This window comes from Thalassospira sp. ABD4_177 (assembly GCF_056160125.1).
The window spans coordinates 457,852-515,522 of the sequence record NZ_JBSWWO010000002.1; the positions used below are offsets into that span (position 1 = coordinate 457,852).

General features: G+C 56.0%; 47 protein-coding genes (2 of these 47 only partly in view). 19 read left to right on the plus strand and 28 right to left on the minus strand.

Annotation, left to right across the window (positions count from 1 at the left end; all coding sequences use genetic code 11):
- A protein-coding gene (locus ACXAF0_RS14950) for a FadR/GntR family transcriptional regulator (RefSeq protein ID WP_475346650.1) crosses the window boundary here: on the plus strand, positions 1-551 show its 3' portion. Its footprint begins 127 nt before the window's first position; only the last 551 of its 678 coding nucleotides appear in the window; its start codon lies off the left edge, out of view; it ends in the stop codon at positions 549-551.
- 92 nt (positions 552-643) lie between these two features.
- On the opposite strand, the gene ACXAF0_RS14955 is transcribed toward ACXAF0_RS14950, so the two are convergent.
- The 5 genes from ACXAF0_RS14955 to ACXAF0_RS14975 all read right to left on the minus strand — a co-directional run bounded on the left by ACXAF0_RS14955 (position 644) and on the right by ACXAF0_RS14975 (position 6,751).
- Positions 644-853, minus strand: a complete 210-nt coding sequence (locus ACXAF0_RS14955; RefSeq protein ID WP_044828301.1) for a cold-shock protein — start codon at positions 851-853, stop codon at positions 644-646.
- An 80-nt stretch (positions 854-933) separates the two neighbouring features.
- Positions 934-2,733 carry a DEAD/DEAH box helicase gene (locus tag ACXAF0_RS14960; protein ID WP_475346651.1) on the minus strand — a complete coding sequence of 600 codons (1,800 nt, stop codon included), beginning with the start codon at positions 2,731-2,733 and terminating at the stop codon, positions 934-936.
- Between the two features lie 875 nt (positions 2,734-3,608).
- Positions 3,609-4,820 (minus strand): YeeE/YedE family protein, encoded by a 1,212-nt coding sequence (locus ACXAF0_RS14965; protein ID WP_475346652.1) that lies wholly within the window; start codon positions 4,818-4,820, stop codon positions 3,609-3,611.
- A gap of 93 nt (positions 4,821-4,913) precedes the next feature.
- Complete coding sequence (locus ACXAF0_RS14970) at positions 4,914-5,849, minus strand: sulfurtransferase (RefSeq protein WP_475346653.1); 936 nt, start codon at positions 5,847-5,849, stop codon at positions 4,914-4,916.
- Positions 5,850-6,004: 155 nt separating this feature from the next.
- A complete protein-coding gene (locus ACXAF0_RS14975; RefSeq protein WP_475346654.1) occupies positions 6,005-6,751 on the minus strand; it encodes a TetR/AcrR family transcriptional regulator in 747 nt (248 codons plus the stop codon).
- 213 nt (positions 6,752-6,964) lie between these two features.
- On the opposite strand from ACXAF0_RS14975, the gene ACXAF0_RS14980 reads away from it, so the two are divergent.
- Together ACXAF0_RS14980 and argE are read left to right on the plus strand one after the other, a co-directional pair.
- Positions 6,965-7,732 (plus strand): NAD kinase, encoded by a 768-nt coding sequence (locus ACXAF0_RS14980; protein WP_475346655.1) that lies wholly within the window; start codon positions 6,965-6,967, stop codon positions 7,730-7,732.
- Positions 7,729-8,907 (plus strand): acetylornithine deacetylase, encoded by a 1,179-nt coding sequence (gene argE / locus ACXAF0_RS14985; protein ID WP_475346656.1) that lies wholly within the window; start codon positions 7,729-7,731, stop codon positions 8,905-8,907. The genes ACXAF0_RS14980 and argE overlap by 4 nt, the downstream gene beginning before the upstream one ends.
- 17 nt (positions 8,908-8,924) lie before the next feature.
- Here the strand turns inward: argE and ACXAF0_RS14990 are convergent, their stop codons facing one another.
- The 4 genes from ACXAF0_RS14990 to ACXAF0_RS15005 are packed head-to-tail and all read right to left on the minus strand — an operon-like array spanning position 8,925 to position 13,973.
- Positions 8,925-9,467 carry a sarcosine oxidase subunit gamma gene (locus ACXAF0_RS14990; RefSeq protein ID WP_475346657.1) on the minus strand — a complete coding sequence of 181 codons (543 nt, stop codon included), beginning with the start codon at positions 9,465-9,467 and terminating at the stop codon, positions 8,925-8,927.
- Entirely contained in the window at positions 9,460-12,432 is a 2,973-nt protein-coding gene (locus ACXAF0_RS14995) for a sarcosine oxidase subunit alpha family protein (protein WP_475346658.1), read from the minus strand. The genes ACXAF0_RS14990 and ACXAF0_RS14995 overlap by 8 nt, the downstream gene beginning before the upstream one ends.
- Positions 12,429-12,707 (minus strand): sarcosine oxidase subunit delta, encoded by a 279-nt coding sequence (locus ACXAF0_RS15000; protein ID WP_475346659.1) that lies wholly within the window; start codon positions 12,705-12,707, stop codon positions 12,429-12,431. Before ACXAF0_RS15000 ends, ACXAF0_RS14995 begins: the two co-directional genes overlap by 4 nt.
- A 12-nt stretch (positions 12,708-12,719) precedes the next feature.
- Entirely contained in the window at positions 12,720-13,973 is a 1,254-nt protein-coding gene (locus tag ACXAF0_RS15005; protein ID WP_475346660.1) for a sarcosine oxidase subunit beta family protein, read from the minus strand.
- A gap of 91 nt (positions 13,974-14,064) precedes the next feature.
- On the opposite strand from ACXAF0_RS15005, the gene ACXAF0_RS15010 reads away from it, so the two are divergent.
- The 4 genes from ACXAF0_RS15010 (at position 14,065) to ACXAF0_RS15025 (ending at position 19,601) form a co-directional block, all read left to right on the plus strand.
- Positions 14,065-15,123: a GlxA family transcriptional regulator gene (locus ACXAF0_RS15010; protein WP_475346661.1), complete on the plus strand. Its 1,059-nt coding sequence runs from the start codon at positions 14,065-14,067 to the stop codon at positions 15,121-15,123.
- A gap of 292 nt (positions 15,124-15,415) precedes the next feature.
- Complete coding sequence (locus ACXAF0_RS15015) at positions 15,416-16,762, plus strand: ammonium transporter (RefSeq protein WP_475346662.1); 1,347 nt, start codon at positions 15,416-15,418, stop codon at positions 16,760-16,762.
- Between the two features lie 37 nt (positions 16,763-16,799).
- Positions 16,800-16,964: a hypothetical protein gene (locus tag ACXAF0_RS15020; protein ID WP_475346663.1), complete on the plus strand. Its 165-nt coding sequence runs from the start codon at positions 16,800-16,802 to the stop codon at positions 16,962-16,964.
- Positions 16,965-17,216: 252 nt separating this feature from the next.
- Positions 17,217-19,601, plus strand: a complete 2,385-nt coding sequence (locus tag ACXAF0_RS15025; protein ID WP_475346664.1) for a DUF1989 domain-containing protein — start codon at positions 17,217-17,219, stop codon at positions 19,599-19,601.
- Positions 19,602-19,727: 126 nt separating this feature from the next.
- Here the strand turns inward: ACXAF0_RS15025 and ACXAF0_RS15030 are convergent, their stop codons facing one another.
- The 5 genes from ACXAF0_RS15030 to ACXAF0_RS15050 form a co-directional block, all read right to left on the minus strand.
- Positions 19,728-21,089, minus strand: coding sequence for an NAD(P)-binding domain-containing protein (locus ACXAF0_RS15030; RefSeq protein ID WP_475346665.1), 1,362 nt, complete (start codon positions 21,087-21,089; stop codon positions 19,728-19,730).
- Positions 21,090-21,156: 67 nt separating this feature from the next.
- Entirely contained in the window at positions 21,157-22,197 is a 1,041-nt protein-coding gene (locus ACXAF0_RS15035) for a heme-dependent oxidative N-demethylase family protein (protein WP_475346666.1), read from the minus strand.
- 14 nt (positions 22,198-22,211) lie between these two features.
- Positions 22,212-23,177, minus strand: coding sequence for a PDR/VanB family oxidoreductase (locus ACXAF0_RS15040; protein ID WP_475346667.1), 966 nt, complete (start codon positions 23,175-23,177; stop codon positions 22,212-22,214).
- Positions 23,174-23,785, minus strand: a complete 612-nt coding sequence (locus tag ACXAF0_RS15045; RefSeq protein WP_475346668.1) for a dimethylamine monooxygenase subunit DmmA family protein — start codon at positions 23,783-23,785, stop codon at positions 23,174-23,176. Before ACXAF0_RS15045 ends, ACXAF0_RS15040 begins: the two co-directional genes overlap by 4 nt.
- Positions 23,786-23,870: 85 nt before the next feature.
- A complete protein-coding gene (locus ACXAF0_RS15050) occupies positions 23,871-25,004 on the minus strand; it encodes an aminomethyl transferase family protein (RefSeq protein ID WP_475346669.1) in 1,134 nt (377 codons plus the stop codon).
- Positions 25,005-25,401: 397 nt separating this feature from the next.
- Between ACXAF0_RS15050 and ACXAF0_RS15055 the strand changes: the two genes are divergently transcribed.
- The 7 genes from ACXAF0_RS15055 to ACXAF0_RS15085 all read left to right on the plus strand — a co-directional run bounded on the left by ACXAF0_RS15055 (position 25,402) and on the right by ACXAF0_RS15085 (position 32,996).
- Positions 25,402-26,106 carry a helix-turn-helix domain-containing protein gene (locus ACXAF0_RS15055; RefSeq protein ID WP_475346670.1) on the plus strand — a complete coding sequence of 235 codons (705 nt, stop codon included), beginning with the start codon at positions 25,402-25,404 and terminating at the stop codon, positions 26,104-26,106.
- 118 nt (positions 26,107-26,224) lie between these two features.
- Positions 26,225-27,121 (plus strand): class II glutamine amidotransferase, encoded by an 897-nt coding sequence (locus ACXAF0_RS15060; RefSeq protein ID WP_475346671.1) that lies wholly within the window; start codon positions 26,225-26,227, stop codon positions 27,119-27,121.
- 82 nt (positions 27,122-27,203) lie between these two features.
- Entirely contained in the window at positions 27,204-27,890 is a 687-nt protein-coding gene (locus tag ACXAF0_RS15065) for a GltB/FmdC/FwdC-like GXGXG domain-containing protein (protein WP_475346672.1), read from the plus strand.
- A gap of 67 nt (positions 27,891-27,957) precedes the next feature.
- Positions 27,958-29,286: an FMN-binding glutamate synthase family protein gene (locus ACXAF0_RS15070; RefSeq protein ID WP_475346673.1), complete on the plus strand. Its 1,329-nt coding sequence runs from the start codon at positions 27,958-27,960 to the stop codon at positions 29,284-29,286.
- Between the two features lie 84 nt (positions 29,287-29,370).
- The gene (gene glnT, locus ACXAF0_RS15075; RefSeq protein WP_475346674.1) at positions 29,371-30,675 is read left to right on the plus strand and encodes a type III glutamate--ammonia ligase; all 1,305 of its coding nucleotides are present in this window, start codon (positions 29,371-29,373) and stop codon (positions 30,673-30,675) included.
- Between the two features lie 82 nt (positions 30,676-30,757).
- Positions 30,758-31,642, plus strand: a complete 885-nt coding sequence (gene purU, locus ACXAF0_RS15080; protein ID WP_475346675.1) for a formyltetrahydrofolate deformylase — start codon at positions 30,758-30,760, stop codon at positions 31,640-31,642.
- Between the two features lie 172 nt (positions 31,643-31,814).
- Complete coding sequence (locus ACXAF0_RS15085) at positions 31,815-32,996, plus strand: fumarylacetoacetate hydrolase family protein (protein ID WP_475346676.1); 1,182 nt, start codon at positions 31,815-31,817, stop codon at positions 32,994-32,996.
- Between the two features lie 56 nt (positions 32,997-33,052).
- Here ACXAF0_RS15085 and ACXAF0_RS15090 read toward each other — a convergent pair whose 3' ends face one another.
- From ACXAF0_RS15090 to araD, 3 genes are all read right to left on the minus strand, one after another.
- Complete coding sequence (locus ACXAF0_RS15090) at positions 33,053-34,567, minus strand: aldehyde dehydrogenase (NADP(+)) (RefSeq protein ID WP_475346677.1); 1,515 nt, start codon at positions 34,565-34,567, stop codon at positions 33,053-33,055.
- 77 nt (positions 34,568-34,644) lie between these two features.
- A complete protein-coding gene (locus tag ACXAF0_RS15095; RefSeq protein ID WP_475346678.1) occupies positions 34,645-35,364 on the minus strand; it encodes a ribonuclease activity regulator RraA in 720 nt (239 codons plus the stop codon).
- A gap of 10 nt (positions 35,365-35,374) precedes the next feature.
- Positions 35,375-37,108, minus strand: coding sequence for an L-arabinonate dehydratase (gene araD / locus ACXAF0_RS15100; RefSeq protein ID WP_475346679.1), 1,734 nt, complete (start codon positions 37,106-37,108; stop codon positions 35,375-35,377).
- Between the two features lie 227 nt (positions 37,109-37,335).
- On the opposite strand from araD, the gene ACXAF0_RS15105 reads away from it, so the two are divergent.
- The gene (locus tag ACXAF0_RS15105) at positions 37,336-38,046 is read left to right on the plus strand and encodes a GntR family transcriptional regulator (protein ID WP_475346680.1); all 711 of its coding nucleotides are present in this window, start codon (positions 37,336-37,338) and stop codon (positions 38,044-38,046) included.
- Positions 38,047-38,073: 27 nt separating this feature from the next.
- On the opposite strand, the gene ACXAF0_RS15110 is transcribed toward ACXAF0_RS15105, so the two are convergent.
- The gene (locus ACXAF0_RS15110; RefSeq protein ID WP_475346681.1) at positions 38,074-38,985 is read right to left on the minus strand and encodes a dihydrodipicolinate synthase family protein; all 912 of its coding nucleotides are present in this window, start codon (positions 38,983-38,985) and stop codon (positions 38,074-38,076) included.
- A gap of 571 nt (positions 38,986-39,556) precedes the next feature.
- Here ACXAF0_RS15110 and ACXAF0_RS15115 point away from each other — a divergent pair.
- The 4 genes from ACXAF0_RS15115 to ACXAF0_RS15130 all read left to right on the plus strand — a co-directional run bounded on the left by ACXAF0_RS15115 (position 39,557) and on the right by ACXAF0_RS15130 (position 43,986).
- Entirely contained in the window at positions 39,557-40,603 is a 1,047-nt protein-coding gene (locus ACXAF0_RS15115) for a hypothetical protein (protein WP_475346682.1), read from the plus strand.
- Positions 40,604-40,766: 163 nt separating this feature from the next.
- Complete coding sequence (locus tag ACXAF0_RS15120) at positions 40,767-41,192, plus strand: tripartite tricarboxylate transporter TctB family protein (protein ID WP_475346683.1); 426 nt, start codon at positions 40,767-40,769, stop codon at positions 41,190-41,192.
- Positions 41,193-41,239: 47 nt separating this feature from the next.
- Positions 41,240-42,730: a tripartite tricarboxylate transporter permease gene (locus tag ACXAF0_RS15125; protein ID WP_475346684.1), complete on the plus strand. Its 1,491-nt coding sequence runs from the start codon at positions 41,240-41,242 to the stop codon at positions 42,728-42,730.
- 281 nt (positions 42,731-43,011) lie between these two features.
- Positions 43,012-43,986, plus strand: a complete 975-nt coding sequence (locus ACXAF0_RS15130) for a LacI family DNA-binding transcriptional regulator (protein WP_475346837.1) — start codon at positions 43,012-43,014, stop codon at positions 43,984-43,986.
- Positions 43,987-44,024: 38 nt separating this feature from the next.
- Here the strand turns inward: ACXAF0_RS15130 and fdhD are convergent, their stop codons facing one another.
- The 10 genes from fdhD to ACXAF0_RS15180 all read right to left on the minus strand — a co-directional run.
- Positions 44,025-44,834, minus strand: a complete 810-nt coding sequence (gene fdhD, locus ACXAF0_RS15135; RefSeq protein ID WP_475346685.1) for a formate dehydrogenase accessory sulfurtransferase FdhD — start codon at positions 44,832-44,834, stop codon at positions 44,025-44,027.
- Positions 44,831-45,055: a formate dehydrogenase subunit delta gene (locus ACXAF0_RS15140; RefSeq protein ID WP_475346686.1), complete on the minus strand. Its 225-nt coding sequence runs from the start codon at positions 45,053-45,055 to the stop codon at positions 44,831-44,833. Before ACXAF0_RS15140 ends, fdhD begins: the two co-directional genes overlap by 4 nt.
- Positions 45,056-45,148: 93 nt before the next feature.
- Positions 45,149-48,028, minus strand: a complete 2,880-nt coding sequence (fdhF, locus tag ACXAF0_RS15145) for a formate dehydrogenase subunit alpha (protein ID WP_475346687.1) — start codon at positions 48,026-48,028, stop codon at positions 45,149-45,151.
- Positions 48,029-48,032: 4 nt separating this feature from the next.
- Complete coding sequence (locus ACXAF0_RS15150) at positions 48,033-49,589, minus strand: formate dehydrogenase beta subunit (protein WP_475346688.1); 1,557 nt, start codon at positions 49,587-49,589, stop codon at positions 48,033-48,035.
- A complete protein-coding gene (locus ACXAF0_RS15155; protein WP_475346689.1) occupies positions 49,586-50,050 on the minus strand; it encodes a formate dehydrogenase subunit gamma in 465 nt (154 codons plus the stop codon). Before ACXAF0_RS15155 ends, ACXAF0_RS15150 begins: the two co-directional genes overlap by 4 nt.
- Before the next feature lie 111 nt (positions 50,051-50,161).
- A complete protein-coding gene (locus ACXAF0_RS15160; RefSeq protein ID WP_475346690.1) occupies positions 50,162-51,055 on the minus strand; it encodes a LysR family transcriptional regulator in 894 nt (297 codons plus the stop codon).
- Between the two features lie 281 nt (positions 51,056-51,336).
- Positions 51,337-53,061: an OFA family MFS transporter gene (locus ACXAF0_RS15165; protein WP_475346691.1), complete on the minus strand. Its 1,725-nt coding sequence runs from the start codon at positions 53,059-53,061 to the stop codon at positions 51,337-51,339.
- Between the two features lie 297 nt (positions 53,062-53,358).
- Positions 53,359-55,380, minus strand: coding sequence for a sensor histidine kinase (locus ACXAF0_RS15170; RefSeq protein ID WP_475346692.1), 2,022 nt, complete (start codon positions 55,378-55,380; stop codon positions 53,359-53,361).
- Positions 55,377-56,810, minus strand: a complete 1,434-nt coding sequence (locus tag ACXAF0_RS15175; RefSeq protein ID WP_475346693.1) for a sigma-54-dependent transcriptional regulator — start codon at positions 56,808-56,810, stop codon at positions 55,377-55,379. The genes ACXAF0_RS15170 and ACXAF0_RS15175 overlap by 4 nt, the downstream gene beginning before the upstream one ends.
- Before the next feature lie 139 nt (positions 56,811-56,949).
- A protein-coding gene (locus ACXAF0_RS15180) for an SDR family oxidoreductase (RefSeq protein ID WP_475346694.1) crosses the window boundary here: on the minus strand, positions 56,950-57,671 show its 3' portion. The gene runs 37 nt beyond the window's last position; only the last 722 of its 759 coding nucleotides appear in the window; the start codon falls outside the window, past its right edge; its stop codon occupies positions 56,950-56,952.

A 57,671-nucleotide genomic window follows, 5' to 3' on the forward strand; every position in this document is an offset into this window, starting at 1 on the left:
GCCGCACCAGCTTGCGTGAAGCATTGGCAACGCTTGAAGCGCTCGGGATCGTTCATGTGCAGGCGGGGAAAGGTGTATACATTGCGGACCGCAAGACCCATACACCGCTGGATCAGGACCGCAACCGACAGGCAGCACAAGTCTATCAGTTCAGATTGGCGATTGAACCTTATGTCGCAGGGCTTGCCGCGCATATGCGCACCCGCGATCATTTGATCGCCCTTCAAAGCAGTATTGATGATATGCGCGTAGCGCTTGAGGTGGATGACCTGATTGCTGCCGCCAGTGCCGATACCGATTTTCATGAGATTTTGCTCGATGCATCAGGCAACCCGATGTTTGCCACCGCCATGCATCCTGCAGCACAAACCATCCATGAAAACCAAATGCTGCCCTTTGCCAATGCCAAGGCTATCGCAGCCCCCTTGGCCGAACATGAGCTCGTTCTACGCCACATCAACGATCGCAATCCGTCGGGCGCACGGGATGCCATGCATCTGCATGTGCTCAGTGCCGCGACCAGAGCAAAGATTTCCTTCTTGCGCCCATAGCGCCACTGACAAGACAAAACAAAACCCCCACCCGGTTTCCCGGATGGGGGCTTCGTTAATGCGGCGCCCTTCACAAGGAAGGACAAGCCGAATTAGCCTGCCGACAGATCGTCAGCCGAAACGCGACCCGAACGGGAGTCGGTGCGCAGTTCGTAGTTGATTTTGTCGCCTTCCTGCGGGTGGCCCATGCCAGCGCGCTCAACAGCGCTGATGTGCAGGAATACGTCATTTCCGCCTTCGTCCGGCTGAATGAAACCAAAACCTTTAGTTGCGTTGAACCATTTAACGGTACCTGATGCCATCTTAAAATCTCCTATCGAGTATTGATTGGCGTTGTGACACACCCCGCGTGGGTGCGCCTATCTGTGTCCGGTCAATCAAATCAGGCGCGATCGCGTCTTTTCTGATTGCCCGGGGAAGTCTTGTGGCCTCCGCCGCCCGGCTGCCCGCCAGACTGGGATCCACGGTGATTGCGGTTACGGTTTGCACCGCCGCTTTTACCTTGCGGTCTGGCATTCCGGGCGCCCTTGCCCCCGTTGCCATTCGCGCGGCGTTCTTCGGTGCTGCCCATAAAGGACAAACCGGAAGAAATTGAATTGTCGCCCTTGGCCCGATCACGACGTTGGCCATCGGATGAAACCCGTTTTGCCGGGCGCTTGCGTCCGTCATTCGAACGCGCGCCACCATCGGCGCCGTTACCATTGGCGGATTTGGTTTTCATCCCGCCCTTGTAACGGCTTTTGGATTTCTCAAGTGCCGGATTGCTTGCGGCCTGCTCGCCCGAAGCACCTTCGCCATTACGGCCACCCTCGCCCTCGCGGCGCGGATTGGGTTTGTTGCCATCAGTGCGATCACGAAGCGACGCGTTGCCACGTGCGTTCTGGCGCTGGCCATCACCTTGGCGCGAACCGCGACCATTTCCACGATTACCGCCTGCGCCACCGGCATTGCCACGGCCACCGTTACCACGCCCCTGACCACCGGCATTGTTGCGACGGCCCTTGTTGGCTTCGCGTGCGGCTTCGGACTGCGCTTCCTTTTCGGCAGCAGCTTTCGCATCGCGACGGTCAATTACCGGGATCGACTGACGGGTGGTTTTTTCAATATCGCGCAGAAGGGCGCGTTCTTCGTCATCACAGAATGCGATGGCGGTTCCGCTGGCACCGCCACGGGCGGTACGGCCAATACGGTGCACATAGCTTTCCGGAACGTTCGGCAGTTCAAAGTTCACAACGTGGGTCACGCCATCAACGTCAATGCCGCGCGCGGCAATATCGGTGGCAACAAGCACACCAATCTGACCATCCTTGAAGGCATTCAGGGCGCGTTCACGCTGGTTCTGGCTTTTATTGCCATGAATGGCAGCTGCACTGATCTTGTTTGCTTCCAGATGGCGCGCCACACGATCCGCCCCGCGTTTGGTACGGGTGAAAACGAGCGTACGTTTGAAAGCCGGATTATCAAGAAGCTCTGCCAACAACTGACGTTTACGCATGCGTTCAATCATATAGACCGACTGATCGACCCGTTCCTGGGTGGTGGCAACCGGGGTCACCGAAACCTTCACAGGATCAGAAAGCATATCACCGGCCAACTGACCGATCTGCCCCGGCATGGTGGCCGAGAAGAACAGGTTCTGACGTTCGCGCGGCAGCATCTTGATGATGCGCTTGATCGGCGGCAGGAAGCCGAGGTCCAGCATATGATCGGCTTCATCAAGCACGACGACTTCAACATGTTTGAGCGACAGCTTGCCGCTATCCACATGATCAAGCAGACGACCGGGCGTTGCGACAAGCACTTCGACACCGGGCGTAATCGCCTTGATCTGCGGGCCATGGGCAACACCGCCCACCACAACAGCGGTGCGGACATTCAAAAACCGGCCATAGGCACGGAAACTGTCACCGATCTGGGCGGCGAGTTCGCGCGTCGGCGCAAGAACAAGCACCCGGCAAGCGCCCTTGGGCGTGCGGGCATCGGATTTGGAAAGACGATCAAGGATCGGCAACGCAAAGGCCGCCGTTTTGCCGGTGCCGGTCTGTGCGATACCAAGCAGGTCCTTGCCTTCAAGCAGCGAAGGAATGGACTGTGCCTGGATCGGGGTCGGCGCGTCATAGCCTTCTTGTGAAAGCGCGCGCAAGACCGGCTCGGCCAAGCCAAGTTCTGAAAACTGGGTCAAATAAGGATAACTCGTGGATTAGAGGCTGCAGACAGCTGGGACATCGCCCGGGAAAATAAAGTAATCAGGTCTGCGCCTTGCAGTTCTGGAAGCACCCGCGTAGCTGGACACTTCAATGCGTTCTTAGGTCAATCACTCGACAGTAGGGACTTTTAATTCCCTCTACGCTTCTGGAGCGATCAAATATCGAAGCCACCATGCGCAGAGTTTTATCCCCTTGTCAAACGGGATATTTGTTACAGCCCCGCGTTTTACGCACAACGGCACGGCAGAATTGCGCTGCCGTGCCGTTGCCATTTCGAAACCATCAAGCTGTTTAAAGGCTCAATACGCACCGCACGGGTTGCCGGTCCCACACGGATTATAGGCCGCACAAGGGTTACTCGCAGCACCCGGATTTGCCGCTGCGCAAGGATTGCTTGGTGCAGGCGCGCAAGGATTGTACCCGGCACACGGGTTTGCAGCACAAGGGGCCGCGGCACACGGATTGGCCGAACGGACACCGGTCGTGCTGAATGCGCCACATGGACTTGTGGCAGGTTCAACCCCGCATGGATTAAATGCGGCGCAAGGATTGGCAGAACACGGGTTTGCAGCGCAGGGATTGTAGCCCGCCCCGCATGGGTTCGCGGCATATGGATTCGCCGCACAGGGGTTGTACCCGGCACCACACGGGTTCGCGCCACAGGGATTAGCGGCACATGGGTTCGCAGCACACGGATTTGCGCCGCACGGGTTGCTGCCCGCACCGGGGAGTTTTGCCGGGGCCGGATTGGCAACGGCCGGGATATTTGCGGTGTGGGTGTAATGGTCAAGCGCAACGGCACCGGTTGCGGCGAGGAAGACCGCACCAAACAGAAGTGTGTTTTTCTCGCTCATTTCCGGAAACCATCCATTCCAAAGATCGGACGCAGCGCAATGCCAACCCAACTGCCAGCAAAGGCCAGCGCAAACCACAACCAGCCATGCACACTGCCCGATGCGATCCCGCTAAAGAACGCGCCGATATTGCATCCAAAGGCCAAGCGCGCGCCATAGCCCATCAAAAGCCCGCCAATCGCCGCCGCCAGAAGGGATGCGACCGGAACGGAAACCTTTGGCGCAAATTTGCCAGCAAGGGCGGCAGCAAAGGCAGCGCCGATCACGATACCGAAATTCATCACCGAGGTGTTGTCTTGCAGAACGGAATTGCCAAGTGCGCGCGCCGGCCCACCCCAGTTCCAGAATTCCCAGGTTTCGACCGGAATACCAATCACCTGCGCGATTTTTGCGCCCCAAAGGCCAAAGCCAAAGGTGATCGACCACGGGTGGCCGGCAATCAAAAGCGTCGCGACATTCAACCCGGCCAGAAGCAACCCGGTCCAGATCAGCGGCCACGGCCCATGGAAGAAGCGCGCAAGACCTTCACGCGGCGCACTTGAAACCACTTCAAGCCCGCCATGGGCCCGTTTTTCAACAAACACGGTTAGAAGCGCCACCAGTGCCAAACCACCAAAGGTCACGGCAAGGCCACCGCCCATTCCAAATTCGCGGCCGAGGCTCATCGGCGGCAAGGATGGCAGTTCCAGCCACATCGGCAGATGGGCCGTACCGATTACTGCACCAATAATAAAGAAGACAAGTGTGAGCAGCATGCGCGCGCTGCCACCACCAACGGTGAACAAGGTACCAGAACCACACCCGCCGCCAAGCTGCATGCCAAGACCAAACAGAAACGCCCCGATCAGAACCGACATGCCAACTGGTGCCACCGCCCCGACAACAGATCCGCCCAGTGGACTGCCAAGCGAGAGCATCGGGATGAAGGCCGCCGCAGCAACACCAATCATCAAAAGCTGCGCGCGCAAGGCACGGCCACGTTTCTCGACGGAAAACCGGCGCCAGCCGCCCGTAAAACCAAAGGAGGCATGATAAAGCGCAATGCCAAGCATCCCGCCAAGGCCATACAGAACAGCCTGCTTAAGATCGACCGCCTGTGAAATGGCGATGCCGACAATGACAAACAGGACGGCGGTGACGACGGCCGGTCCCTTGTCAAAGGTGAAACCCGGTGTGCCCGGATTTGCTTTTAGGGTCGTGTCAGACATGGTGAGGCTCAATAACCTGAAATCAGATACTTAAATGAAAACGGAACCGGGTCACCGGTTCCGTCCAAAATGTTCGAAGCTGTCAGGAGCCGATCAGGAACCCGGGGTTTCCGGGATCACCATTTCACGGTTCGGGTCAGCCGCCCATTCGGTCAGGGAACCATCATACATGGCCGTGTTCTTGTTGCCCATCACTTCGGAAAGACCGAACCATGCAACCGATGCCCAGTGACCGGTATTGCAATAGGTGATTTCCTTGGCATCCGTTGCGACACCGGCATCCGTAACAAGGTTTTCAATCACGTCCGCCGCAACAAATGCGCCGTCCTGATCACTATAGAACTGCGACTGCGGGATGTTTTTTGCACCCGGAACGGCGCCAGGGCGTGCGACCACGCCGCTTTTCGCCTTGCCGGTAAACTGTGATACCGGGCGGGCATCAACAAGCTCAATGCCTTCGGCCCGCGCCTTGGCAACGTCATCGGCGGTTGCCAGAAGTTCCGGACGGAAATCGGCGTTAAACGCGACTGCAGTCGGTGCGACCGGATCGTTTGAAACGGCTTTGCCCGCTGCCAGCCAAGCGCGCTGACCACCATCAAGAATGGTGACCGCATCATGACCCAGAACCTTGAAGGTCCAATATACACGAGTGGCAGAACCGAAGTCCGAGCTGTTCTGACCGGCCGGAACAACAACAACCTGTTTGTCATTGTCGATGCCAAGGGCACCGATGCGTTTGGAAATCACATCAACCGGCGGCAGCATGCCAACCACATTGTCGACCTTGGCGCGCCAGCCAAACTTGCCATACGGCGCGTAAACCGCACCCGGAATGTGGCCGGCTTCATACGGGCTGCCATTCTTGGTCAGCGAACGGATATCAACGACAACCAGCGACGGGTTATCAAGATTTTCCGCGACCCAGTTGGCATCAACCAGCGGCTTTTCGGTAAGACGTTCGGCCTGCGCAGCACTTCCGGCAAAGGCAAAAGCGACCGCAGCAACGGCAGAAAGGATAAGGGAACGCATGGGGCTGTCTCCAATGATAATTTCATTCTGATTTTGTGCAACGTACCTAATCCATCATAAATAAATGTCAATAGATTATATAATACTGTTATTTTTTGTATTTATGAATCAAACGTTATGTTCACCCGCGAAAGTCGGGCTACTGATTTGGCGCCCTAAGGCCGAAGATTGTTCAGATAGCGCGCAAACTCGCGGGCAAAGGAATCCTGGGTTTCGAGATTGCGCAAGGCCGGTGGCCGCGTCAGGAAGCCGTGAAGGGTTGCAATGATGAATTCTGCCACCGCAGATGGTTCAACATCCGTGCGCACCATCTTGTTGAACTGGGCCTTGCCAAGATGCGAGGCCAGCCCGCGCCGCCAATAGCGATACACACCATCAATACGCTTGCGCAGGTTTTCATCAAGCTCCCCCGCCCCCGATGCCAGACGGGCAAGCGGGCAACCGCCCGCCAACATGTCCGGGGCATTTTCACCACCCAGTCGATCAACCTGCCCCATTATCACGGGCAGAATGTCATCGGCGCCTTCAAGGTCATCAAGCCAGACATCATCAACATAGCCCGGCAGGCATTCCTCGATCACGGCATTGACCAGCTTGGCCTTGCCCGAAAAGTGATGATAAAGCGCGCCCTTGGTGCAACCGCTTTGTTCCAGGATATTGCTGATGGATGCGCCTCCAAAACCGGCGCGACGGATTTCACCGAATGCCGCATCAAGAAGCTTCTGTCGGGTAGCGTCCGGATTGCGGACCCGTTTGGGCACGAGTGCCGTTTCAGCTGAACCGTCAATCGAACCATCCAGTTCCATGCTTTCACCGACTTCCAGAACATCATCGTCAAGATTTTCATCAGGACGCGAAATGCGGGAAAGTGCGGCAGAAAAGTTGAAAGGTTGTTTTGACATCGAGCCGTTCTTTATTCTTGATTGAACCAGGAGTTGGAACCCGTAAACATCAGGTTCTACTGTTTTTTTCGCGACGTCAATAATACTGCAGTCCAGTCGAAACCTCTGTATAGGGGCGATTATCACGCAGCCCCTTGCAATTCAGATCAAAGCGTACTCTATTGTTCGCCCATGCCCTTTCGGGCCGAGCCCAAAACATCCGTTGGATCGCAGATGCAGCTTGATTCCATCGCCTTCGTTGCGGCCGAAACCAAAATCGCACAGGATGCGATGTATCGGCTGAAACACCGATACGGCCACATCGCGCCCGACAAGGCCGAGGTGATTGTAGCCCTTGGTGGTGACGGGTTCATGCTTGAAACCCTGCACCGATATATGGGCCGCAAGGTGCCGATTTACGGCATGAACCGGGGCACGGTCGGCTTCCTGATGAACGAATTCCGGGAAATGGATCTGACCGACCGCATTGCCGAGGCCCAGACCGTTGAACTCCATCCGCTTCAGATGGAAGCCCATACCGTTTCGGGCGAAAGCCTGTGTGCGCTGGCGATCAACGAAGTGTCGCTTCTGCGTGAAACCCGACAGGCAGCCAAACTTCGCATCAAGGTTGATGGCGTTGAACGTCTGGCAGAGTTGGTTTGTGATGGCGCACTTGTTTGCACGCCTGCGGGCAGCACGGCCTATAACCTGTCGGCACATGGTCCGATCCTGCCGATGGGAAGTGGGTTGTTAGCGCTAACACCGATCAGCCCGTTTCGCCCGCGTCGCTGGCGCGGCGCGCTTTTGCCGCACGGTGCCGAAGTCGTCTTTCAGATCGAGAACCCCGAAAAGCGCCCGGTTTCGGCCGTTGCCGACTATACCGAGGTGCGCGATGTCGCCAGTGTCAAAATCCGTGAAGATCGCAGCATGAAAATCAAACTGCTGTTTGATCCGGAACACAATCTTGAAGAACGTATCCTCAAGGAACAATTCGTCGAATGACCACCACTGCCCTTGCCCCGTCCAAAGATACCGTTGAATGGTGCCGCAAACTCATCCGTCACCAATCTGTCAGCATGACGCCAAATCTGGCGCTGATTGACGAGGTGAAGGCATTCCTTGACGCGCTCGGCTATGACACGCTGGTGGTCCACGACCCGTCCGAGACCAAGGCCAACCTCTATGCCACCATCGGTCCGAAGGTGGATGGCGGCGTGATCCTGTCCGGCCATAGCGATGTGGTCCCGACCGAAGGCCAGAATTGGGCATCTGATCCGTACGAAATTGATATCCGCGACGACAAGATGTTTGGCCGCGGCGCGTGCGACATGAAGGGTTTTCTGGCCTGCCTTCTGGCCAAGGCAGAAACCTTTAAAAACACCGATCTGCGCGTGCCGATCCATCTGGCGTTTACCTATGACGAGGAAGTCGGCTGCCTTGGCGTACCCAGCCTGGTTGAGGCGATCAATAATCTGCCGCACAAACCGGCCATGTGCATTGTTGGTGAACCGACCGAGATGAAGGTCATCACCCAGCACAAGGGCAAGTTTTCCGCGCGTGCCCACTTCACCGGCCGTTCGGGCCATTCATCCCTGCCGCGCGAAGGCGTTAATGCGGTTGAATTCGCATCCGAATTCGTCGTCTTCCTGCGCCAGTTTGGCCGCAAATGTCGCGAAGAAGGCCCGCATGATGATGAATTCGTGCCAAACCACACCACCTTCCATACCGGGGTGATCAAGGGCGGCACGCAGCTCAACATCATTCCGCAGAACTGCTTTGTCGATTTCGAATTCCGCAATCTGCCCAATGACGACCGCGAAGCGCTCAAGGCGCAGATTTACGATTACATCGAAAACACCCTGCAGCCCGAAATGCGCGAAATCTATGAGGATGTCGGGATCGAGATCGAAGTCGTTTCCGACATGCCGGGCCTTGCCACTGGCGATGACGAGGAAGTCACCAAGCTTGTCATGGCGCTCACGGGTGCCAATACCACCGGCAAGGTCAGCTTCGGCACAGAAGCCGGCGCGTTCTCAGCCCTTGGTGATATCCCGACGGTCGTCTGCGGCCCGGGCAATATCGAACAGGCCCACAAACCTGACGAGTTCATCGAACTGGATCAGCTGGGGCGCTGCGAAGTGTTCCTCGACAAACTGCTGGGCGTGTTGGTCAAGTAACCGGGCACATCGCCCGGTTAGCGAAACTCGGCGGCCATATGCTGCAATTCACCCCATAGGCTTTCGGCGAAGCTGCGCAGAACAATCAGCTCGAAGCTGTCATCACTAACGCGGGTGATCATCGCGCCAATATGCCCGATCTGGGTCATGGCCGACTGACCGATGGCATATTGATCAACTGACAGATCGACCATGGTTCCCTTGGCCAGAACCATGCGCGATGACGGACCTGACAATACGATGCGCAAGCGCCCGTGTGTCTGATCCACCAGAACGCATTGCCCCGCAAGCGCCGCCTGAATTTCGGCCAGCCTGTCATCGGAAACGCCAACGCTGCCCACCCAGAACCACTGATTTGGCGACGATTTGCGCAGATCCGTGCCAAGCTCCGGGGCGATGGTTGAAATAGCCTGTCTCAAGGCACTTTCATCTGTCCTGGCATCGCCCAGGACATGAAAGACAAACCCGTCCCGGACAGAGGCGATATTGATCGACTCCCCCTCGCCCGCGGCGTCATGAGGCGGGAATGCGCAACGGTTGTTTAATGGATAATCACGCATGGAGCTTCTCATTTTCCGGGTCGACAAAGGCAGGATTGCACAGGATGCCGGTTACAGTTGCTCCGGCCAATCCATTCCAGATAACAACTTCTTCCCCAACGCGGCTCGGGCCGTTTTTCACCAGCGCCAAGCCGATTGCATGGCCCAGTGTCGGCGAATGACACATCGAGGTGACATAGCCCTGATCATTGGCAAGGCTGACGTCACCACCGGGATTAAGGATATGCGATCCGGTGGCGAACTTGTTTGATGCTGATTTCGGCTTGATCCCGACAAGCGCCGGGCGGCTTGGGTCCACCAACCCTTCGCGCAGGTTCATGACCCGACCGATGAAATCATCCTTCTTGACGGAGACCATCTTGCCCATGCCAAGATCCGCCGGCGTCACCGTGCCGTTGATTTCCGCGTGGGTGACATGGCCCTTTTCAATCCGCATGACGCCAAGCGCCTCGGTGCCATAGGGCGCGATGCCAAATTCCTCACCGACCGCCATGATTGCATCGGCAACGCTGTCGCCATATCCGGCCGGTACCGCGATTTCGTAGGCCAACTCGCCAGAGAACGAAATCCTGAACAACCGCCCCTTCAGGCGCCCGCCAAACATCGACACATCGCGTGCGGCCAGGAACGGAAATGCCTCGTTCGAAATATCCTCATCGATGATCTTGCTCAGCACATCGCGCGATTTTGGCCCGGCAATGGCCATCTGTGCCCATTGATCGGTAACTGAAGCCATACGGACATCGAGCTCCGGCCACAGTACCTGCGCACAGAATTCAAGATGGGTCAGAACCCCGGCAGCAAGGGCCGTCGTCGTGGTCATGAAGTAATGATTTTCGCCGAGACAACTTGTCGTGCCGTCATCATACACAAAGCCATCCTCGCGCAGCATGATGCCATAGCGCGCCTTGCCCACCGGCAGCTTCAGGAAGGCATTGCAATAAACGCGGTTCAGGAACTCTGCCGCATCGGCGCCAAAAATCTCGATCTTGCCAAGGGTCGACACATCACAGATGCCAACCTTGGTTCGCACGGTGTTTACTTCGCGATCAACGCTGTCACGCCAGAAGGTCTCGCCGTCTTTCGGGAACCAGCTGGAGCGATACCAAAGCCCGGTTTCAACAAACTTGGCCCCATTGTGTTCTGCCCAGCCATGCAGCGGGGATTTGCGGACGGGCTGGAATTCCATGCCCTTGGATGCGCCAACAAGCGCGCCAAACGACACCGGCGTATAGAACGGCCGGAAGGTCGTGGTGCCGATTTCGCCCGGCGACACACCCTTGTTTTCGGCCAGAATGCCAATCGCGTTTACATTTGATGTCTTGCCCTGATCGGTTGCCATGCCATTCGTGGTGTAGCGCTTGGCAAGTTCGACATGATCATACCCCTCGCGCATGGCAAGCGTGATGTCAGATGCCGCGACATCGTTCTGGAAATCGACAAAGGCCTTGCCCTTGGTCGATGCGACCGACCAGACCGGCTGGACATGATCGACGGTTTCATCGCCTTGCGTCACACCCTGAAGCGTTGCCGCCTCCCCCATCACGCCAAGCTCCGCCAAGGCCTTAACGGCAGCAGTGCTACCGGCAGCAAAGCAATCGACAATGCCGGTTTTCCCGGCAACGGCGCCGCACGGCGTCATACCATCATTTTCCGGCGGCATGAACCCGACATGTTCATCCGACCAGACAGGCTTGCCCCCACGATGGCAGGCCAGATGGACAATCGGGCTATAGCCGCCTGATACGCCAAGGGCATCCACCGCAATGACTTCATCGCGGCCATCATCATGGCGCACCGTGATCGATTTGATCGCCTTGCGACCTGCGGTATCACGCACCATCGCCCCGGCGATCATGCGCGCCTTACCGTCATAACGGATATTCGGGCAGGTGCGCGGATCAATGATCGCGGCAACATCAATGCCGCGCGCCTCAAGATCCATTGCCGTCTGGTAGGCCTGATTGTTATTGGCAAACAGCGCCACGCGTTTGCCCGGCGCAACGCCATAGGCATTAAGGTAGGTGCGCATGGCACCGGCCATCATGACACCCGGGCGATCATTACCGCCAAAGACAATGGGCCGCTCTTCTGCGCCGGTCGCCAGCACCACCTGACGCGCGACAATGCGCCACAGGCGTTCCATCGCACGATGGGGATTGATCTCGCCTTCGGGCAGATGCTTTTGCACTCTCTCGACCGCGGCAAACACCTGATCATCATAGGCGGCAAAAACGGTGGTGCGTTTCTTGATCTCGACATTGGGCAGCGCATGCAATTCGCCGACGATATCGGCAAGCACGGCATCGGCCGGTTTGCCGCCAATCGGGCTGCCTTCGGCAAGCAGACCACCGCCAAGTTGCGCGCCCTCATCGGCAATGATCACGCGCGCCCCGGCGCGCCCCGCAGTCAAGGCTGCTGCCAAACCGGCGGGCCCCGCCCCGATCACCAGAAGATCACAATGCGCCCAGCACTTTTCGTAGTGGCCCGGATCGGGATCATAGCTGGCCCGGCCCAGCCCCGCGGCCTTGCGGATCAGCGGTTCATAGACCTTTTCCCAAAAGGCGGCTGGCCACATGAATGTCTTGTAATAGAACCCGGCCCCCAAAAGCGGGCCAAGCAACCCATTGGCGGCCCCGATATCAAATTTGACATTTGGCCAGCAGTTCTGCGACCGGGCTTCCAGCCCGTCAAACAGCTCCGCCATGGTCGCACGGGTATTGGGATCACGCCGCCCGTCCCGCCCGATGGTCAAAAGCGCATTGGGTTCAGCCGCCCCTGCGGTCAGGATGCCGCGCGGACGGTGATATTTGAAGCTGCGCCCGACCAGTTGTCGGCCATTGGCCAAAAGGGCGGATGCAACGGTATCCCCGCCAAAGCCACTAAGCGCTTCGCCATTAAAGCTAAAGCGGCGCACATCGTTGCGGTCAATCAGCGTACCGCCATCAATCCGGAAACTGGTCATACCCCGCCCTCCGTTTTAAGCGTACTGGCGTCAACCACCTCGGATGTTTCATGGGTCAGGGTATTGCGGCTGAGCACCAGCCAGCGCCGACACCCGGCGGAATGGTGCCAATATTCGCGATGCTCCCCAAGCGGATTATCGCGCAGATAAACATGATCGAACCATACGGCTTCCTCGGCATCGGCGTCTGGGCGCGGAGTTGCGACTTCGCCGCGAACGGAGAATTCCTCTTTCGGGCGCAGACCGCAATGAGGACATTTGACAAGACTACTCATTTCCAAATTTCCTCAATGCAGGTTGGCCTGGGCGCCAACGCCCTTTTCATCCAGAAGATAACCGCGCGCAAAGCGGTCCATGCGAAACGCGGCTGCGGTTTCATGCGGCGTATCGGTCGCAAGCAGATGGGCATAGCAATATCCCGATGCCGGGGTTGCCTTGAACCCGCCATAGCACCAGCCACCGTTGAAATAGAGGTTCGACAGATGTGTGCGATCCATGATCGGCGATCCATCCATGCTCATATCCATGATCCCGCCCCAGCTGCGCAAAATGCGCACCCGCGAAAGTGCTGGGATCATCGCCATGCCGGCCTCGGCCACATGTTCGACACAGGCAAGATTTCCGCGCTGGGCGTAGGAGTTATAACCTTCGATATCCCCACCGAACACAAGGCCGCCCTTATCGGATTGCGAAACATAAAAATGTCCGGCGCCAAAGGTCACCACAGTATCAATGAACGGCTTCAATCCTTCGGAAACGAAGGCCTGCAAGGCATGGCTTTCGATCGGCAGGCGCATGTCGACCATTTTCGCGACATGACTTGAACTGCCCGCCACCGCCATGGCGAGCTTGTTGCACTTGATCGCACCGCGCGTGGTTTGAACCCCGGCGATCTGATCGCCAACGCGGTCGATGCCAGTGACTTCGCAATTCTGGATGATATCAACGCCGTTCTGATCGGCCCCGCGGGCAAAGCCCCATGCCACCGCATCATGGCGCACCGTGCCACCACGGGCCTGCATCAGGCCGCCCATGATCGGGAAGCGGGCATTTTCATAATCCAGGAATGGCAGCTTTTCGCGCAGCTGATCGCGGCCCAGAAGTTCCGCATCCACCCCGTGCAGGCGCATGGCATTGCCACGCCGTGTATAGGCATCTCGCTGGGCATCGGAATGAAACAGATTAATCACGCCGCGCTGGGACACCATGGCGTTGAAATTGAAGTCCTGCTCAAGGCCTTCCCACAGCTTCATCGAAAGTTCGTAGAACGGGTTGTTGCCTTCCAGTAGGTAGTTGGATCGAATGATCGTCGTGTTCCGCCCGATATTGCCCGATCCGAGATAGCCCTTTTCAAGCACGGCGACATTGCGCACGCCAAACACTTTTGACAGGTAATAGGCGGTTGCCAATCCATGCCCGCCACCGCCGATGATGATCACATCGTAATGGGGTTTCGGGTCCGGATTACGCCATGCCGGCTTCCAGTTCTTGTTCTTGGAAAACGCATTGCCAAGCAATGACAGGGCTGAATAACGCATCATCGATCTTTCGCTGTTGCCCGTTCTGGGGTCCAAGCAATCTTGACAGAGGCGCGAATTACAGCTTGTCTATATAGGACATCGGATAACACAAATGCGACATTTGCTTAATATTGTCGCGCATCGCGGGGCATTGGCCATCATGACATCAGACACCCAACCATCGGCCACGTCCGCCGCGCGCGCCGGGCAGCTCGGCACCAAACCGCTTCCCGCGACCCAGCATATCGGCTTCATGCTGCTGCCTGATTTTGCCTTGATGTCCTATGCCTCGGCGATTGAGCCGCTGCGTGCGGCAAACCTTCTGGCTGGCCAGCCGATCTACAAGATCCTGAATTACTCGGCAGCCGGCGGAAATGTTCTGTCCTCATCCGGCACCATGGTGCCGACCTCCCCGCTTTCGCAGGCCCCAACCAACCTGCATACCCTGTTTGTCTGTGCAGGCGGCCATCCATCCCAGTGGCAGGCGCCGGGCATGCTTGGCAATTTGCGCAAGCTGGCCCGTTGGGGTGTACGCATGGGGGGCATTTCAAGCGGGGCTTATGTTCTGGCTGCCGCCGGGCTTTTGGCGCAGCGGCAATTCACCATTCACTGGGAACATGCCCCGACCCTGATCGAAGCCTTTCCTGATCTGGAACCCGAACGCGCCCGCTTTGTCATTGACGGGGATCGCATCACGTGTGGCGGCGGGGTCGCCCCGCTTGACATGATGCATGCCATGATTGCCGAAACCCTTGGATCGGATTTCGCCACCCGCGTATCGGACTGGTATCTGCATACCCAGGTCGGACAATCGGGCAGCCCGCAGCGCGCATCGCTTGCCGAACGCTATAACCTGCATCATCCGGGATTGCTTCGGGTTCTTGAAAAGATGGAAACCACCATCGAGGATCCCAAAACCCGTGACGAGATGGCACGCTTTGCCCGGCTTTCAACCCGTCAGCTTGATCGTCTGTTTGATCAGCACCTGGGCAAATCGTTTCTGGAAACCTATCGCCAGGTGCGGCTTGAACATGCGCGCAAGCTTCTGACTCAAAGTGCGCTGACCATTTCCGAAATCGCCTTTGCCACCGGCTTTTCCAACAGCAGCCATTTTTCGCGCAGCTACAAATCGGTTTACGGCATCAAGCCAAGCGAGGCACGCGGCAGCTAGCCCGACTCAAAATCCCCGGAACCTATCCAACCGAGGGATGTATTCCCGAGACGCGAATTCGACAGAATCGGCACAACTCCGCGAATCTGCATATTTGATACGCAGTGAATTTTGACGTCTAATTTTTACTCAAATTTGGGCGCATTTGATTTAGCAAATTTATAAGTCATTGTTTTTATTAACTTTACTGCGTCGCACAACAAAAAACACATTAGAACTTGTTCACTATAGGGAATTGATTTTTAATAAAAGGAATGTCCATCGGGGGGCATTATGTGATGGAGAGACTAAAATGGAACAATCCGTACCAGAGTTGATGGCAAGGCTGGACAGCCTTGAAGCATCGCTCAGCATGGCAACGACCATCAATTCCGAAGTATTCTATTGGTGGTGTACTGCACTGATGCTTGCAATTCACGCAGGCTTCCTTGCTTACGAAATGGGTGCATCGCGTGCAAAGAACGCGCTGGCATCCGGCATGAAAAACCTGATCGCATTCGCATTCCTGGTCCCGACCTTCTATTACGTTGGTTGGTGGATCTATCTTGCGTTTCCGACAGGCTTCACCATTTCCGACGGTTCCGAGGCAGGCCTGCCCTGGAGCGAATATATGGGTCCGAACCTGACCGATAACGCATCGGGCATTTTCTATGCGGCCTTCACGCTGTTTGCGGCAACCACCGCCTCGATCATGTCGGGCTCGGTGATCGAACGTATCCGTATTTCCGGCTTTACGATCCTTGCGATCTTCCTGGGCTCGGTTGTCTGGATCCTTGGTGCATCCTGGGGCTGGCACCCGGATGGCTGGCTCACCACCGAGTGGGGCCTGCATGACGTTGGTGCGGCGGGTGCCGTTCACACCGTGGCCGGCTTCTTCACCCTTGGTGTTCTGATCAACCTCGGCCCGCGTATCGGTCGCTTCAACGCCGATGGTTCGGTCAACAACATCAACGGTCACAACATGCCGATGTCGCTGATTGGCCTGATGCTCATCGTGATGGGCTTCTTCGGCTTCCTTGGCGGCTGCATCATCTATACCGGCGACACCTGGATGACCATCTACAACACCCCGGCAACCCTGTCGGCATTCGCATTCAACACCCTGATGGGCGTTGCAGGCGGCATGATCGGTGCGTATCTGGTCACCCGTGATCCGTTCTGGATGATGTCCGGCGCCCTGATCGGTGTGATTTCCTCTGCGCCGGCACTTGACCTGTACTATCCGGGTCTTGCCTTCCTGATCAGCTTCGGCGGCGGTTGCGTCATGCCGAAACTCAACGACATCCTCGTCGAGAGATTCAAAATCGACGATGCGGTTGGTGCAGTTGCTGTTCACGGCTTTGGCGGTGTCTGGGGTCTTATCATGGCTGGTATCTTCGCTTCGGGTTACCCGAACGTTGCCGGTCCGGAGATCTCGTTCGTTGGCCAGCTTTCGAGTGCTGTTGTCTTCATGATCCTTGGCTTTGCACCGGGTTACGTTCTGTCCCTGGTTCTGAAGGTTGTTGGTCTGCTGCGCGTTTCTGAAAACGCAGAGCTGGCTGGCCTGGACAAGGCTGAAGTTCCGGCAAGCGCATATCCGGAAAGCTCTGTTCCGGCTGCGTTCACCAACGATCCGACTTCGCCGACCCCGGCTGAGTAATCGCGATCTGAATCTTTCGAAACAAGGAAACTGAGAAATGAATACAGCTCCGCTTACAACCTGGGAAGGTGCAGAAGCTTACTTCACCTTCGCTGACAAGCCGGCACTGCTTGTTCTTTTCACACTGGTTGGTATTGCCGTGTGTGTCTGGACCATCACCTCGATGGCCCGCCACGAGAACAAAGCATACAAAGACATGTAATCTTTGGATTGTCGGGATGTGTTGCCGATGCGCCCTGAACCCAAGCGGCATCACATCCTGCCACCATGATGCGAAAGGCCAGCTTCAAAACTGGCCTTTCTGCATTTCTTGCCCGAATTGACACCGGGCGAAACCACCCGGACACGACAAGATCGCCATGATCAGAAACGCGATCACACGTCACCCGTGACGGCACCCAAAGGCAAACGCCACCGCCGCCCGCACCAAGATCATTCACTGCACGAGGCCACAATGATCGACTTTTCCCGAACTGACGTGCCTTATCCCCATTCTGTCCGCGCTGCCCGGCCCAGTCGCATTATCAGTGCCGGACGTACCGCGATGGACCGCAACCGCGAACGCTATGAAGTACCGGGCCGCGGTGCGATCATGATTTCCGTGCGCGAAGGCGACCAGCTGGCACTCCGCAATTGTGAAGGCATGCAAACGGTTGAATTAATCGGTCTGACACCGGGCGGTGCCCCACGCCCCGAGATTTTTGAACCCCTGGCCCACGGCGCGCCCAAAGGCCTGATGGATCTTTTGTCCGATCCGTTTGATGACAGCCTTGCGCGCTTTGCCCAGACCTTGCGTAAGCGTGACATCAAACTTGAAGCCTGCCTTGCCCACCGTCTTTTTGGCTATGCCAGCCCGCCGGGCGATACGGTTGAGCTGACGATCCAGCTTGATGGATATGTCATCATCGCCACCCCGGCACCGCTGATGCAGATTGATGCGCATAATACCGCAACACCGATCACCGCCCTGATCAAACGCGCCCATCATCATGACAGCTACAGCTTCGCCCTGCCCGATCCATTGGCCGATCCGGTTGTCGATTTGCGGGTCAATTCATCGACCGCCGAGGCCTATGAGATCAAGGCGGGGGATTACATCCAGATTCTCGATATCGACGGGCGGCAATGTACGGATTTTCAGTGCTTTGATGCGCGCAAGCTTGATCGCGGCATTCAGAACCCGCTTGATGTCACCACCACACGCACCTTGATGGGCCATGCTTATCCAATGCCCGGTCTGCATGGAAAATACTTTGATCAGGATATGGATCCACTGGTCGAGGTCATTCAGGACACCTGCGGGCGCCATGACGCCTTTGCCATGGCTTGTGCGGCGAAATATTATGACGACATCGGCTATCCCGGCCATGTGAACTGCACGGATAATTTCAATGGCGCGCTGTCGGGCTACGGTGTTGATCCGCGCCCCGGCTGGATGGCGATCAATTTCTTTTTCAATACCGGCATTGATGATCATGGGGTGATGTTTGCCGATCAGCCCTGGTCGCGTCCGGGCGATTATGTGCTGTTGCGCGCAATGACCGATCTGGTCTGTGTCTCGTCGGCCTGTCCGGATGACACATCAGCCGCAAACGCCTGGAAACCGACCGACATCCATATCCGAAGCTATGACGGCAACGAGAAGTTTTCTCACGCCGTTGCCTGGCGCCCGACTGCAGAGGCCGAAGCAAAAATGACCAAAGAAACTGCCTTCCACCCGCGTCTGAGTGAACTGACCCGCAACTTCGTCGAATACAAAGGCTTCTGGCTGGCCCATGAATATACCGGCCATGGCATGATCGAAGAATATTATGCCTGCCGCGAAAAGGCCGTGGTGATTGATCTTTCTGCCCTGCGTAAGTTCGAGATCACCGGCCCGGACAGCGAAACGCTTATGCAATATTGCCTGACGCGCAATGTCAAAAAGCTTGGCATCGGACAGGTCGTCTATTCCGCGATGTGCTATCCCCATGGCGGCATGATTGATGACGGCACGCTGCTGCGTCTGGGGCAGGATAACTTCCGCTGGATTTGCGGCGATGACTATAGCGGTGTGTGGCTGCGCGAACAGGCTGATAAACTTGGCCTGCAAGTCCTGATCAGATCATCGACCGATCAGATGCACAATATCGCCGTACAGGGCCCCAAAAGCCGCGACATCCTGCGCGAAGTGATCTGGACCCCACCGCATCAGCCCAAGCTTGATGAAGTCGAGTGGTTCAAATTCACCATCGGGCGGATTGGGGATGCCAAAGGTGCGCCTGTTGTGGTCTCACGCACGGGCTATACCGGCGAACTCGGCTATGAAGTCTGGTGCCACCCCAAAGACGCCAGCACCGTCTTTGACGCCGTCTGGGACGCGGGCAAGCCACACGACCTGACCCCGATGGGGCTGGCGGCCCTTGATATGGTCCGGATCGAGGCCGGTTTGATCTTTGCCGATTACGAGTTTTCCGATCAGACCGACCCGTTTGAAGCCGGGATCGGCTTTACCGTACCGCTAAAATCCAAAGAAGATGATTTTATCGGCCGTGATGCCCTGATCCGGCGCAAGGAACACCCATCACACAAGCTGGTCGGGATCGAGATTGATGGCAATGTCATGGTCGGTCATGGCGATTGCGTCCATATCGGACGTGCACAGATCGGCGTCATCACCAGTGCGGTGCGATCGCCCATTTTGGGCAAAAACATCGCCCTTGCCCGGGTCGACATCGTACATGCCGATATCGGGACCGAGGTCGAAATTGGCAAGCTCGATGGTCATATGGTCCGCCTGCCTGCGACCATCACCGCCTTCCCGCACTATGACCCCAAAAAGGAAAAGCCACGGTCCTGATGGCCGTGGCGTTCAAGCCCGAAAAGAAACCCCGCAGCCAGTAAGGCTGTGGGGGTGACTGCGAGTTTGATTAAGGGAGACGGCGGGCTTGCGCCCGCTTCTTTGAAAATCCCGAAAGTCGGCTGCCTATTCGGCAGCCGTTTTCTTTTCGATCTGCAAATAGGCTTCCAGGCTGTCATCAAGTTCTTCAAGCCAGGGCGTGTGATGGGCCGGTGACATATTGCCCGTCATGAGCGAGCGATAGGACTTGTTGCGGTAGCCCATGATGTCGTCAGCCTTGTCATGTTCCCATTCCTCGAAGGTCTTGTTCACCCCTTCAATGTCAAACATCGGGTAATCCGTCATTTCGATGAGATGGGCGGTGTAATCGCCCTGGAACCAGATCATGTCGTGATCGTCCTTGAGGCCTTCTTCCCGATCACGCCAGGCTTGGCTATCAGCCTTCATCTCGTCCCTGGATGGCAGGGGAATGCGGCCCATGATGACATCGCGGGCAAACCATGCCTGCGCATCAAACATGTTGAAGGTAAAGAACTGGTCCTGCATGCCAAGATACATCATCTTCGGATTTTCTTCCCAGACGACACCTTTATAAAGACCCAGTGGCCACAAACGGTTATCGGTCTTAAGACGCAGGTCATCGGTCAGGAACGGGAAGTAATGCTGATAGCCAGTACACAGAATGATCGCATCAACGTCGCGCGATGAACCATCCTTGAAATAGGCGGTGTTGCCATCAACCTTGGTCAGAAGCGGCACCTCGGCCCAGTTATCGGGCCAGTCAAAGCCGATCGGGTTTGTCCGGTGACTAACCGTGACGGACTTGCAACCATATTTATAGCATTGCGATCCGATATCCTCGGCCGAATAGGAGGTCCCGATGATCAGGATGTCCTTATCCTTGAATTCCAGCGCATCGCGGAAATCATGGGCATGTAGAACGCGCCCGCCAAAGGTATCAAAGCCCGGGAATTCCGGCACATTCGGGGTCGAGAAGTGACCATTGGCAACAATGACATGATCAAATTCCTCGGTCGAAACCACATCATTTTTCAGATCATGCGATGTTACCGCAAAGGTCTGGCTGTCTTCATCGAACTCGACGGTGCGCACAGGTGTTCTGAAACGCACCCACGAGCGGACATTGGCCTTTTCGACGCGGCCCTTGATATAATCCCAGATCACGGCACGCGGCGGATAGGATGCGATGGGTTTACCGAAATGCTCCTCGAAGGTGTAATCGGCAAATTCCAGGCATTCTTTCGGGCCGTTCGACCACAGATAGCGATACATCGACCCGTGGATCGGTTCGCCATATTCATCAAGACCGGTGCGCCAGGTGTAGTTCCACAAACCACCCCAGTCTTCCTGACGTTCAAAACACACAATTTCGGGGATTTCGGCCCCTTTGGCTGCGGCAGATTGAAATGCACGCATCTGCGCCATGCCTGATGGGCCGGCGCCAATAATCGCAACACGAAGTGTCATAGCCTCAAATCCCCAATAAAAGCGTTATGCGTCTCCTCCGTCCGGCTTTCTGCCGGTTCGTTCTTGCTTAGTCGGGGAAAATCCCCGGTGACGTCGGCGCGCCGTCGTCAAATTGTGAAAGCCACTCGACCAGGATCGGGTGGTAGCGTGACAGCCCCTTGTAATCGACAAGCTCGGGGCGCAGATCGCGCATGACACGATGAATGCGGCGTGCCCATTTCGGCTGGGTCACCACTTCGTTCATGGCCATCAAATAGGTGCGAATGGGAAACAGGATCGCGTTGGACCGCGGCAGACGCCAGAAGGTCTGAAGCTCGACGCGCAGATGAACCTTTTCGCCAATATTTTCCGGCGTCACAGTCATACGATCCGGGCCCCATTTGGGATAGTTTTCCGGACTGGTATCGAGCCGCGGATTGACCGTGAGCGTCCAGTTGAGACGCCGCGACGGCTGCCCTTGCGGCAAGGTCAGAAGGAATTTCAGCGCCCGCTGGAAAACGCCCAATTCATGGGCCAGTGGAACCGGCGCATGCCATTCAAAGAAGTTCATGCCGACATCAAAATCAAGCGACCAGTCTGCCTGTGCCGTGATGATCCCGGCATCCAGCCAAAGATTGCCATCGCGCTGATCAAGAATGGCGTGATCGCCCTGCACCTGACGGCCGATATATTCCATCGGGTGGCAGGGCAGCGTCGAACTGTCGCCAAAGGTAAAAGTATCGTCGATCTGAAGCGGCTTGTTGATCCAGTGCCAACGATCACCATCCATGGTCAGTTTGAACAGATCGGGATAATCGCGCGCCTTGGAAACCATCACGAGCTCAAGGAAATCCCAACCCGCCGTTTCCATATGCGGCAACGCCTGACAACGACCGGGATCCTCAGCCAGAACAAGCGCACGGTCCTTCATTTCCGCGACATAATGTTCATCGACATCAAACGCATTTTCAAACGGACTGCCCGCACGGGCCGCGTGATGCGGTTCGATATTGGTCGAGTACATATATTCGTCTTCCGGGAACGGGAACGGAAAACGCGGGATGTTTGACGGGCTGTTGGCGTAGGAAAAATCGCCGCGGAAGCTTTCGTCTTTAAACTGGATTGTCATGACTGAAATCCCCCTTACAGATCAAGTTCAAGGCGTTTGCCACGGAAGCGCGAAACACACGGCATCATCAATTTCTTGGATGCACGCTGTTCTTCATCAAGCCAATGGTCGTTGTGCATGATCTCGCCGTCGCAGGCGACGACAGCGGTTTCACACTGACCACAGGCGCCGCCACGGCACATGCAATTGATCGGGGTGCCCGATGCTTCGACCGCTTCAAGCAGGCTTTGCTCGGCCCCGACAGTGATATCAATGCCGGCCTTGGCCAAATGCACTTCAAAGGGTTCGCCAACCGGTGGTGCGAGGAAGTGTTCAAAATGAACATGGGCTGCTGGCCACCCCAAATGCGTGGCGGTTTCCACCACCCGTTCGATCATCCCTTTGGGGCCACACACATATACATGCGTGCCCAAGGGCTGACTGGACAGAAGCGCTTCGAAATCAACGCCTTCGCCCTGATCATCGCAATAACACGACACATGATCACCAAACCGATCGGCAAGGCTGTCCATATATGCCGCCTGCGACACTGAGCGCGCGGCATAATGCAGCTCAAACGGCACACCGAGTTTGTCGGCCTGGGCCATCTGGGCGATGAACGGCGTGATGCCAATGCCACCCGCAATCATCAGGTGTTTTTTGGCACGAAGATCGAGTGAGAACAAATTGACCGGGGCGGAGATTTTCATCTCCATGCCAGGTCGTACCTGTTCATGCATGAATTTCGATCCACCGCGCCCGGTATCGTCGCGACGCACCGAAATCGCATACTGATCGCGCTCAAACGGCGAGCTCATCAGCGAGTAGGGATTTTTGCGTTTTGTGCCATCATCCAGCATCTCGACAACGATATGCGCCCCGCCTGAAAACGCCGGCAGTTCATCGCCATTCACGTGCTTGAACTCGAACCGTTTGATGATCGGGTTGACCTCGACCACGTTGCTGACGACAACCGGAATCAAATGATCGGATGCACTCATTTGAACACCTCCTTGATTTCGATTTCCTCAGTCGGGTCTTCGGCATTGATGCAGACCCCCTGGAATGCTGCCAGTCGCCGCGAATAGTGATCGCGCACAAACAACAGCAATTCGCAGGACGGGCATTTGACCGGCTGGGTGGTGACATCCTCGATCATGGTTTTGCAGTGAACACACTGAACACGCCGCGCCAGACTGCCGCGGTGTTCACACTGCACGGCTGTATGATCAAGGCCGCATTCCTCGCCCTTGGCGACACCCTGCCCGACCAGACCTTCGGTCCCGGCAAGATAAAGCTGTGTGCCCATCTTGGCGTCAGACAGCCATTCACCCAGTTTGGCGACAGCCTCTTCAACGGTCGGGAAATGCTCGAACCGGTTCGCGCCGAGCGCATAAAGCGATGTAATCAGGGCGGCCTCACCCGGGGTCGGCACATACAGGATATGCACCTTTTCCATCATGTCGCGCGGCAGTTCCTGCACAACGCGAATAACACATTCGGCACCGGATGCATCGGCCAGAAAATAATGCGCCAAACCGGGCACGATTTTAAGCGTGCCATAGGTCGGACGGGAAAGAATGCTTTCTTCGATGATACTCTCAGACATGGTAGCGGGGTCCCATTCTGTCAGAAACCACAAGGATCAAGGTGCGTGATCCGGGGGCCGCTCTGGCAGCCCCCGGTCATCTGGCTTAACCCTTGGCTGTTCTTTTCGATTTGGTGGGGTCGTCAAATGGCATGGTATGGGCCATTCCGCCGAGCATGCCTTTTTCGCCAGCAACCTCAAGGCGCACACCCTGTTCGGCGCAATCCACCGCCAGACGGGCAATCGCCATGGTCTGATCCTTGAGCGGGGAATACATCGCACAGGTCACGACACCGACCTTGCTACCGTCCTTGAACACTTCGGCCCCTTCGGCCGGGACTTCCTTGCCATCAAACAGGATGCCAAAGATCTTGAAGCGTTCCTTGCCCTTCAGACGATAATGTTCCTCGGCACCGCGGAAGCCGGTTTTGCCGGGGCTGACGGTGAAATCAAGGCCAAGCTCCCAAAGCGTATCGCCCGGACCTTCATTTTCGAACGGATACATCTGCGAGTTATCATAAGGGTAAAACAGCAGGTAGCTTTCGACACGCAGCATATCAAGCGTGGTAAAGCGGGTCGGGATGATGCCCATATCCTTGCCTTCGGCAACGATACGATCCCAGATCACCCCGGTATCCTGACCACGACAGAAAATCTCATAACCGCGCTCCCCGGTATAGCCGGTGCGCGAAATCATCACCGGCAGGCCAAACAGCTGAGTCTGCATATGATGGAAGTAAGGCAGATCACGAATGCCCGGCACATATTCCGCCAGATAATCCACCGCAAGCGGCCCCTGCAAAGACAGATCATGCAGGTTATCATCAAAACGAACCGATACATCACGGCCGACTGCGGCCTTGGTCAGTTCCTCGTGACCGGTGCCCGATCCATGAACCACCATCCAGGAATTCGGCCCCATGCGATAAATCACGCAGTCATCGGTGAATTTGCCATGATCATTAAGCATGCAGGCATAGACCGATTTACCCGGATAGATCTTTTCGACGTTGCGCGTGGTGGCATAGTCGATGACGTGGGATGCATGCGCGCCGGTGATGTGAACCTTTTTCAAGCCCGAAACATCCATGATCCCGGCTTTGGTGCGGATCGCGACATATTCCTCGTCCCAGTCCTTGTCATAGGTCCAGGCTGTGCCCATCCCGCTCCAGTCTTCCAGATTGGAACCAAGCGCACGATGCCGGTCGGCAAGGGCTGAAAATCTCCAGCTCGCAGTCATAGTGATGGCCTCCTGATATGATTGCCTTTGCGCACAATCAGCGCGCTAATTCTGGCTTATTTTGTTCTATATTTTGGCGGCAACTTGTTCGCGAACGCAATAATTATTTTTCATTCTATTCAAATTTTATTCCTCAAAGGCTATTTTGCGCGGCATTGCAGCAACTTCGCCCAGCGCCATTGGTATAGGGATTTGGCAAATATATTTTCCCTGTAGTTGATAAATATTTCCTGCCAGTGTAAGTCATGGCTATGGCGTATCTGCGACCCGAGATGGTAAAAGCCCGGGCCTCATACGACCGATATAAAAGCAGGCCCCGCAAAAGGGACCGATTGAGGAAACCAGAAACGAGCAGGAACCGCACCGGGAGACAACCGGTGACGGAAGGCAAGCCAGCATGGCAGAGACAAAACCACACCAAGCAGTGCAGACCACCGACACAAGCGAGCAAGGATCAGGCATGGACTCGATGAGCAAACCCGCCGCCCTCACCCAGGACCCGCATGCGCTCCGCGAGCCCAAGGAAAACAATCTGGAAATCGCCATCGGCCACGAAGTCCGGGCGCTGCGCAAGAAACTGGGCATCACGATTTCCGACCTTGCCTCGGCAACCGGGATCTCGATGGGAATGCTGTCCAAGATTGAAAACGGTGTGACATCGCCGTCCCTGACCTCGCTTCAGGCACTGGCCAGTGCGCTGGGTGTGCCGCTGACCGATTTCTTCCGCCGTTATGAAGAACCGCGCAATGCCGTCTTTGTCAAAGCCGGCGAAGGGATTGCAATTGAACGCCGCGGCACGCGCGCAGGCCATGAATATAACCTGCTGGGTCATATAGATAACAACACCAGCGGCGTGGTCGTGGAGCCCTATTTGCTGACCCTGACCGAGGAGTCGAGCAGCTTCCCCGCTTTCCAGCATGAAGGCATGGAATTCATCTATTTGCTTGAAGGTGAAGTTCGCTACCGCCATGGCGATCAGCTTTACTACATGAAATCCGGCGACAGCCTGTTCTTTGATGCTGACGCCCGCCATGGACCGGAAGAACTTCTTTCATTTCCAATACGTTACCTATCCATCATCTGCTATCCGGCACGGGGATAGACCTTCACCAGAGTGAAAAAATCAATTCACTCAGAAGAAATTTTTATTCTTCCTAGTTGATTCCGCATTCGCGAACAGGTAGTCTCCGTTTCAGAAACAGAATGGAGACTGTCCTGCCATGTGCGGCATTGTTGGTTTATTCCTTAAAGATAAAAGTCTGGAACCGCAGCTCGGCACTTTGCTGTCCGAAATGCTGGTGACCATGACCGACCGTGGTCCCGATAGCGCGGGCATCGCAATTTATGGTGCGGACCAGAATAATCTGGCCAAACTCACGATCCAGTCTCCGGACCCGGAAACAGATTTTGCCGGCCTGACCGAAGACCTGCGCAAGGCGGGGATCACAAACGCCTCGATCCTGCCCAAAAGCACCCATGCAGTCATAACGGTTTCAAGCGACCAGCTTGATGCGACCCGTACCGCCCTTGAAGAACTCCGCCCCGATGTCCGCGTCATGGGCACCGGCAGCGCGATGGAGATCTATAAGGAAGTCGGCCTGCCCAAGGACGTGCTTGAACGCTTCAAGATTTCGGATATGACCGGCACCCACGGTATTGGCCATACCCGCATGGCAACCGAAAGTGCGGTGACAACGCTTGGCGCGCACCCGTTCTCGACCGGGTCGGACCAGTGCCTTGTCCATAATGGTTCACTTTCAAACCATAACAACCTTAGGCGCGAACTGACGCGCGAGGGCATTCGTCTTGAAACCCAGAACGATTCCGAGGTCGCCGCTGCCTATCTGACCGGCGAAATGGCCAAGGGCAAAAATCTGGGCGAAGCGCTGACCAGTGCGCTTGATGACCTGGATGGTTTCTTCACCTTTGTCGTGGGCACCAAGTCGGGCTTTGGCGTTGTGCGCGATCCGATTGCCTGCAAACCGGCCGTCATGGCGGAAACCGATGCCTATGTCGCGTTTGGGTCCGAATACCGCGCACTGGTCAACCTGCCTGGCATCGAAGACGCCAAGGTGTGGGAGCCGGAACCGGCCACCGTTTATTTCTGGGAACACTGATTAACACGAACCCTGTCGGCTGCTGCGATGGCGCGCCGACCGACCGCAAGATTTTTCGCGGTCAAATGAGGAAGGAACACACATGCCAGTGTTTGATCTTGCAACCACCGAACTGCGCGCGCTCAATCAGGCGCTGCATGCGCTTGATAAAAGTGGTCCTGCTGAAGATTTCGAAGTTACCAATCCGCGCGGCTCACATGCCGTTGCTGTCGGCATCGACGCAGCCGTCAATGTCACGATTGATGGCAGTGTCGGCTATTACTGTGCGGGCATGAATGAAAAGGCCACTATCACGGTCAATGGGAATGCCGGTCCCGGTGTGGCGGAAAACATGATGTCGGGCAAAGTCGTGATCAAGGGCGATGCCAGCCAGTATGCCGGGGCCACCGCCCATGGCGGGTTGCTGGTGATCGAAGGCAATGCGTCCTCACGCTGCGGCATTTCGATGAAAGGTGTCGATATCGTCGTCAAAGGCAATATCGGCCACATGTCGGCCTTCATGGCGCAATCGGGCAACCTTGTTGTTCTGGGCGATGCCGGTGATGCACTTGGGGATTCCCTTTATGAAGCGCGCCTTTTCGTGCGCGGCACGGTCAAAAGCCTCGGTGCCGATTGCGAGAAAAAGGAAATGCGCCCTGAACATATCGAGCTTCTGACCAAGCTTCTTGCAGATGCAGGCATTACCGATGTGAAGCCAGAGGAATTCACCCGCTATGGCTCGGCCAGAACGCTTTACAACTTCAATGTCGATAATTTCGACGCTTATTGATGCGGCACGCTGAAACCTGCGCAGCATCGAAAATTTGCGCAGTTCAGCCCAAAGACAGGATCAGAATATGACTTACAAAAATCCCGTTACGACGCCGCGTAAATCGGCAACCTTTGATGACTACACCCTTTCGGAAATCCGGCGTGCAGCGGCCACAGGCATTTATGACATCCGTGGTGGTGGTGCCAAACGCAAGGTCCCGCATTTTGATGACCTGCTGTTCCTCGGTGCGTCCATGTCGCGCTATCCGCTCGAAGGGTATCGCGAGAAGTGCGAGACGGCTGTTACGCTCGGCACCCGCTTTGCCAAGAAACCGATCGAACTTAAAATTCCGATCACGATTGCCGGCATGAGCTTTGGCTCTCTTTCCGGTCCGGCCAAGGAAGCCCTTGGGCGCGGTGCATCGGCGGCTGGTACATCGACCACGACAGGTGATGGCGGCATGACCGAGGAAGAGCGCGGCCATTCCACCCAGCTTGTTTATCAGTATCTGCCGTCACGCTATGGCATGAACCCGCGCGACCTGAAACGTGCTGATGCGATTGAAATCGTCATTGGTCAGGGCGCAAAACCGGGCGGCGGCGGTATGCTGCTGGGTCAGAAGATTTCCGATCGTGTTGCTGAAATGCGCAACCTGCCGATGGGCATTGATCAGCGTTCAGCCTGCCGTCATCCGGACTGGACCGGCCCGGATGATCTTGAAATCAAAATTCAGGAAATCCGCGAAATCACCGACTGGGAAAAGCCGATCTTCATCAAGGTTGGTGGCGCACGCCCCTATTATGACGTGGCCCTTGCGGTCAAGGCCGGTGCGGATGTCATCGTGCTTGATGGCATGCAGGGCGGCACGGCCGCCACCCAGGAAGTCTTTATCGAGCATGTCGGTCAGCCGACCCTTGCCTGCATCCGCCCGGCGGTAAAAGCATTGCAAGACATGGGCATGCATCGCAAAGTACAGCTGATCGTTTCGGGCGGCATCCGCAATGGTGCTGATGTTGCCAAGGCGCTTGCGCTTGGCGCGGATGCAGTTTCCATCGGAACCGCAGCCCTTGTTGCCATTGGTGACAACGACCCGAAATGGGAAGAAGAATATAATGAACTTGGCACCACCACCGGTGCCTATGACGACTGGCATGAAGGTCGTGATCCCGCAGGCATCACGACACAGGATGCCGACCTGATGAAGCGGGTTGATCCGATCGCCGCCGGACGGCGACTGGCCAACTATCTGAAGGTCATGACCCTTGAAGCGCAAACAATTGCCCGCGCCTGCGGCAAAAATCATGTGCACAACCTCGAACCCGAGGATCTCTGCGCACTGAATATCGAAGCGGCCGCCATGGCTGGTGTACCGCTCGCCGGGACCAACTGGGTTCCCGGACAGGGAGGCTTTTAAACCATAACCGAACCGTCGGCTCGGCACGTGCTTGCGCGTGCCGGAACGCCGATGGCACCGCAAAGAATTCGTCAGGGGACTTCGATGACCAAGGATCTTTCAGCCTTTGCCCGGGAACGCGGCATCAAATACTTCATGATCAGCTTTACGGACCTGTTTGGCGGACAGCGCGCCAAACTTGTCCCGACCCAGGCAATTGCCGACATGCAGGAAGAAGGTGCGGGCTTTGCCGGTTTTGCCACCTGGCTTGACCTCAGCCCGGCCCACCCGGACATGTTTGCCATTCCTGATCCGGATTCCGTCATCCAGCTTCCCTGGAAACCGGAAGTCGCCTGGGTTGCGGCCGATTGCGTCATGGAAGGCACACCGGTCGAACAGGCACCACGTAATGTCCTGAAAGCACAGATCGCCAAGGCCGCCGAGCTTGGGCTCAATGTCAAAACCGGGGTCGAGGCGGAATTCTTCCTTGTCACCACCGATGGCTCGGAAATCTCCGACCCGGCCGACACGGCGGAAAAGCCGTGTTATGACCAGCAGGCCGTCATGCGCCGCTATGACGTCATCGCCGAGATTTGCGATTATATGCTCGAACTTGGTTGGGGTGCGTATCAGAACGACCATGAAGACGCCAATGGCCAGTTTGAAATGAACTGGGAATTTGATGACGCGCTTAAAACCGCAGACAAGCATTCCTTCTTCAAGTTCATGGTCAAATCGATTGCCGAAAAACACGGCCTGCGCGCGACCTTCATGCCCAAGCCTTTCCCGGGCCTGACCGGCAATGGGTGCCACTGCCACGTTTCGGTCTGGGACAATGACGGCGGCAATGCCTTTGCCGATGATGACATGCCATTTGGCCTGTCTGCCAAGGGCAAGCATTTCTTGGGCGGCATCATGAAGCATGCCTCGGCCATGGCCGTTATCACCAATCCGACGGTTAATTCCTACAAGCGCATCAACGCGCCGCGCACCATGTCCGGTGCGACCTGGGCGCCGAACACGGTGACCTGGACGGGCAACAACCGCACCCACATGGTGCGTGTTCCGGGACCAGGCCGCTTTGAGTTGCGCCTGCCAGACGGGGCAACCAACCCCTATCTTCTGCAGGCAGTGATTATTGCCGCGGGCCTTGATGGCATGGCGACCAATGCCGATCCGGGACCGCATTATGACATCGACATGTATCAGGAAGGTCACCTGATCAAGGATGCGCCGCGTCTGCCATTGAACCTTCTGGATGCCCTGCGCGAGATGGGATCAAACGAAGGCCTTCAACTGGCGATGGGCAAGGAATTCTCGAGTGCCTACCTCAAACTCAAGCAGACCGAGTGGAATTCTTATGTTTCTCACTTTTCCCGCTGGGAACGTGAGAACACACTTGATATTTAATGCTTCTGCCCGGCTCCATCTTCCTCCCCGATGGACGGGGCCGGGCAATTTTTGATTACAGCAAACGAGAAAGCCAGACGCGATGAAAAGCTACGTCCTGACCGTTTCCTGCGACTCCCAGCGCGGGGTGGTTGCTGCTATTTCGGCCTATTTGGCCGGGCATGGTTGCAACATTACCGATAGCTCACAATTCGATGACCTTGAAACGGGTCTGTTCTTCATGCGGGTCGCCTTCGTCAGTGAAGAAGGCGTTGATCAGGAAACCCTCACCCGGGGATTTGAGGGTCCGGCAGCCGAACTCGGTATGAAATATGAAATTCGTGACAGCTCTGAGAAGATGAAAGTTCTTCTGATGGTGTCGCGCTTTGGTCATTGCCTGAACGACTTGCTGTATCGCTGGAAGATCGGAGCACTGCCGATTGATATCGTTGGTGTGGTGTCAAACCACCTTGATTATCAGAAGGTTGTTGTTAATCACGACATTCCCTTCCACCACATCTCTGTGACCAAGGAAAACAAACCGGAAGCCGAGAAAAAGCTTCTCGATCTGGTGTCCGACTACGATGTCGAACTGATCGTTCTTGCCCGCTACATGCAGGTTCTCTCAGACAGCCTGTGCAAGAAGATGAGCGGCAAGATCATCAACATCCACCATTCCTTCCTGCCAAGCTTCAAGGGGGCAAACCCTTATCGTCAGGCCTATGAGCGCGGGGTCAAACTGATCGGGGCGACTGCCCACTATGTGACCGCCGACCTTGATGAAGGTCCGATCATCGAACAGGACATTGCGCGCATCACCCACGCCCAGAACTCGGCCGATTATGTGTCGATTGGTCGTGATGTCGAAAGCCAGGTTCTGGCACGTGCGGTTCATGCCCATATCCACCACCGTTCCTTCATTAACGGCAACCGCACCATCGTCTTCCCGCCCAGCCCGGGAAGCTACGCATCGGAGCGCATGGGTTAAGCCCACCGGAAAATAACAATCAAGAACGCCCCGACCAGATTTGGTTCGGGGCGTTTTTTATTCCGCCACCTCCCGCACATCGGCGTTGGCACCGCGCAAGCATTCCTATTATTGTATGATTTAAATTAAAGCCGCACTCAAGCAGGCTTAAACACACAATCAGGGAAACGTCATGCCAAACCATCTGCCGTCCGCGCCCGAAACAGTTTTGCCAAGCGATCATGATCAGGCAATCCTGATCGGGCGGGTCTGGAACCCTGATGTTGCTGGCCCTGTTCCGGTTTTATGCGATGGCGGCACCCTGTATGACATCAGCTCAATCGCGCCAACCATCAGCCAGATCCTTGAGATCGACGGGCTGTTGGCGAAGCTTGGCAACCCGGATGTCTTTCCCGTCCTCGGTAATCTTGAAACGATACTAGCCAATTCGTCGCCGGTCATGACGCCCGAGAAGATGCACCTTCTGGCCCCCAATGACTTACACGTCATCAAGGCAAGCGGGGTGACGTTTGTCGCAAGCTTGCTCGAACGCGTGATCGAGGAACAGGCGCGCGGAGATGCCACCAATGCCGATAATATCCGCTCTGAAATTATGGCGGTTCTGGGGGGCAGTCTTTCCGATATTGAGCCCGGCTCCCCCAAGGCAGCAGAGATCAAGGATCTCTTGATCGCGAAAGGCGCATGGTCGCAATATCTTGAGGTCGGCATTGGCCCGGATGCCGAGATTTTCACCAAGGCGCCGGTTCTATCGGCCATGGGTCATGGCAGTTCTGTTGGTATTCACCCCTTATCGACCTGGAACAACCCGGAACCGGAAGTCGTTCTGGCCGTGACATCGAGGGGCTGGATTGTCGGGGCGACATTGGGCAATGATGTCAATCTGCGCGACGTTGAAGGCCGCTCTGCGCTGTTGCTGGGCAAGGCAAAGGATAATAACGGGTCGTGCGCCATCGGGCCGTTCATCCGATTGTTTGATGATCACTTCACCCTTGATGACATCAAGGGGGCCGATATTGCCATGTCGGTGGATGGCAAGGATGGCTATCACCTGGAAGCCGTCAGTTCGATGTCGCAAATCAGCCGCCCACCCGAAAGCCTTGTCGCCCAGACCATTGGCGCACATCACCAATATCCAGATGGCTTCATGCTGTTTCTGGGCACCATGTTTGCGCCGACCGATGATCGGGATGGCACCGGTCAGGGCTTTACCCACAAGCCGGGCGATATCGTGACCATCGCCACCCCGAAACTTGGCAGCCTGATCAATGAGGTCGGCGCATCAGATACAATCCCGAGATGGGAATTTGGCATCGGCGCGCTGATGCACAATCTGGCGCAAAGAGGCCTGCTGTAACGCAAAAAGCCGCCCCCGATGGAGCGGCTTTTCTTAATGATCTATCCTGATCGGGATCAAGCGATATCGGCTGGCAGCACATCGGTCGGGATGTTCTGATAGCAAACCGGACGCAGGAAGCGACGGATTGCCATCGTGCCAACGGAAGTCGCCCCGAAATTGGTCGAAGCCGGATAGGGCCCGCCATGAACCATGGTGTCGGAAACTTCGACACCGGTCGGGAAGCCGTTGGCCAGAACGCGACCTGCCTTGTGCTCCAGGATCGGCAGCAACGAACGGGCATCTGCCGCATCTGATGCATCAAGATGAAGCGTGCAGGTCAGCTGCCCTTCAAGCGATTTGGCAATCTTGCGCATTTCAGCCACGTCCTTGACGAGAACCACAAGCCCCAGCGGGCCGAAGACCTCTTCACCGAGTTCGTGGTTGGCCAGCCAGTTCTCGCCGGTGGTCTCAAACAGATATGGCGTCGCATTGCGCAGATCACAGGACGTGGTCAGAACTTCCTGCACGCCCGATGTCGCAGCAACACGTTTTGCGCCAGTGCGATAGGTCTCGGCCATGCCGTCAGTCAGCATGGTCTGCGGACCAACATCAGCAAGGCCGTCCTTCGCCGCGGCAACGAATGCATCCGCATCCGGTCCTTCGATGACAACCGCGATACCCGGATTGGTGCAGAACTGGCCAGCGCCCATGGTCAGTGACCCTGCCCAGCCCTTGCCGATTTCAGCACCGCGCGCCTTAACAGCACTGGGCAGCAGGAACATCGGGTTGACCGAGCCGAGCTCGCCAAAGAACGGGATCGGTTCCGGACGGGCCGCACACAGATCATAAAGCGCGCGACCACCGCCGAGCGATCCGGTAAAGCCAACTGCCTTGATCAGCGGATGCTGCACAAGGCTTTGGCCCACATCACGTTTGCCGCCCTGAATAAGGCTGAAGACACCCGGATGAACACCGCATTTCTTAATCGCCGCATCAATCGCCTGCGCAACGATTTCACCGGTACCCGGATGGGCGGAATGGCCCTTGACCACGACCGGGCAACCGGCTGCCAGCGCCGATGCGGTGTCACCGCCCGCGACTGAAAAGGCCAGCGGGAAATTCGACGCGCCAAATACTGCAACCGGGCCAATCGGGCGCTGCATTAAACGCAGATCCGGACGCGGCAGTGGCGCACGATCCGGAAGGGCTTCGTCACGACGACGGTCAAGGTAAGCACCATCTAGGATATGGCTGGCGAACAGACGAAGCTGGCCGACCGTACGGCCACGTTCGCCCTGCAGACGTGCTTCGGGCAGGCCAGTTTCCTGTGTGCCGATTTCGGTGATTTCATCACCGCGCGCGTCGATTTCATCAGCAATGGTATTGATGAATTTAGCGCGTTCTTCGCGGGTCGAATAGCCAAAGGTCCAAAACGCGTCCTCGGCGGCCTTGGCCGCCTGATCAACAAGTGCGGGTGTTCCGACCGGAAAGGTATTGGCCGGGCCATGGGCCGGTTCGGACTGGACGGTCGTCTCGCCTGCGACCCAGTCACCGGCAATCAGATGTTTTCCTGTCAGGGTATAAGACATTGCAATCAATCCTCTGGAATTCGTGAATATCGAAAACGGCAAAAGTCAGGTCACATTGACCAAGCATTTTCCTGATCTTACTGGCTTTTTAGCCATTCCTCATACTTTTTCTGGTTCTCGCCCGTGGTGCAGGGGTAAAGTCCGATGATTGAGGCCCCATTTTCGACCTGTTCAAGAACAAAGGCCTCGTAACTTTCCATGCCGGCACAGGCATCGGCAATTTCAACGGCCAGATGGGCCGGGATCACCATCACCCCGTCAGTATCACCAACCAACACATCACCGGGGAATACCGCCACATCGCCGCACGCAATCGGGATGTTGATATCAAGCGCTTCATGCTTGGTCAGGTTGGTGGGCGCCGATGGACCGGCACAATAGGCTGGCATATCAAGCTCGCCAATGCCTTCGGCATCGCGGAAACCGGCATCTGATACAATGCCCGCCGCCCCACGCACCGCCAGACGGGTGACAAGGATCGATCCGGCAGATGCCGCAGACGCATCCTTGCGACCATCCATCACCAGCACATGACCGGGCGGGCAGGTTTCAACCGCGACCCGTTGCGGATGGTCGGCATTGCGGAAAACCTCAAGCGCGTTGCGGTCTTCGCGTGCCGGGATGTAGCGCAGGGTAAAGGCCTGCCCGACCATGTTCTTCTTTTTGGGCGCAACCGGTTTGACGCCCTGAATGAACTGGTTGCGTAAGCCGCGTTTGAACAGCTGGGTCGCAATGGATGCCGTGGAGGCGCGCATCAGCTTTGCGCGGGTATCCTCGGAAAGTACATATTCGGTCATCTCGGGGTCCTTAGAAAATATCAGGTTCGCCGGCAGTCTTGCCGAAAGCAGTTTCAAGGAAATCAAAGTCACAGCCCTGATCGGCCTGTGTCACATGGCGCGAGAACATGTAACCATACCCACGCTCGAACCTTGGTTCCGGCGGGGTCAGCTCCTTGCGCCGTTCTTCAAGCTCCTCCTCGGGGACGAGCATATCGAGCGAGCGGTTTGGCAGATCCAGACGCACGGTATCGCCGTTTTTCAAAAGGGCTAACGGCCCACCGACGAAGCTTTCCGGGCTGACATGCAAGACACAGGCGCCATAAGACGTGCCCGACATACGCGCATCGGAAATCCGCAACATGTCACGATGGCCCTGTTTGATCAGCGCTTTCGGGATGGGCAGCATGCCCCATTCCGGGAAGCCTGGCCCGCCTTGTGGCCCGGCATTGCGCAGAACCATCACATGGTCTGGCGTGATATCAAGGTTCTCGTCATCGACAGCCTTTTTCATATCCGGATAGCTGTCAAACACAATGGCCGGGCCTTCATGCACATGGAACTTCGGATCACAGGCCGCCGGCTTGATCACCGCCCCGGTCGGGCAAAGATTGCCTTTGAGTACCGCAAGCGAGCCTTCCTTATAAACCGGATTGGTGATCGGGCGGATGACATCATCATTATAAACCACCGCCCCTTCGAGGTTCTCGCCCAAGGTTTTGCCGGTGACGGTGATGCAAGTGGTATCAAGGCGGTCTTCCATCTGTTTCATCAGCGCGCGCAAGCCCCCCGCATAGAAGAAGTCCTCCATCAGGTAATCCTTGCCCGATGGCCGGACATTGGCGATCAGTGGCGTGTTGCGCCCAAGCTCATCAAGGTCTTCGAGCTTAAGGCCGACGCCAGCCCGTTTGGCCATCGCGATCAGATGCACCACGGCATTGGTTGAACAGCCGGTCGCCATGGCAACGATCGCGGCATTTCGGCAGGATGCATCGGTGATGATCTTGTCGGGGGTCAGATCCTCCCAGACCATATCAACGATCCGGCGACCACAATCCGCCGACATGCGCTGGTGACCACTATCGACCGCCGGGATTGACGATGCACCCGGAAGTGTCAGCCCCATGGAATCGGCAATTGCCGTCATGGTCGATGCCGTACCCATGGTCATGCAGGTCCCGGCAGAACGCGCAATACCGCCCTGAATGCCAAGCCATTCATCATCGCTGATGTTGCCTGCACGCCGTTCATCCCAGTATTTCCAGGCATCGGACCCGGAACCCAGCGTCTTGCCGGCGTAGTTACCGCGCAGCATCGGACCGGCTGGCAGATATATCATCGGCACACCGGCTGAAATTGCGCCCATGACCAGACCCGGTGTCGATTTGTCACAGCCGCCCATCAGAACCACCCCATCAAGCGGATGGCAGCGAATGTTTTCCTCTGTCTCCATGGCAAGCAGGTTGCGATAAAGCATCGAGGTCGGCTTGGTGAAGCTTTCATCAACCGACAGCGACGGCAGTTCGACGGCAAAGCCGCCCGCCTGCGCGACGCCGCGTTTGACATCAACCACCCGTTCGCGGAAATGGGCGTGGCAGGTATTGAGCTCCGACCAGGTATTGAGAACACCGATGATTGGCTTTCCACGGAAATCATCCTCGGAATAACCAAGCTGCATCATGCGGGACCGATGGCCGAATGACCGCAAATCATCGGGGGAAAACCAGCGTGCCGATCTCAGGTCCTGAGGCTGTTTCTTACTCATTGTCTTATCCTCGGAATGTAAAACGCTACCATGTTTGCGGCGGGCGGTGATCAGAAAGGTGACCTTTTATCTTGGACGTCAACACGCTCACCTGAGGGTTTTCGCCGCCGTCATCAGACATGGAAAGATATTCACTTGTGACTGCTTGATATAGTAATATATTAGTGTATATCCGACAAGACGCCTGTATACAAATTGCGGGGACAGACAAGAATTCCGGGAACATCATGGTCGAAAACCTGATCAAAGACGCATCGACTGCCAAAAAACGTTTGCCGAAACTCAAAAGGGGTTCGGCCAGTACGCAGCTCCATGATTCCTTGCGCCAGCGCATCATTGATCTTGAACTGGCACCGGGCCAGTACCTGTCGCGGGTTGAAATCGCCGAGGAATATGGTGTGAGCCAGACACCGGTGCGTGATGCCTTGCTCAAACTTGAAGAAGAAGGCCTCGTTGATACCTTTCCGCAATCCAAGACAGAGGTCTCGCGCATCGATGTCGAACATGCGCTTGAAACCCAGTTCCTGCGCCTGTCGGTCGAGCTTGAAATCACCCGCCGTCTCGCCAATGCCAAAGACCCTGCCCTGACTGTCAAAGCGCACTCCATTCTTGCCCAGCAAAATGCCGTTAGTGCGGCGAACGATCTTGATACCTTTGGCAAGCTCGATCGCGATTTCCATTACGCGCTCTATGAGGCTGCCGGTGTCGCCCAACTCTATGGCGTCATCGAAGCCCGGTCCGGCCATATTGACCGCCTGCGCAAACTCAACCTGCCCGACCCGGGAAAATCGACCTCCATCCTTGATTGTCATGCCCGCATTCTCGCAGCGATTGATGCGGGCGATGCCGACACGGCCTGCGCGGTTGTCCGCGAACATCTGATGGGCACCCTTGCCACTGTCGATGCCATCCGCAAACGCCATCCGTCCTTCTTCTAGAACGGTCCGGCCAATCCCCTGCGCGGGCTAGTCGATCAGCCCGTTTCCTTTCATGAAGGCCGCCAGTTTTTCGGATTGCGCGTCGGTCAACGGCCAGGCAGATGGCGGACGGGTCGGCCCGCAGTCATCGCCAAGCAGTTTCAACGCAGACTTCACACCGGTAACGTTTGTGCCGTTCATTTCCTCGGCCCGGACATCCTCAAATGCCTTCATTTCGGAAATCAGTTTGCGCGCCGTGGCATAGTCGCTGGCCTCAAGGGCGGCATGAATGGCCATGGAGCGTTCCGGCCAGACATTGATCAGACCCGACGTGAATCCGCGCGCGCCCACCGCATAAAAAGCCGGCGCCCATGTTTCGGCCAACCCGCCGACCCAGACGATATCGGGATCACAGGCATGGATGGCCTCGGCCAGTTTCATCGGATTGGGTGTTGCCCATTTAACGCCGGCAACGCCTTCGACCGCACAAAGATCGGCGATCGCCTTGGTGCCGATAGTGTCATTGCGCAGATACAACATCATCGGCAGACCGCCGGATGCATCGGCAATCCGCTTGATGTAATCGACTACACCACGAGGGGCGACAAACGGGTCTGGCGGCTGATGGATCATAAGCGCCTCTGCCCCGGCGTCGGCCGATGCCTGTGCAAGTGCGCAGGCATCGCGAACACCCCGACCGATCCCGGCCAGCATCGGCGCACGACCATCGAGCATCTCGGCAACCGACTTCGCCATCGTGATCGCTTCATTCGTGGTGAGAGCATAGAACTCCCCGGTGTTACCGTTCACGACAGGGAAATGAACACCGGCTGCCAGCGCACGGTCAATCACCGGCACAAGCTTTTTGGGCGCAACGTCGCCATTCTCGTCATAAGGCGTGACAAGAATGCCGGATATCCCCGACAAGACGTCGCGCAATTCGGTTTTTGAAAGTGCCATGGACCAATATCCCTGAATACTGCGGATCATCAGGCAACAATTCACCCCCGACCCTGGTTTTTGTCAGAATCTTTAATTTAGGCTCAGGCATAACCGACGCCCGAGCATACCCATGCAAAACATAATCTACGCCACTCACCTACCCCGAAAGATATCCGCACGAAGGTAAAGTCACCTTTCGACGCCCAGCGAGACTTTTCCATCAGTTTTTAACCTTGCCAAACCTGGACCGACCACCAACCGGCATCCGCACCAATCCTTCACGCAACACACGGCACAAACACTGATCACCTGACATGACAGTTTATGTATGCGCATACACAGACAGGTTGTCAAGTATCATTACAAGCACATTTTACATTCCATCCATCATACAAGATTCCTATATAATAAGAGGTTGACAGACTTCTTAACAAAATGTATCAAAAATGTATGCGCATTCATATCGCTTGTAATTTTACAAGTTAGGCAATAACAAGAACAAGCAACACCAGTACCTTAAGGGGCTTCGCCCCCAGGGCTTAGCGGGCGCCGCTCTATATTCAGGCTTACGTCATTTGGGAGGAAACTAATGACTGGACTCTTTAAATCCATCGCTGCCGCTGTTGGCTTCACCGCCATGGTCGCATCACCGATACTTGCTTCTGCAGCTGATCTGCCAAATAACATCCGCCTCGTCATCGGCTCGAAATCGACCGGCGGGGACACCTATCAAAACAGCGCAATAATTGCTGATGCACTTGCCAAAAAACTCGACATCAATGTAAAGGTTGATGCCGTTGGCTCAAGCGAGGCCTTCAAGGCACTGAAACGCGACTCACGCGGCAACACCATCATGATTTTCCATGATCAATCCTATCTCGGGAACTTGTATGGTGTTCGCGGCTATGAAGACATCTTTGAAAACTACGTTGTCGGCCCGACCGTCGCGATCAACCCGGGCAACGCCTATCTCGTTCCAAAAAATTCCCCAATACAATCGATGGAAGATGTCTTTGCGGCTGCAGCCGCTGGTGTTCGGGTTCGCGTAGCCATTCAGGCCGGTGGTGTTTCTGAAATCGGTTTCTCGGCAATGAAAAACGCGGCCCGGATAATGAACCCGGGTTCAGAAGCCAATATCGTTCCGGTCAACACCGGCTCACAGGCGGACAAAAACCAGATGATGTTTGATGGCCAGGCCGATGTGATCAACGGTTCTGTCCAAGCAAATGAACAGTTTACTCAGCTTGCCTCCAGCGACCAGAAAGCAATGCGCTTCGTCTGGCTCACCGCACGCGAAGAAACGATTGAACAAGCCAACCCAGAAGGCATGGGCAACACCACTAGCGAAGAACTTCTAGCGTTCACCACGCCGAATGTAAGCGTGACCTTCGACGGCTCGACTGACTTCACATTCGACAAGGAATTCTTCTTCCTGTTCAACAAGGATATGGATGCAGACCAGATTGCTGCGATTGACACGGCGCTCAAGGAAATCTTCGAGGCTGGAGAAATCCAGAAGACCCAGAAGGCTTCGTTCTTTATCCCGAACTACAAGCCGCAGGCTGAAGCTTCAGCTTACCTCAAGGCAAAACGCGACCAATACCATCAGGTTATTGACTCTATTGCAGCCAACTAATCTTGCGATGGCCCGGCATTGAATATTGCCGGGCCTTTGTTGCCTGATATGGCGGCGATATGCGCCCCAACACCCAATTCAGCCAAGAAGACCCTGAGTTGATTTCCTTTGCGTCCGGAAATCAGCACCATCGGGCAAAATGCGCTTTTTCCGGAGGCATCCAATGTCGTTTGACTCCCCCTTTCATGTGACTGTTGATTTCAGCTCGTCACATCTTATTTTCCCAACGATTATCGCCGTAATCTTGGGCGTTCTGTTTATTTCCATTCTAATTACGCGCGGAAGCACCATTCTGGCGACTGTCACCAATGGCACATGGTGGCCAGCAGGAATCGACCACGTTCGTTTCTTTGGTACATTGGCACTAACCCTGATCTATTTTCTTGCAATGCCAAGTGTCGGGGATTTTTTCCCCAATACCGGACTTGGGTTCTACCTGTGCTCGATCCCGTATCTGTTCATGCTAAGCACTCTTTTCCTGCGTGAACGCAACCGCCGGACACTTATGATCGCAGGCGGCAATGCACTGATCGCGCCAAGTGTCGTCTGGTACATCCTTTCCGAACTTTTCAACATCTCGCTGCCTTGACCCCTGCATCGGGGCATATTGGCACGAATTGAGCCAAGAGATTTGCTATGGAATTGCTATCCATTCTAAGCCCGTTATTTTTCGGACTGGTTGCTGCGGGAACCGTGGTCGGTATCATTTTCGGCGCTATACCGGGTATGACCGCAACCATGGCGGTCGCCGTATGCCTGCCACTGACCTATTCGCTTGGACTTGAAAATGGCTTGGCACTTTTGCTAGGTCTTTATGTTGGCGGAATTTCAGGAGGTCTTGTTCCGGCCATCCTGTTAAACATTCCCGGCACACCATCATCGATCACCACCACGCTGGACGGGTATCCAATGACCCAGAATGGCGAAGGTGAGCGTGCTCTCAAGATCGGCATCACGTCCTCACTGGTCGGCGGCCTGATCAGCCTTGCGGCACTTTACCTTTTTGCCCCGGCACTGGCCGATTTTGCTATCAAGTTTTCCTATATCGAGAAGTTCCTGATCATCTTCTTTGCCCTAACCGTTATGGCTGCACTTTCCAGCAGCCTTCTGATTGGCATTTTCAGTGGTTTCCTCGGCATATTCATCAGCCTGATTGGCGCTTATGACATTTCACGTGGCGGCAATGGTGAATTGCGCCTAGTTCCAGAATTCCTTGAATACTATCTCGAAAGCGGTTTTTCGCTCCTACCGGTTCTGATTGGCCTGTTTGGTCTGGCGACCATCCTGATTGATGCCGAGCAGGGCATGAAGGATGCAAAGGAACTGTCCAAAATCAAGATCGGTGGCGCCCCCTTCAAACTTTCTGTGTTCAAAGGTCAGATCATCAACCTGATCCGATCATCGTCCATTGGGACTTTTGTCGGCATTCTGCCCGGCGTTGGCGGCAGTGCAGCTTCCATTCTCGCTTACAGTCAGGAAAAGAACTTCTCCAGAAATCCTGAGAAGTTTGGCAAGGGAGCACCGGAAGGGGTGATCGCATCGGAAAGTGCCAATAACGGCCTGACGGGTGGCGCGCTTGTCCCATTACTGTCACTGGGCATCCCCGGTGATTCAACCACTGCCATTCTGATTGGTGCTTTTACCCTTCAGGGCATTCAGGTTGGTCCGCTTTTCATCGGCAACAATCCGATTACCTGGGATGCGATGGTCATTGCGATGCTGGTGGCCAATATTGTGATGTTTCTGGTCATGGTCTTTGCCATTCGTCATCTGGCCAAGGTCGTTACAGTTCCGAAAAACATCCTATTCCCCATCATCCTGATGATGTGCGTTGTCGGGGCATACACCATCAATTACGGTGTGATGTTTGACGTCTGGACACTGCTGATCTTTGGTTTGTTCGGCTACCTTGCCCATAAAACCCGTCTGGAAATCGCACCATTTATCATTGGCTTTATCCTTGGCCCGTCTGCAGAAATCTACTTTGTCAAAAGCTTGGAATCCTTTGGTACATTTTCGATCTTCTTCACCAAGAGCTGGATCGCAGTGCTCCTATGGGTCCTCATTGCAGTTTCAATCGCATTCTCGATTTCGGTTGCACGCAAGAAAAAACGAATAGTCGATTGATCGGAGCAACGAACAGAGAAACAAAGCATTATCAGGCAAGAAGCCACGATTGCTTTTCTCTGTTGTCAAGCGGTCAGCATCCTGCCCACGCTTCTTGCCCACTTTTCGTTGCTAATGTAATGTCTAAACGGGATAAAATTGGCTATTGGACGCATAACCTGGCCTTAGGTCACGCTGGCAAGCGTCGTTAACGCAAGAGACAAACAAACTTGTCATCCGTATCCGCACCAAAACACAGTGATCCGATCACCTCCGCCGAGATCAAAAGTGGCGCTGTCACGATGGAAACCGTCGGGCGCATTGCCGGTGTATCACAGGTCACCGTTTCACGTGCCTTGAACGACCCTGAGAAGGTTTCTGCGAAGACCCTGCGACGCATTCAGGATGCAATCGAACTGACCGGCTATGTGCCCAACATGGTCGCGGGCGCATTGGCCTCAAGACGCAGTAAACTGATTGCCGCCCTTGTGCCATCAATCACGAACGTGATTTACGCCGATATGATGCAAAACTTTATCAATGTCATTCGCGAGTCAGACTATCACGTCCTGATGGCAGAAACCGGCTTTTCACAAGATGAAGAACAAGCTGTCGTTTCCACCATGCTCAGCCGTCGACCTGATGGTATTCTTTTGACAGGAATCCACCATTCCGCCAGCAGCAAACGCATGCTTCGGAGGGCAGGCATTCCAGTGATTGAAGTCTGGGATGTTACAGAAAGCCCGATAGATATATGTATCGGGTTCTCTCACATCAAAACCGGCGAAGAAATGGCCCACTACGCTGTCAGAAAAGGTTATGATAAGGCCCTGATTGTGTCGGCGGGAGATGAGCGTGCATTCCGCCGTAAAAATGAATTTTCCCGGCAATTCACCCAGTCAACCGGCAACGCCCCGATAGAGGTTATTTATGAGGCGTCTGCAACAATTGAACGCGGGCGTAACGCCCTGACCTCTGGACTGGAAAAAGGGTTCAGGAATGGCATTGTCATGTGCAGTTCCGATCTTCTGGCTCATGGCATCCTGATTGAAGCATCAGCCCGAGGCCTTCGCGTTCCAGACGATATTGCCGTGCTTGGTTTCGGCAATCAGGATTTTTCACCCTTTACATTGCCTGCTTTGACAACCGTTCAAGTAGACCGCCCGCATCTGGGTCAAAAAGCTGCAGAGGCACTGGTCGCACGCATTGAAAACAAGCCGCTTCCGACCAAAACGATTGATATCGGGTTTGAAATTATAGAGCGCGCGTCCACCTGACCAATCGAGCATCAGACCAACTGCACTCAAACTAGTTATCAGGCAAAACGACGAAACAGGCCTCGCCGTTCCCGGCAGATCATGGTCAATCCGGCCTTGCGCGCGAGGTTCACCGCCGTCAAAGTGGGCCCCGAAAGGGTCACTAGCCCGCCGATACCAAACTGCACGGTTTTGGTGACAATTTCATAGGAACAGCGACTGGTCATCAGAACAAAACCACCTGCCGGATCGATCCCCTGCCGCGCGATGGCGCCAAGCACCTTGTCCAGCGCGTTATGGCGTCCGATATCCTCACGGACCAGAACGATGTTACCGCTACCATCAACAAAGGCGCTGGCATGCAGCAACCCACCGCCTTCGCGGTTGCGGGTCTGATGATCCGGAAGCGTATCAATCGCACGCAGGACAACATCCTGCGCCATGTTGGATGGTGTCACCGTACCGATCTTGTCCATGGCAACGGCTTCGAGCGACTGCACCCCGCACAAGCCACAGCCCGACCGACCTTCGAGTGTGCGTTGGCGATCGGCAAGGCGATCAAACACATCATCATGCAGATCGGCCTCGATCACATAGCCCTGCAAGGTCTTGCGCACATCGCGGAGCGTAATCTGGGAAATGTCATCGGCTATGCCTTCGGACAGGGCAAACCCCACCATGAAATCTTCGAGATCATGCGGGGAAACCATCATCACGGCGTGCGATTGACCATTAAACGTCAAAGCAGCCGGAACTTCCGGCTGCAACATGATGGGCGCATCATCATTACCATCATCGCCCGAGACGGCACGCGCAAGATCAACGTCGCGCCCGTCCAGAATGCGATTTTCCGATGGCTTGGCCTTCATGCGGTTTCCTTGACCTTCCGGATCTTCGGGGCTGCTTTCAGCACCAGCGGATGGAAGTCGGTGTTGCCTTCGGCGATCATGTCAAACAGCTGCTTGCGCATGCGCGGTTCCCAGAAATCGCTGATATGGTTGGCGACACCATCAACGCCCTCGCCCTCTGGCTGGGATTTGAAAAAGGTCGCGATCTGATTGGCCATATAGACAAGTTTGTCAGGTGCCATTGCGGTTCACTCTTCGACTGTAAGCTTTGTGTAAAAGCAGGAAGTGCCAGACATCATGCCAAGGGAGTATAGCACAATGTCTGGCTCGTTATCCTATTCGGCAGCATCAACGCGCGGTTTGATCCGGCGCGACTGTTCGGCCTGACGATCATATTCCACCTGCCATTCGGTCGGACCATTGGATGGCGAGACCTGAACGGCGGTAACCTTGTATTCCGGGCAGTTGGTCGCCCAGTCGGTATAGTCGGTGGTAATCACGTTGGCCTGCGTGCCCGGATGGTGGAAGGTGGTGTAAACCACGCCCGGTGCGACACGGTCGGTAATGGTGGCGCGAAGGGATGTTTCGCCCGACCGTGATGCCAGACGGATCCAGTCACCTTCACGAATGCCACGCTGTTCGGCATCGTGCGGGTGGATTTCCAGCAGGTCTTCCTTGTGCCAGGCGGTGTTTTCCGTCCGCCGGGTCTGTGCGCCCACGTTATACTGACTAAGGATACGTCCCGTCGTCAGCAGAAGCGGGAAGCGCGGACCGGTGCGCTCATTGGTTGCCACATATTCGGTGACAACAAACTTGCCCTTGCCGCGGACAAAGCCATCGATATGCATGACCGGGGTCCCTTCCGGGGCCTTGTCATTACACGGCCACTGGACCGAGCCCTTTTCTTCGAGCAGGTCATAGTTGACGTTGGCAAAGCTTGGCGTGGTTGCGGCAATTTCGGCCATGACCTGTGACGGATGGGTGTAGTTCCAATCCAGGCCCATCGCACGCGCCAGGTTCTGGGTGACTTCCCAATCGGCAAAGCCGTTCAAGGGCGTCATCACTTTGCGCACGCGGTTGATACGGCGCTCGGCGTTGGTGAACGTCCCGTCCTTTTCAAGGAAGGTCGAACCGGGCAGGAAGACATGCGCGTAGTTCGCTGTTTCATTAAGGAACAGGTCATGGACAACCACGCATTCCATCGCCGCAAGGCCGGCGGCAACATGTTTGGTATCCGGATCAGACTGAAGAATATCTTCACCCTGAATATAGATGCCCTTGAACGTGCCTTCGACAGCCGCATCAAGCATGTTGGGGATACGAAGACCAGGTTCCTCGTTGATCTTAACACCCCAGATATCTTCAAAGATATCGCGGGTGGCACTGTCCTGAACATGGCGATAGCCCGGCAGTTCGTGCGGGAAGGATCCCATATCACACGATCCTTGCACGTTATTCTGACCACGCAGCGGGTTCACACCAACACCCGGACGGCCGATATTACCGGTCGCCATGGCAAGGTTGGCAATCGCCATCACGGTGGTGGAGCCCTGGGAATGTTCCGTTACGCCAAGACCGTAATAGATCGCGCCATTCCCGCCGGTGGCAAAGGCACGGGCGGCCTTGCGCATGGTTTCGGCGTCAACACCGGTCATATCGGCAATGGCTTCGGGGCTGTGTTTCGGATCGGACACAAAGCTCGCCCAATCCTGGAACTCATCCCAGTCACAACGTTCACGCACGAACGCCTCGTCAAACAGGCCTTCGGTCACGATGACATGCGCAAGCGATGTCAGAACGGCGACGTTCGTGCCCGGACGCAGGGCGACATGGGCGACTGCTTCAATATGCGGGGAACGGACCAGATCAATCCGGCGTGGATCGATCACGATCAGTTTCGCCCCTTCACGCAGACGCTTTTTCAGACGCGATGCAAAGACTGGATGGCCATCGGTCGGGTTGGCCCCGATCAGGATCACAACATCGGTATGTTCGACAGAATCAAAATCCTGCGTCCCGGCCGAGGTGCCAAACGTGGTTTTCAAACCATACCCGGTCGGCGAGTGGCAAACACGCGCACAGGTATCAACGTTGTTATTGCCAAAACCGGCACGGATCAGTTTCTGAACAAGGAAGGTTTCCTCGTTCGTGCAACGTGATGAGGTAATCCCACCCAGGGCACCCTTGCCGTATTTGGCCTGAATGCCCTTGAACTTGTCTGCGGTAAAGCGAAGGGCTTCTTCCCAGCTGACTTCCTGCCAGGGATCATCAACGCTTTCGCGGATCATCGGGTTAAGGATGCGGTCCTTGTGATTGGCATAGCCATAGGCAAAACGCCCCTTCACACAGGAATGGCCACGGTTGGCCTTGCCATCCTTATAGGGCACCATGCGGACCAGTTCCTCGCCGCGCATTTCCGCCTTGAACGAACAGCCCACCCCGCAATAGGCGCAGGTGGTGACAACCGAATGTTCCGGCTGGCCGATTTCAATGACCGACTTTTCCTGAAGCGTTGCCGTCGGGCAGGCCTGTACACAGGCGCCGCACGATACGCATTCGGAATCCAGGAAGTCTTCGTGCATGCCCGGTGAGACGCGGGATTCAAAGCCGCGACCTTCGATGGTCAGGGCAAAGGTGCCCTGCACTTCTTCACAGGCACGCACACAGCGCGAACAGACAATGCATTTCGACGGGTCATAGGTGAAATACGGGTTGGTTTCATCCTTGGCCATGTAGCGCGGGTTTTCTTCCCCGTTCTGGCGAACCTCGACGTGGTTTTCACCCTCATAGCCATAGCGCACATCGCGCAGGCCAACCGCACCGGCCATGTCCTGCAATTCGCAATCGCCGTTGGCGGCACAGGTCAGGCAATCAAGCGGATGGTCAGAGATATAAAGCTCCATCACGCCTTTGCGGATTTTCTTGAGCCGGTCGGTCTGGGTATGGACAACCATGCCGTCAGACGCTGGCGTCGTGCAGGATGCCGGGGTGCCGTTGCGGCCTTCGACCTCAACCAGACACAGGCGGCACGACCCGAACGCATCGACCATATCTGTCGCACACAGTTTCGGGACCTGAATGCCGGCCTCCATCGACGCACGCATGACAGAGGTGCCTTCGGGCACGGTGACATCCTTGCCATCGATGGTCAGGGTAACGGTCTTTTCGGAATTCTTCGCCGGGGTTCCGTAGTCAACTTCTTTGATCAAGGACATCGTTTCACTCCGCAGCTATATCAAGCGCGCGTGGCTTGAAGTCATCAGGGAAATGGGTCAGGGCGCTTAAGACCGGATACGGCGTAAAGCCCCCGAGCGCGCACAGCGACCCGAACTTCATGGTCTCACACAGATCGCGCAGTAGTTCGATCTGCAAGTCAGGCTCTTCACCACGTTCAAGCTTGTCGACCACTTCGGTCCCGCGTACAGAGCCAATTCGGCACGGCGTGCATTTGCCGCACGATTCAATCGCGCAGAATTCCATGGCAAAGCGGGCCTGCTTCATCATGTCGACCGTGTCGTCAAACACGACAATGCCGGCATGACCGATCAGGCCATCGCGCTTCATGAATTCTTCGTAGTCAAACGGCGTATCAAACAGCTCCTTGGGGAAATAGGCCCCCAAAGGCCCGCCAACCTGAACCGCCTTGATCGGGCGGCCCGATGCGGTGCCACCGCCGATCTGCTCGACAATCTCACCCAGGGTCAGGCCAAAGCCGACTTCATAAAGCCCGCCATGCTTGACGTTACCGGCAATCTGGATCGGGATGGTACCGCGCGACCGGCCCATGCCGTAATCACGGTAATATTCCGGGCCCTTTTCCAGAATGACCGGAACAGAGCACAGCGAAATCACGTTATTGACCACCGTCGGGCGGCCAAGGAAACCTTCAAGGGCGGGCAGCGGCGGCTTGGCACGAACAACACCGCGCTTGCCTTCCATGCTGTTGAGAAGCGACGTTTCTTCGCCGCAGACATAGGCACCCGCCCCCATGCGGACTTCCATGTCAAAGGCCTTACCGGAACCAAGGATGTTATCGCCGAGAACACCGGCAGCACGGGCAACTTCGATCGCCTCGTTCATCACGTCAATCGCGGTCGGGTATTCCGAACGGGTATAGACATAGCCCTTGGTCGCCCCGGTGGCGAGACCGGCAATAATCATGCCTTCGATCAGGACAAACGGCTCGCCTTCCATGATCATGCGATCAGCGAAGGTGCCGCTATCGCCTTCATCGGCGTTACAGACGATGTATTTCTGATCAGCTGGCGCTTCGCGGACGGTATTCCATTTGATGCCCGTCGGGAAACCGGCACCACCGCGACCACGAAGGCCACTTTCGGTGACGGCCTTGACGATTTCTTCGTCCGTCATCTTCAGCGCGTTTTCAAGACCGCTCAGCCCTTCATTGGCGCGGTAATCATCAAGCGATACCGGATCAATGATGCCGCAGCGCTGGAAGGTCAGGCGAGACTGGCTTTTCAGGAACGGGATATCCTGCGTCCGCCCGAGGAACAGTTTGTGTGCCCCGCCAGTCAGGAAATCGGCGTCAAACAACGCATCGATATCGTCGGTACTGACCGGGCCATAGGCAACACGCCCGCGGGGTGTTTCGACCTCAACCATCGGCTCCAGCCAATACATGCCAAACGAGCCGTTGCGCACGACTTTGACATCGGCACCGGTTTTGGTTGCCTTGGCGGAAATCGCGGATGCGACATCATCCGCCCCCAGCGCAACAGAACCGGAATCAAGTGGAACATAGACCTTGATGCTCATGACCCCACCTTTTCCAGAATACGATCCGCACTGACACGGCCAACGACCTTGCCATCAATCATCGCGGCTGGCGCGCAAGCGCACAGGCCAAGGCAGAAGACAGGTTCAAGCGTGATCTTGTGATCGGCGGTGGTCTGCGACCAGTCGACTTTCAAATGACGACGGATCTGATCACCAAGGGCATCGGCCCCCATCGCCTGACAGGCTTCGGCCCGGCAGATCTTGATGACATGCTTGCCCGCCTTTTCTTCGCGGAAGTCATGATAGAAGCTTGCCACCCCGTGGACTTCCGCCCGGCTAAGGTTCAACTTCTTGGCAATGGTCTGAAGCGCGCCATCGGGGATAAAGCCAAACTCTTCCTGCACTTCATGCAGGATCGGCAAAAGCGGTCCCTCAAGGGCTGCCATCTGATCACAAATGGCAGCGACGCGGACATTCTGGTCCTCGGTCGTTTCCGACATGCAAGCCTCTCTCTCAAGCATGTTGTCAAATTCTTGATTATTCTAAGCATTGTCAGGCATTGCGCCTGCGCGTTCAATAAAGCCATCCCGTTACGCGATAGCGAAAACCTATCAAGCGGTTTGCAGCTCTGAAATGCGGGCTGCCTCCTTGATCAAAGCCGACACAACCGGTGTTGCCGGTTCGCGCCGTGCGGCAATCAGGCCAACGGTGTGGGTCGCTTCGGGTTCGGTGATCGGGATCGATTTCACCCTGTCGCGCATGCCGAAACTTTCGACCATTTTTTCGGGCATGATGCTGGCCCAGTTGCCGGTTTGCACATGGGTAAACAGCGCAATCATCGAATCACTTTCAAGCGTCGCACTGACCTTGGCCCCCACCGCATCAAGATGCTGATCAATGATGCGGCGGTTTTGCATATCTGGCGTCAACAGGCACAGCGGCAATTTTGCGGCTTCGCGCCATGTAATGCTGTCGCGCCCGGCCAGATCATCGATGTTTGACGTCACCAGATGATAGCGTTCGCGATACAGCGGAATGGATGTCACCCGCCCGAGCGGCTCGTTATCAAGATAGGTAATGCCAACATCAATCTGCAGGTTATCAAGCAAGGCCTGAATTTCAGTCGAGGTCCGCGACAAGATGGCAAATGTCACATCGGGATGTTTTTCCCGAAACGGGGTTGTCAGTTCATGCACCATCGAAAGTGCCGTCGGGATGACCGCAATCTGCACCTGACCAGTCAGGCCAAACCGCATAGCACGGACTTCATCACGCATGGATCGCGTGCTGCCAACAATGTGACGCGCCCATTCCAGCACCCGTTCACCTTCTGATGTCAGGCCCTGATAACGCGATCCGCGTTTGACCAGCACAACGCCAAGATGGTCTTCAAGCTGACGAAGCGCGCTTGACAGCGTTGGCTGGGTTACGCCGCATTCCTCTGCGGCGTGGCCAAAATGCTGCTCGCGGGCTAGCACCATAAACATTTCGAGTTTATCAATCATCGCATATCCGGCATGGGGTCTGGCATCACGTAAAAAGGATGCGCGGTTCAGAATGAACACCAAAAAGAACATTGTCCTGATTGCAGGATAACCGATTACCCCTACGGGCATAAAGGTTATTCCTGCAACAGAACCCAGACCCGAACCGGATGAACGAAGCCCGGATCTGGTCCCTGATCCTGGCATGATGTCCCACTCATGCCCTGTTCTACCAGTCAGTGGACAGAACCAGTAAAACCGGCGCCAGCCAAGGGTGCGGTGGCTGGCGCCTATTGATCAGGTTAAGCCTTGGACGTTGCTTCGCCGCCGGCCGTTTCCTGCGTTTCCATGTGATGCTTTTCATGGATCGGGCTGACCAGCTTGTTGGCAATCAGCGCAATCGCAAGCAACGCCGCCATGGCATACATGGTGGTGTTATACAGGCTTGAGGTCGGGTCGACCGTTCCTGCCGGTGCGATTTCCATCAGACGCCCGATGGTCACCGTTTTGGCAGCAACCAGCTGATCAAGCTGACCGATGCCGGCACCGAACTTCTCCTGGAAGGCTGCCGGATCAACCTTTGCTGCCAGATCCTTGATCGAATTTGTGACCGAGGCCTGACGCAACTGGGTGATGGCAAGCGGACCCAGAACACCAGCGGTACTCCAGGCGGTCAGAAGACGGCCATGGATACCGCCGACATATTTGGTGCCGAAGATATCGGCGAGATAAGCCGGAATGGTTGCAAAACCACCGCCATACATCGTGAAGATGATCATGGTTGCGGCATAGAACATGACAAGCCATGTCACAGCCGGATTGATGCTGACCTGTTCTGCGGCAAACGGGATCGACATATAGAGAACGATGCCCAGAATGAAGAAGCAGTAATAGGTGTTCTTGCGCCCGATATAGTCAGACATCGAGGCCCAGAAGAAACGACCGCACATGTTAAAGACCGAAATCATGAACACATAGGTCGCCGCAAAGGCGGAGTTGACGATAAACGGCAAGGTCGTACCAAAGATTTCCGTCATCATGGTCTTGGCAACGCCAATCACCCCGATACCGGCGGTCACGTTAAAGCACAGAACAATCCACAGCAGATAGAACTGCGGGGTCTTAAGCGCCTGATCAATGTGTACGTTGGCATGCGTGATCATGCGTTTGGACGCGGCATCCGCAGTCGGCGGCGTCCAGCCAGCCGGAAGCCAGCCTTCGCGCGGCACGCGATAGGAGAAGGATGCAATGATCATGACGATGAAGTATGCGACACCAAGCGTAAAGAAGGTCGCAGCCGCACCGGTATTACCGGTTCCGGCAACATAAACGCCTTCTTCGATCGGGACCGGCGCTGCGGCAACCTGTGCGGCACCGGCAACAACGACCTCGACCATCTGGCCACCAACTTCGGCCATACGTTTGCCGCCCTCGGTCACGAGGTTCACGGCACTTTCCGGACCAAGATAGTCAGGCACCTTGTAGAACGTGGCAAGCAGGGCTTCCTTGATCGGGGTTGCGATCATCGCACCACCGCCAAAGCCCATGATGGCCATACCGGTCGCCATGCCGCGCCGGTCCGGGAACCAGCGGATAAGGGTCGAGACCGGCGAAACATAGCCAAGCCCAAGACCACAGCCACCAAGCGCGCCATAGCCCAGATACACCAGCCACAGCTGGTGGGTCATGATGCCAAGGCCGCCGATGATGAAACCACCACCCCAGCAGAAGGCCGCGACAACGCCGACCATACGCGGGCCGACTTCTTCAAGCCACTTGCCGCCAAAGGCAGCTGCAAGGCCAAGAAAGACGATGGCAACAGAGAAAATCCAGACAACAGATTGCAGACCCCAGTCACCGGAGCTTGCACTGACCACCCCAAATTCCTTGATCAGTGGCGGGTTAAAGATACTCCAGGCATAGACGGAGCCGATGCACAAATGAATGGCGATGGATGCTGGCGGAACTTTCCAGCGGTTGAAATCGTCGCCAGCGACGATGTGTTCTTTCTTGAGCTTGTCAAACATGACGTTGTTTTCCTCCCGGTCTTTTGATTTTTCCTTGCCCTTCCCCGTCGCACAATTGGTCATGGTGCAGGGCAAACACGGTTAAATCCGGAATTCTCAACTTGGCAATCGGCGTGCCATACAGCGCCAAGCACCACTTTCTGTCACTTTTCCAAACTGGAATGGGTTGCTGCAGCGCACGCGCATGGACAAAATGTCCACAAGCTTAATGCGCGCATAACGTGCAGATAGACAAAATGTCCACTCGCATTTGCAGCATTTTGGAGGGGTTTACTGTTTTGATCGCGAGGTCTGAGTTCAGTCCGCCTCGGGCAACCAGATGGTAAAGACCGTGCCTTTGCCCGGTTCACTTTCAACATCAAGCGCCCCACCCTGACGATCAATCAGGGTGCGGGTGATCGACAGACCAAGCCCTGTGCCTTCGCGCCGTTTGGTGGTGTAGAACGGATCGAAAATGCGATTGAGAACGTCGGCATTCATGCCGGTGCCAGTATCGCGTACCGTGATCTGAATACCGGGTTTCCCGCCCTGATCAACATTGGCATCAATCAGGGTCAATGTCCCACTTTCCGGCATAGCATGCAGGGCATTGACCATCAGATTGACCAGTACCTGCTGCAACTCGGTCCGGTTCATCAGAACCAGTCGGGTTGATTGATGTTCACGGACGACCTTGATATCAGCCCGGCTGAGAAGATGGGCGACAAGTGGCATGCAATCGTCAATCACCTCGGCGACACTGTGGCGTTCGACGAAGCCCGCATATTCTTCGGGTTTGGCAAATTGCAGAAGCTTGGTGACGATCAGATTGATGCGATTGACCTGTTCATCAATCAGGCGGAATTCCGTATCGCCCAGCCGCGCATGTTCGCCCAGAAGATCGCGCAGGACATCCAGGTTCCCCTGAAGGACAGCCACGGGATTGTTGATTTCATGCGCCACACCAGCGGTAATTTCACCGATCGCGGCAAGCTTTTCGGACATGATCAGCTGCCTTGTGGTGGCTTCAAGCGCACGGTTGGCTTCGCGCAACTCGCTGGTGCGGGCATCAACGCGGGCATTGAGCTGATCATTCCAGGCGCGCAGGCGTTTGTCGCGTTCCTGCACCTGATCAAGCAGATCATCAAGATGCTCAGCGACAAGGGCGATCTCATCCTGCACCTGATCAAGATTTGTTCGCGCCGACAGATCGCCATTTTCAACCCGGCCGATGGTATTGGCCATGCGTTCCAACGGCTTGAAAATACCCCGTGCCCAGCGCAGGAAGATCGGCACTGACAAGGCCGCAACAAACAGAAACGCCCCGATCAGGATCAGAAGGCTTTCATATTTGGTTTGGGCAAAGGGCGCCTCGAGGAAGCCGACATAAAGCATGCCGACCCGTTTACCGTAGCTGTCCTTGATCGGCTCATAGGCCGAAATGTACCAGTCATTGACCACAAAGGCCCGGTCCAACCAAACATTGCCATCCTCTAGCACGGTCTTGCGCACGACACCCGACACCCGCGTGCCCAGCGCACGGCGATCGGCAAACAGACGTACATTGGTGCTAACGCGCACGTCATCAAGAAACAGCGTCGCGGTGCCCTGGCTTCCTTCGGGCAGGCTGCTTGGGCGGTAAACAAGGTCGTTGATCGTATCGATGAAGGCGAGGTTCTGGTTAAGCAAAATACCACCGACCAAGGCCGCACTGCCGCCCGTTGGCAGTTCAACGTGACTTGCCGAATGCACCACCATGCCGCGCGTTTCCGCATCGCGGGTCGACGGCACGGCATTGGGTGTTTCAATCAGATCAAGGCGTGCGCGTTCGGCCAGATCCGGGGAAATGGCGGCAAGGTCACGGTTGCTGAAAATATCGATGCTGGTGGAGGAATGGCCGTTATTGGCACTTCTAATCACTGGCCAGTCGCCATCACGTCGATCGCCGACCTCGTTATCCCGCCCGGTTGACAGATAAAGGAAATCCAGACCAAGCTCCTGCTTGTGCATGGCAAGCAAACGGGCAATTGCGTCCTCGTTCCCCGTTGCCAGCACATCACGGACCGCCACCGATTGACCAAGGGCCTCGATCTGTTCGCCGGTATTTTCCAGGATATGAGTGAAATACTGATGGGCAATTGTCAGATCGCCACTGACCTTTGATGTCAGAAGCGCATCGAACTTGGTGTTCCAGCGCACCATCATCACGCCCAATAACAAGGGCAGGATGACAAGTGTCGGCAAAAGCGCAATCGCCAACAGCTTGAAACGAACAGACCGTGTTCTTTTGGCAGGGGGCGTTGTGGCGCTGGTGGCGCCCGGCGATGACGCGTCGGTCATTCCTGTTCCCAGCTTGCGCATTTGCGATCAATGGTCTTGCGCGAGACCCCCAACCGTCTGGCGGCTTCGTTGCGATTGCCGTTGGTCTTGTGCAGCATCGCCAGAATGTGACGGCGCTCCATCTCGTCCAGGGTTTCATCAGACTCAGGCTGTGCCCCCTGATCAGCACGTTCTTCGCGGAACTCGTCGGGGAACTTGCCCAGAATAAGCGTGCGTTCAATCAGGTTGCGCAATTCACGCACGTTGCCCGGCCATTCATAGCGCGTCAGGCCGGCCCGCACAGAAGCATCCATTGGCACTTCGCGCACGCCAAGCTGCTTGGACAGCTTGTTCATGAACAATTCAGCTAGTTCCAGCACATCATCGCCGCGTTGGGAAAGTGGCGGCATTTCGATATGCATGACATTGATGCGGTAAAAGAGATCGGCACGGAAACGCCCAGCTTCGACTTCGGCCTCAAGATCGGCGTTGGTGGCGAAGACAAAGCGCAGATCGACAGGGGCTTCACGTTCCGACCCCACCGGGCGGACACGACGACTTTCAATCGCGCGCAAAAGTTTGCTTTGGGTCGCGAGTGACAATTCACCGACTTCATCGAGAAACAGGGTGCCGCCCTGCGCATGCATGAACAGGCCATCGCGTGCGGTCTGCGCCCCGGTAAAGGCGCCTTTGACATGGCCAAACAATTCCGCCTCGATCATCTCGGATGGAATGGCGGCACAGTTGATCGGGACAAACGGCTTTTCGGCCCGATCCGACAGCGCATGCAGCGAACGTGCGGTGACTTCCTTGCCGGTCCCGCTTTCCCCGGAAATCAGGATGGAGGTCGGCAATGGGGCCACGCGCGCAATGGTTTCGCGGATTTCCTGAATTTGCGGCGAATAACCAATCAGCTTGTCGCGCAACAACACATGATCGGATGTCGCGCGCAATTCGTGGCGTAACACATGGTTTTCGCGCCGCAACCGCATCCGATCCAGACAGCGCGCCACTGCGTTCAAAATCTGGTTGGAGCGAAATGGTTTGAGAACAAAGTCCACGGCACCGGCGCGCAACGCCTTGATGGCGGTATCAAGATCGGCATAGGCCGTCATCAGAATGGCGTCGGAGAAGAAGCCGATCTCGCGCTGCTCGGTCAGCCATTCCACCCCGCTTTTGCCGGGCATGATGTTATCAAGTATGACGACATCAAAATGGTGCTGATCCAAAAGGGCGGTGGCTTCTTCGCAGTCGGCGGCTTCTTCGACCTGTTTGGCCCGCGGACCAAGGGTACGAACAAGGAAGTTGCGCATGCCCGGCTCGTCATCGACGATCAGGATGGATGCCTTTTCAAGCCACGGGCCGAATTCCGGGCCCGGCCCGTTATAGCCTGCGTCATTACCAACTGGCGGCGCTGCCCCTTCGGACGCGCCCAGAACGGTCGATCTCATGATGTTCCTCCGCTGAAACATGCTTTTTTATTTTTTGAAAGCTTAGTTCAGCGGAAGAAGAAAAGCAAAACCGTTGGTGGTAGTTATGCCATTCCGACGTCGAATTTGACCACCACCAACGCGATCGTCATGCCAATGATCAGGCTTCTTTACGATGAATGGCAAAGGGCGACCAGCTTTGGCTTGTCGGCATGACTTCAAGCGAGTTGACGTTTACATGGGCTGGCAAATTCGCCACCCAGAAGATGCTTTCGGCAATGTCTTCGGGCTGGATCGGGTCGGCACCCTTGTAAAGCTTGTCATAGGCTTCCTTGTTCCCCCCCGTGCGCACCAGCGTGAATTCGCTTTCGCAAAGCCCCGGCTCGATCGAGGTGACGCGCACCCCCGTACCGGCAAGATCGCAGCGAATGCCAAGCGAGAATTGCTGCACAAAGGCCTTGGTCGCACCGTAAACATTACCGCCCGGATAGGGCCAGTTCGATGCGATGGAGGCCAGATTGACAATCGCCCCTTTGCGTTCGATCAGCTTGTTGAGCATCACATGCGTGATCGCGACCAACCCCTTGTTGTTGGTATCAATCATCGTCATCCAGTCCGATAGATTGCATTCCTGTGCCGGGCCGGTGCCAAGCGCCAAACCGGCATTGTTTACCAGCAAATCGACATCCGCAAAATCAGCCGGCAGGCTATCAACCGCCTTCTGGATGGCATCAGAGTCCTGAATATCAAAGCACAGCGCATGGGCGACCTTGGCCCCACCGAATTCATCGACAAGGGCATCAAGGCGTTCGGCGCGGCGACCGGTGACAATGACTTTCCACCCTTCCTTGACAAAACGGCGGGCCGTCGCCGCGCCAAAGC

Bases quoted from the DNA above. Each gene is read 5' to 3' on its own strand.
- ACXAF0_RS15025 (WP_475346664.1), top strand. From the start codon at position 17,217: ATGATCGACTTTTCCCGAACTGACGTGCCTTATCCCCATTCTGTCCGC.
- ACXAF0_RS14970 (WP_475346653.1), bottom strand. From the start codon at position 5,849: ATGCGTTCCCTTATCCTTTCTGCCGTTGCTGCGGTCGCTTTTGCCTTT.
- purU (WP_475346675.1), top strand. From the start codon at position 30,758: ATGAAAAGCTACGTCCTGACCGTTTCCTGCGACTCCCAGCGCGGGGTG.
- ACXAF0_RS15085 (WP_475346676.1), top strand. From the start codon at position 31,815: ATGCCAAACCATCTGCCGTCCGCGCCCGAAACAGTTTTGCCAAGCGAT.
- ACXAF0_RS15065 (WP_475346672.1), top strand. From the start codon at position 27,204: ATGCCAGTGTTTGATCTTGCAACCACCGAACTGCGCGCGCTCAATCAG.
- ACXAF0_RS14980 (WP_475346655.1), top strand. From the start codon at position 6,965: ATGCAGCTTGATTCCATCGCCTTCGTTGCGGCCGAAACCAAAATCGCA.
- araD (WP_475346679.1), bottom strand. From the start codon at position 37,108: ATGAGTAAGAAACAGCCTCAGGACCTGAGATCGGCACGCTGGTTTTCC.
- ACXAF0_RS15150 (WP_475346688.1), bottom strand. From the start codon at position 49,589: ATGAGCATCAAGGTCTATGTTCCACTTGATTCCGGTTCTGTTGCGCTG.
- ACXAF0_RS14955 (WP_044828301.1), bottom strand. From the start codon at position 853: ATGGCATCAGGTACCGTTAAATGGTTCAACGCAACTAAAGGTTTTGGT.
- ACXAF0_RS15035 (WP_475346666.1), bottom strand. From the start codon at position 22,197: ATGACAATCCAGTTTAAAGACGAAAGCTTCCGCGGCGATTTTTCCTAC.
- ACXAF0_RS14975 (WP_475346654.1), bottom strand. From the start codon at position 6,751: ATGTCAAAACAACCTTTCAACTTTTCTGCCGCACTTTCCCGCATTTCG.
- ACXAF0_RS15115 (WP_475346682.1), top strand. From the start codon at position 39,557: ATGACTGGACTCTTTAAATCCATCGCTGCCGCTGTTGGCTTCACCGCC.
- ACXAF0_RS15110 (WP_475346681.1), bottom strand. From the start codon at position 38,985: ATGGCACTTTCAAAAACCGAATTGCGCGACGTCTTGTCGGGGATATCC.
- ACXAF0_RS15015 (WP_475346662.1), top strand. From the start codon at position 15,416: ATGGAACAATCCGTACCAGAGTTGATGGCAAGGCTGGACAGCCTTGAA.
- ACXAF0_RS15055 (WP_475346670.1), top strand. From the start codon at position 25,402: ATGGCAGAGACAAAACCACACCAAGCAGTGCAGACCACCGACACAAGC.
- ACXAF0_RS15020 (WP_475346663.1), top strand. From the start codon at position 16,800: ATGAATACAGCTCCGCTTACAACCTGGGAAGGTGCAGAAGCTTACTTC.
- ACXAF0_RS15170 (WP_475346692.1), bottom strand. From the start codon at position 55,380: ATGACCGACGCGTCATCGCCGGGCGCCACCAGCGCCACAACGCCCCCT.
- ACXAF0_RS15000 (WP_475346659.1), bottom strand. From the start codon at position 12,707: ATGAGTAGTCTTGTCAAATGTCCTCATTGCGGTCTGCGCCCGAAAGAG.
- ACXAF0_RS15160 (WP_475346690.1), bottom strand. From the start codon at position 51,055: ATGATTGATAAACTCGAAATGTTTATGGTGCTAGCCCGCGAGCAGCAT.
- ACXAF0_RS15050 (WP_475346669.1), bottom strand. From the start codon at position 25,004: ATGACTGCGAGCTGGAGATTTTCAGCCCTTGCCGACCGGCATCGTGCG.
- ACXAF0_RS15005 (WP_475346660.1), bottom strand. From the start codon at position 13,973: ATGATGCGTTATTCAGCCCTGTCATTGCTTGGCAATGCGTTTTCCAAG.
- ACXAF0_RS14990 (WP_475346657.1), bottom strand. From the start codon at position 9,467: ATGCGTGATTATCCATTAAACAACCGTTGCGCATTCCCGCCTCATGAC.
- fdhF (WP_475346687.1), bottom strand. From the start codon at position 48,028: ATGTCCTTGATCAAAGAAGTTGACTACGGAACCCCGGCGAAGAATTCC.
- ACXAF0_RS15165 (WP_475346691.1), bottom strand. From the start codon at position 53,061: ATGTTTGACAAGCTCAAGAAAGAACACATCGTCGCTGGCGACGATTTC.
- ACXAF0_RS15140 (WP_475346686.1), bottom strand. From the start codon at position 45,055: ATGGCACCTGACAAACTTGTCTATATGGCCAATCAGATCGCGACCTTT.
- ACXAF0_RS15010 (WP_475346661.1), top strand. From the start codon at position 14,065: ATGCGACATTTGCTTAATATTGTCGCGCATCGCGGGGCATTGGCCATC.
- glnT (WP_475346674.1), top strand. From the start codon at position 29,371: ATGACCAAGGATCTTTCAGCCTTTGCCCGGGAACGCGGCATCAAATAC.
- ACXAF0_RS15095 (WP_475346678.1), bottom strand. From the start codon at position 35,364: ATGACCGAATATGTACTTTCCGAGGATACCCGCGCAAAGCTGATGCGC.
- ACXAF0_RS15120 (WP_475346683.1), top strand. From the start codon at position 40,767: ATGTCGTTTGACTCCCCCTTTCATGTGACTGTTGATTTCAGCTCGTCA.
- ACXAF0_RS15045 (WP_475346668.1), bottom strand. From the start codon at position 23,785: ATGTCTGAGAGTATCATCGAAGAAAGCATTCTTTCCCGTCCGACCTAT.
- ACXAF0_RS15105 (WP_475346680.1), top strand. From the start codon at position 37,336: ATGGTCGAAAACCTGATCAAAGACGCATCGACTGCCAAAAAACGTTTG.
- ACXAF0_RS15060 (WP_475346671.1), top strand. From the start codon at position 26,225: ATGTGCGGCATTGTTGGTTTATTCCTTAAAGATAAAAGTCTGGAACCG.
- ACXAF0_RS15175 (WP_475346693.1), bottom strand. From the start codon at position 56,810: ATGAGATCGACCGTTCTGGGCGCGTCCGAAGGGGCAGCGCCGCCAGTT.
- argE (WP_475346656.1), top strand. From the start codon at position 7,729: ATGACCACCACTGCCCTTGCCCCGTCCAAAGATACCGTTGAATGGTGC.
- fdhD (WP_475346685.1), bottom strand. From the start codon at position 44,834: ATGAAGGCCAAGCCATCGGAAAATCGCATTCTGGACGGGCGCGACGTT.
- ACXAF0_RS15090 (WP_475346677.1), bottom strand. From the start codon at position 34,567: ATGTCTTATACCCTGACAGGAAAACATCTGATTGCCGGTGACTGGGTC.
- ACXAF0_RS15030 (WP_475346665.1), bottom strand. From the start codon at position 21,089: ATGACACTTCGTGTTGCGATTATTGGCGCCGGCCCATCAGGCATGGCG.
- ACXAF0_RS15040 (WP_475346667.1), bottom strand. From the start codon at position 23,177: ATGAGTGCATCCGATCATTTGATTCCGGTTGTCGTCAGCAACGTGGTC.
- ACXAF0_RS15130 (WP_475346837.1), top strand. From the start codon at position 43,012: ATGGAAACCGTCGGGCGCATTGCCGGTGTATCACAGGTCACCGTTTCA.
- ACXAF0_RS15070 (WP_475346673.1), top strand. From the start codon at position 27,958: ATGACTTACAAAAATCCCGTTACGACGCCGCGTAAATCGGCAACCTTT.
- ACXAF0_RS15125 (WP_475346684.1), top strand. From the start codon at position 41,240: ATGGAATTGCTATCCATTCTAAGCCCGTTATTTTTCGGACTGGTTGCT.
- ACXAF0_RS14995 (WP_475346658.1), bottom strand. From the start codon at position 12,432: ATGACCAGTTTCCGGATTGATGGCGGTACGCTGATTGACCGCAACGAT.
- ACXAF0_RS15155 (WP_475346689.1), bottom strand. From the start codon at position 50,050: ATGTCGGAAACGACCGAGGACCAGAATGTCCGCGTCGCTGCCATTTGT.
- ACXAF0_RS14965 (WP_475346652.1), bottom strand. From the start codon at position 4,820: ATGTCTGACACGACCCTAAAAGCAAATCCGGGCACACCGGGTTTCACC.